Annotated in this window: 57 protein-coding genes, 1 tRNA gene and 1 riboswitch (2 of these 59 only partly in view); of the genes, 23 read left to right on the top strand and 35 right to left on the bottom strand. The window is 72.0% G+C overall.

Features of this window, described 5'->3' with window-relative positions; all coding sequences use genetic code 11:
- The 3 genes from D7I47_RS08545 to D7I47_RS08535 all read right to left on the bottom strand — a co-directional run.
- On the bottom strand, positions 1-456 hold the 5' end (the start) of the coding sequence (locus D7I47_RS08545; protein ID WP_157981674.1) for a BMP family lipoprotein. 627 nt of this gene lie to the left of the window's left edge; 456 of the gene's 1083 nt are visible here — the first part of the coding sequence; it begins with the start codon at positions 454-456; the stop codon falls past the left edge of the window.
- 150 nt (positions 457-606) lie between these two features.
- On the bottom strand, positions 607-1575 hold the full coding sequence (locus tag D7I47_RS08540) for a nucleoside hydrolase (RefSeq protein ID WP_120762645.1): 969 nt from the start codon (positions 1573-1575) through the stop codon (positions 607-609).
- Entirely contained in the window at positions 1576-2691 is a 1116-nt protein-coding gene (locus D7I47_RS08535; protein ID WP_120762644.1) for a mannose-1-phosphate guanylyltransferase, read from the bottom strand. It abuts the gene before it with no gap.
- 146 nt (positions 2692-2837) lie between these two features.
- Here D7I47_RS08535 and sdhC point away from each other — a divergent pair, with 146 nt between their 5' ends.
- From sdhC to D7I47_RS08455, 16 genes are all read left to right on the top strand, one after another.
- Entirely contained in the window at positions 2838-3272 is a 435-nt protein-coding gene (gene sdhC, locus D7I47_RS08530; protein ID WP_120762643.1) for a succinate dehydrogenase, cytochrome b556 subunit, read from the top strand.
- A 2-nt stretch (positions 3273-3274) separates the two neighbouring features.
- Complete coding sequence (locus tag D7I47_RS08525; protein WP_120763880.1) at positions 3275-3727, top strand: succinate dehydrogenase; 453 nt, start codon at positions 3275-3277, stop codon at positions 3725-3727.
- Positions 3728-3738: 11 nt separating this feature from the next.
- On the top strand, positions 3739-5547 hold the full coding sequence (gene sdhA / locus D7I47_RS08520) for a succinate dehydrogenase flavoprotein subunit (RefSeq protein WP_227000548.1): 1809 nt from the start codon (positions 3739-3741) through the stop codon (positions 5545-5547).
- On the top strand, positions 5547-6335 hold the full coding sequence (locus D7I47_RS08515) for a succinate dehydrogenase iron-sulfur subunit (RefSeq protein ID WP_120762642.1): 789 nt from the start codon (positions 5547-5549) through the stop codon (positions 6333-6335). The genes sdhA and D7I47_RS08515 overlap by 1 nt, the downstream gene beginning before the upstream one ends.
- A gap of 18 nt (positions 6336-6353) precedes the next feature.
- Complete coding sequence (locus D7I47_RS08510) at positions 6354-7397, top strand: YihY/virulence factor BrkB family protein (RefSeq protein WP_120762641.1); 1044 nt, start codon at positions 6354-6356, stop codon at positions 7395-7397.
- A gap of 9 nt (positions 7398-7406) precedes the next feature.
- Positions 7407-8369, top strand: a complete 963-nt coding sequence (locus tag D7I47_RS08505) for a YihY/virulence factor BrkB family protein (protein WP_120762640.1) — start codon at positions 7407-7409, stop codon at positions 8367-8369.
- Positions 8370-8445: 76 nt separating this feature from the next.
- Positions 8446-9213 carry an exodeoxyribonuclease III gene (locus D7I47_RS08500; protein ID WP_405083451.1) on the top strand — a complete coding sequence of 256 codons (768 nt, stop codon included), beginning with the start codon at positions 8446-8448 and terminating at the stop codon, positions 9211-9213.
- A 14-nt stretch (positions 9214-9227) separates the two neighbouring features.
- The gene (gene trpS / locus D7I47_RS08495; protein WP_120762638.1) at positions 9228-10232 is read left to right on the top strand and encodes a tryptophan--tRNA ligase; all 1005 of its coding nucleotides are present in this window, start codon (positions 9228-9230) and stop codon (positions 10230-10232) included.
- Positions 10232-10792: a GNAT family N-acetyltransferase gene (locus D7I47_RS08490; protein ID WP_120762637.1), complete on the top strand. Its 561-nt coding sequence runs from the start codon at positions 10232-10234 to the stop codon at positions 10790-10792. The genes trpS and D7I47_RS08490 overlap by 1 nt, the downstream gene beginning before the upstream one ends.
- Positions 10789-11511, top strand: a complete 723-nt coding sequence (locus tag D7I47_RS08485) for an HAD family hydrolase (RefSeq protein WP_120762636.1) — start codon at positions 10789-10791, stop codon at positions 11509-11511. Before D7I47_RS08490 ends, D7I47_RS08485 begins: the two co-directional genes overlap by 4 nt.
- 78 nt (positions 11512-11589) lie before the next feature.
- A complete protein-coding gene (locus tag D7I47_RS08480) occupies positions 11590-12201 on the top strand; it encodes a G5 domain-containing protein (RefSeq protein ID WP_170154372.1) in 612 nt (203 codons plus the stop codon).
- A gap of 146 nt (positions 12202-12347) precedes the next feature.
- Positions 12348-12475: riboswitch (FMN riboswitch) on the top strand.
- Between the two features lie 82 nt (positions 12476-12557).
- Entirely contained in the window at positions 12558-13577 is a 1020-nt protein-coding gene (ribD, locus tag D7I47_RS08475; protein WP_120762634.1) for a bifunctional diaminohydroxyphosphoribosylaminopyrimidine deaminase/5-amino-6-(5-phosphoribosylamino)uracil reductase RibD, read from the top strand.
- Position 13578: 1 nt separating this feature from the next.
- Positions 13579-14202 carry a riboflavin synthase gene (locus D7I47_RS08470; RefSeq protein WP_120762633.1) on the top strand — a complete coding sequence of 208 codons (624 nt, stop codon included), beginning with the start codon at positions 13579-13581 and terminating at the stop codon, positions 14200-14202.
- The gene (ribB, locus tag D7I47_RS08465) at positions 14199-15479 is read left to right on the top strand and encodes a 3,4-dihydroxy-2-butanone-4-phosphate synthase (RefSeq protein ID WP_120762632.1); all 1281 of its coding nucleotides are present in this window, start codon (positions 14199-14201) and stop codon (positions 15477-15479) included. Before D7I47_RS08470 ends, ribB begins: the two co-directional genes overlap by 4 nt.
- Complete coding sequence (gene ribH / locus D7I47_RS08460; protein ID WP_120762631.1) at positions 15476-15952, top strand: 6,7-dimethyl-8-ribityllumazine synthase; 477 nt, start codon at positions 15476-15478, stop codon at positions 15950-15952. The genes ribB and ribH overlap by 4 nt, the downstream gene beginning before the upstream one ends.
- A gap of 34 nt (positions 15953-15986) precedes the next feature.
- Positions 15987-17366 (top strand): MFS transporter, encoded by a 1380-nt coding sequence (locus tag D7I47_RS08455; protein WP_120762630.1) that lies wholly within the window; start codon positions 15987-15989, stop codon positions 17364-17366.
- A gap of 76 nt (positions 17367-17442) precedes the next feature.
- Here D7I47_RS08455 and D7I47_RS08450 read toward each other — a convergent pair whose 3' ends face one another.
- Genes D7I47_RS08450 through D7I47_RS08430 form a run of 5 tightly spaced genes read right to left on the bottom strand, consistent with a single transcriptional unit; the run spans position 17443 to position 22243 of the window.
- A complete protein-coding gene (locus D7I47_RS08450) occupies positions 17443-17901 on the bottom strand; it encodes a MaoC family dehydratase (RefSeq protein ID WP_120762629.1) in 459 nt (152 codons plus the stop codon).
- A complete protein-coding gene (fabG, locus tag D7I47_RS08445) occupies positions 17898-18650 on the bottom strand; it encodes a 3-oxoacyl-ACP reductase FabG (protein ID WP_120762628.1) in 753 nt (250 codons plus the stop codon). Before fabG ends, D7I47_RS08450 begins: the two co-directional genes overlap by 4 nt.
- Positions 18647-19780 (bottom strand): alcohol dehydrogenase catalytic domain-containing protein, encoded by a 1134-nt coding sequence (locus D7I47_RS08440; RefSeq protein WP_120762627.1) that lies wholly within the window; start codon positions 19778-19780, stop codon positions 18647-18649. The genes fabG and D7I47_RS08440 overlap by 4 nt, the downstream gene beginning before the upstream one ends.
- A gap of 4 nt (positions 19781-19784) precedes the next feature.
- On the bottom strand, positions 19785-21008 hold the full coding sequence (locus D7I47_RS08435) for an acetyl-CoA C-acetyltransferase (protein ID WP_120762626.1): 1224 nt from the start codon (positions 21006-21008) through the stop codon (positions 19785-19787).
- 41 nt (positions 21009-21049) lie between these two features.
- Positions 21050-22243: an acyl-CoA dehydrogenase family protein gene (locus D7I47_RS08430; protein ID WP_120762625.1), complete on the bottom strand. Its 1194-nt coding sequence runs from the start codon at positions 22241-22243 to the stop codon at positions 21050-21052.
- Between the two features lie 121 nt (positions 22244-22364).
- Between D7I47_RS08430 and D7I47_RS08425 the strand changes: the two genes are divergently transcribed.
- Genes D7I47_RS08425 through D7I47_RS08405 form a run of 5 tightly spaced genes read left to right on the top strand, consistent with a single transcriptional unit; the run spans position 22365 to position 27394 of the window.
- A complete protein-coding gene (locus tag D7I47_RS08425; RefSeq protein ID WP_227000546.1) occupies positions 22365-23009 on the top strand; it encodes a QsdR family transcriptional regulator in 645 nt (214 codons plus the stop codon).
- Positions 23010-23033: 24 nt separating this feature from the next.
- A complete protein-coding gene (locus D7I47_RS08420; RefSeq protein ID WP_120762624.1) occupies positions 23034-23456 on the top strand; it encodes an acyl-CoA thioesterase in 423 nt (140 codons plus the stop codon).
- A 32-nt stretch (positions 23457-23488) separates the two neighbouring features.
- Positions 23489-24550: a phosphotransferase family protein gene (locus D7I47_RS08415; protein ID WP_120762623.1), complete on the top strand. Its 1062-nt coding sequence runs from the start codon at positions 23489-23491 to the stop codon at positions 24548-24550.
- On the top strand, positions 24550-25797 hold the full coding sequence (locus D7I47_RS08410) for an acyl-CoA dehydrogenase family protein (RefSeq protein WP_120762622.1): 1248 nt from the start codon (positions 24550-24552) through the stop codon (positions 25795-25797). Before D7I47_RS08415 ends, D7I47_RS08410 begins: the two co-directional genes overlap by 1 nt.
- A 10-nt stretch (positions 25798-25807) precedes the next feature.
- On the top strand, positions 25808-27394 hold the full coding sequence (locus tag D7I47_RS08405; RefSeq protein WP_120762621.1) for a long-chain-fatty-acid--CoA ligase: 1587 nt from the start codon (positions 25808-25810) through the stop codon (positions 27392-27394).
- Positions 27395-27516: 122 nt separating this feature from the next.
- On the opposite strand, the gene D7I47_RS08400 is transcribed toward D7I47_RS08405, so the two are convergent.
- The 9 genes from D7I47_RS08400 to D7I47_RS08365 all read right to left on the bottom strand — a co-directional run bounded on the left by D7I47_RS08400 (position 27517) and on the right by D7I47_RS08365 (position 35572).
- Positions 27517-28791 (bottom strand): ABC transporter substrate-binding protein, encoded by a 1275-nt coding sequence (locus tag D7I47_RS08400; RefSeq protein ID WP_120762620.1) that lies wholly within the window; start codon positions 28789-28791, stop codon positions 27517-27519.
- A gap of 19 nt (positions 28792-28810) precedes the next feature.
- Positions 28811-29950 (bottom strand): branched-chain amino acid ABC transporter permease, encoded by a 1140-nt coding sequence (locus D7I47_RS08395; RefSeq protein ID WP_120762619.1) that lies wholly within the window; start codon positions 29948-29950, stop codon positions 28811-28813.
- Entirely contained in the window at positions 29947-30825 is an 879-nt protein-coding gene (locus D7I47_RS08390; RefSeq protein ID WP_120762618.1) for a branched-chain amino acid ABC transporter permease, read from the bottom strand. Before D7I47_RS08390 ends, D7I47_RS08395 begins: the two co-directional genes overlap by 4 nt.
- Positions 30826-31560 carry an ABC transporter ATP-binding protein gene (locus D7I47_RS08385; protein ID WP_120762617.1) on the bottom strand — a complete coding sequence of 245 codons (735 nt, stop codon included), beginning with the start codon at positions 31558-31560 and terminating at the stop codon, positions 30826-30828.
- On the bottom strand, positions 31557-32363 hold the full coding sequence (locus D7I47_RS08380) for an ABC transporter ATP-binding protein (RefSeq protein ID WP_120762616.1): 807 nt from the start codon (positions 32361-32363) through the stop codon (positions 31557-31559). The genes D7I47_RS08385 and D7I47_RS08380 overlap by 4 nt, the downstream gene beginning before the upstream one ends.
- 164 nt (positions 32364-32527) lie before the next feature.
- Entirely contained in the window at positions 32528-33256 is a 729-nt protein-coding gene (locus D7I47_RS15055; protein ID WP_227000544.1) for an SDR family NAD(P)-dependent oxidoreductase, read from the bottom strand.
- Positions 33253-34236, bottom strand: coding sequence for an NADPH:quinone oxidoreductase family protein (locus D7I47_RS15050; RefSeq protein WP_120762615.1), 984 nt, complete (start codon positions 34234-34236; stop codon positions 33253-33255). Before D7I47_RS15050 ends, D7I47_RS15055 begins: the two co-directional genes overlap by 4 nt.
- Positions 34233-34811, bottom strand: coding sequence for a TetR/AcrR family transcriptional regulator (locus tag D7I47_RS08370; protein ID WP_120762614.1), 579 nt, complete (start codon positions 34809-34811; stop codon positions 34233-34235). The genes D7I47_RS15050 and D7I47_RS08370 overlap by 4 nt, the downstream gene beginning before the upstream one ends.
- Positions 34808-35572 (bottom strand): SDR family oxidoreductase, encoded by a 765-nt coding sequence (locus D7I47_RS08365; protein ID WP_120762613.1) that lies wholly within the window; start codon positions 35570-35572, stop codon positions 34808-34810. The genes D7I47_RS08370 and D7I47_RS08365 overlap by 4 nt, the downstream gene beginning before the upstream one ends.
- Before the next feature lie 143 nt (positions 35573-35715).
- Between D7I47_RS08365 and D7I47_RS08360 the strand changes: the two genes are divergently transcribed.
- Positions 35716-36849: a serine hydrolase domain-containing protein gene (locus D7I47_RS08360; protein WP_120762612.1), complete on the top strand. Its 1134-nt coding sequence runs from the start codon at positions 35716-35718 to the stop codon at positions 36847-36849.
- A 2-nt stretch (positions 36850-36851) separates the two neighbouring features.
- On the opposite strand, the gene D7I47_RS08355 is transcribed toward D7I47_RS08360, so the two are convergent.
- Genes D7I47_RS08355 through D7I47_RS08345 form a run of 3 tightly spaced genes read right to left on the bottom strand, consistent with a single transcriptional unit; the run spans position 36852 to position 39432 of the window.
- Positions 36852-37673 (bottom strand): ABC transporter permease, encoded by an 822-nt coding sequence (locus D7I47_RS08355; protein WP_120762611.1) that lies wholly within the window; start codon positions 37671-37673, stop codon positions 36852-36854.
- A complete protein-coding gene (locus D7I47_RS08350; protein WP_227000542.1) occupies positions 37670-38503 on the bottom strand; it encodes an ABC transporter permease in 834 nt (277 codons plus the stop codon). Before D7I47_RS08350 ends, D7I47_RS08355 begins: the two co-directional genes overlap by 4 nt.
- Positions 38504-38511: 8 nt before the next feature.
- Positions 38512-39432 carry an ABC transporter ATP-binding protein gene (locus tag D7I47_RS08345; RefSeq protein ID WP_120762609.1) on the bottom strand — a complete coding sequence of 307 codons (921 nt, stop codon included), beginning with the start codon at positions 39430-39432 and terminating at the stop codon, positions 38512-38514.
- A 119-nt stretch (positions 39433-39551) separates the two neighbouring features.
- On the opposite strand from D7I47_RS08345, the gene D7I47_RS08340 reads away from it, so the two are divergent.
- A complete protein-coding gene (locus tag D7I47_RS08340; protein WP_120762608.1) occupies positions 39552-41396 on the top strand; it encodes an ABC transporter ATP-binding protein in 1845 nt (614 codons plus the stop codon).
- 593 nt (positions 41397-41989) lie between these two features.
- On the opposite strand, the gene D7I47_RS08335 is transcribed toward D7I47_RS08340, so the two are convergent.
- From D7I47_RS08335 to D7I47_RS08265, 15 genes are all read right to left on the bottom strand, one after another.
- On the bottom strand, positions 41990-43450 hold the full coding sequence (locus D7I47_RS08335) for an NAD-dependent succinate-semialdehyde dehydrogenase (RefSeq protein ID WP_120762607.1): 1461 nt from the start codon (positions 43448-43450) through the stop codon (positions 41990-41992).
- A gap of 7 nt (positions 43451-43457) precedes the next feature.
- Positions 43458-44042, bottom strand: a complete 585-nt coding sequence (locus D7I47_RS08330; protein WP_120762606.1) for an isochorismatase family protein — start codon at positions 44040-44042, stop codon at positions 43458-43460.
- A 15-nt stretch (positions 44043-44057) separates the two neighbouring features.
- Positions 44058-45593, bottom strand: a complete 1536-nt coding sequence (locus tag D7I47_RS08325) for a D-alanyl-D-alanine carboxypeptidase/D-alanyl-D-alanine-endopeptidase (RefSeq protein ID WP_227000540.1) — start codon at positions 45591-45593, stop codon at positions 44058-44060.
- 49 nt (positions 45594-45642) lie between these two features.
- Positions 45643-46626 carry a Gfo/Idh/MocA family protein gene (locus D7I47_RS08320; RefSeq protein WP_120762605.1) on the bottom strand — a complete coding sequence of 328 codons (984 nt, stop codon included), beginning with the start codon at positions 46624-46626 and terminating at the stop codon, positions 45643-45645.
- Positions 46627-46654: 28 nt separating this feature from the next.
- Positions 46655-47524, bottom strand: coding sequence for a hypothetical protein (locus D7I47_RS08315; protein WP_227000538.1), 870 nt, complete (start codon positions 47522-47524; stop codon positions 46655-46657).
- 160 nt (positions 47525-47684) lie between these two features.
- Positions 47685-47760 (bottom strand) — tRNA-Thr (locus tag D7I47_RS08310).
- A gap of 66 nt (positions 47761-47826) precedes the next feature.
- Complete coding sequence (locus D7I47_RS08305) at positions 47827-49362, bottom strand: alpha/beta hydrolase (RefSeq protein WP_120762603.1); 1536 nt, start codon at positions 49360-49362, stop codon at positions 47827-47829.
- On the bottom strand, positions 49359-50504 hold the full coding sequence (locus tag D7I47_RS08300; RefSeq protein WP_120762602.1) for a DNA polymerase III subunit delta': 1146 nt from the start codon (positions 50502-50504) through the stop codon (positions 49359-49361). The genes D7I47_RS08305 and D7I47_RS08300 overlap by 4 nt, the downstream gene beginning before the upstream one ends.
- A gap of 10 nt (positions 50505-50514) precedes the next feature.
- A complete protein-coding gene (gene tmk / locus D7I47_RS08295) occupies positions 50515-51144 on the bottom strand; it encodes a dTMP kinase (RefSeq protein WP_120762601.1) in 630 nt (209 codons plus the stop codon).
- A gap of 1 nt (position 51145) precedes the next feature.
- Positions 51146-53857, bottom strand: a complete 2712-nt coding sequence (topA, locus tag D7I47_RS08290; RefSeq protein WP_120762600.1) for a type I DNA topoisomerase — start codon at positions 53855-53857, stop codon at positions 51146-51148.
- Between the two features lie 97 nt (positions 53858-53954).
- Positions 53955-54293 (bottom strand): Rv3654c family TadE-like protein, encoded by a 339-nt coding sequence (locus D7I47_RS08285; RefSeq protein ID WP_157981673.1) that lies wholly within the window; start codon positions 54291-54293, stop codon positions 53955-53957.
- Entirely contained in the window at positions 54290-54631 is a 342-nt protein-coding gene (locus tag D7I47_RS08280; protein ID WP_120762598.1) for a TadE family type IV pilus minor pilin, read from the bottom strand. Before D7I47_RS08280 ends, D7I47_RS08285 begins: the two co-directional genes overlap by 4 nt.
- A complete protein-coding gene (locus D7I47_RS08275; protein ID WP_227000537.1) occupies positions 54609-54797 on the bottom strand; it encodes a DUF4244 domain-containing protein in 189 nt (62 codons plus the stop codon). Before D7I47_RS08275 ends, D7I47_RS08280 begins: the two co-directional genes overlap by 23 nt.
- Positions 54798-54921: 124 nt before the next feature.
- A complete protein-coding gene (locus D7I47_RS08270; RefSeq protein ID WP_120762596.1) occupies positions 54922-55821 on the bottom strand; it encodes a type II secretion system F family protein in 900 nt (299 codons plus the stop codon).
- Positions 55818-56141, bottom strand: the final stretch of a protein-coding gene (locus tag D7I47_RS08265; protein WP_227000535.1) for a TadA family conjugal transfer-associated ATPase. The gene runs 612 nt beyond the window's last position; the window shows 324 of its 936 coding nt (coding positions 613-936); its start codon lies beyond the right edge, outside the window; the stop codon is at positions 55818-55820. The genes D7I47_RS08270 and D7I47_RS08265 overlap by 4 nt, the downstream gene beginning before the upstream one ends.

Raw genomic sequence — 56141 nt, 5'->3', positions numbered from 1 at the left:
CGACTGGTTCATCGAGTACGCGATGGGCTTGAGGTTGGTCTGACCCTGGTTCCAGCCGTCGATCCAGACGAAGTTGGAACCGGTGTTGGCGTCGGCGAAGTTGAAGATGACGTCGTTGATCGAGAAGTTGAACCCGACGGCGAACGTGACGTCGCAGCCCGCGTCGACCATGGCGGTCAGGTTCGGCTCGAAGTCCTCTTCGCTGTTGGACTCGGCGTCCTCGATCTGCACGCCGAGCTCGGACTCGGCCTTGGTGAGGCCCTCGTGCGCCGCCTGGTTGAACGACTTGTCGTTCCAGCTGCCCTCATCGGAGACGGCGCAGGCCAGGAAGTCGGGGCTGTCGGGGCTGTCGGTGCCGTCGTCCTCGGGGGCGGCGGCACAGGCGGAGAGCAGCAGGCCGGCGATGCCGACGAGAGCGGCACCTCCGAGAACCCGCTTGCGGGTGATTGCGTTCACAGAGATGTCCTCCCATGACAAGGTGACCCGGGGTGCCGGGTGGTCATCACGTTACGTCGTGTGACGGGCGCGAGGGAAACCCGCCGGGCGATTGCATCCGAACAGTTACCAACTCGCGACAGTGCGGAAACGTTCAGGAAATGATCGCGCTCAGATGCCGTCGACCGCCCGACTGGGCTGCACTTCCGAGCGCAGCAGTCCCCCGATGTAGGCGAAGAACGCCTCGGGGTCGATGCGTTCGATCACGCGGGCGTTCGGCTCGAGCCCGTGCACGCCCCACGACATCGCCGAGTAGCCGCGCGTGAGCTCCGATCCGGTCTCGACGTCGACCGCGTACGGCGCGGAGGCCAGCACGAGCTCCGGATGCAGCAGCACCGCCGCCGTGAGGGAGTCGGGATGCGTGGAGCCGGGGATGCCGACCGACTCGTCGAAGGCGAGGGTCGTGCCGACGATGCGCGTGAAGAACCGCGCGAGCGGAGTGCCGATCGTCGCGAGCTCGGCGAGCCGTTCGCGGCTGAACACGGCGTCCCGCAGCGTGAGCGGATCCCACGGCACGACGGTGATGTCGAAGCCGGCGGCGAAGACCGCCTTGGCCGCCTCCGGGTCGACGTAGAAGTTGTACTCGGCGGCGGCGGTGATGTTGCCGCGGCCGTTGTTCGAGCCGCCCATGATCCACAGCGACCCCACGTTGCGTACGAAGTCCGGGTCCTTCACGAGCGCGGTGGCGATGTTGGTGAGCGGGCCGATGCACACGATCCGCAGCTCCCCCGGCGCCTCGGCCGCGAGGCGGATGAGGGCGTCGACGGCGTGCTCGTCCGAGACCTCGACGTCGTCGGCGTCGGCGAGCCGCAGGCCCCCCGAGCCGTCGCCGTGCACGTTCTCGGCCGAGACCCACTCGCGCACGAGCGGCCGTCGGCAGCCGAGGTGGATAGGCACCTCTCCGAGCCGGCCCGCCATCGCGAGGGTGAGGTGGGCGTTGCGCACCTGCTGGGCGAAGCCGACGTTGCCGGCGACCATCGTGATCGCGCGCAGCTCGGCATCCGGGTCGAGCAGCCCGACGAGCAGCGCGACGCAGTCGTCCTGCGCGGTGTCGGTGTCGATGACGAGGGGGATCGACATCTACAGCACCTCGTCCCGGCCCGAGAGCTTGAGCGCGTCGACGACGTTCTTGACGCGCTGGGCGTTCTCGGTCGTGGTGACCAGCAGCGCGTCGGGGGTGTCGACGACGACGATGTCGTGCACGCCGATGAGCGAGATGATGCGGTCGCTCTGGCTCACGACGATGCCGCTCGAGGCGTCGGCGAGCACGCGGGCGTTCTCGCCGAGGATCGACAGGTCGCTCGCCCGTCCGCCCGACTTGAGCTTGGCGACCGAGGCGAAGTCGCCCACGTCGTCCCAGCCGAAACGGCCCGGGATGACGGCGAGCCGCCCGGCCGCGGCCGCCGGCTCGGCGACGGCGTAGTCGATGGCGATCTTGCGCAGCTGCGGCCAGAGCCGGTCGACGGCCGGGCCGCGGGTGGCCTGGTCGTCCCAGGCGGCGGCGAGTTCCTCGAGCCGGGTGCGCAGCCCGGAGTCGAAGCGGCCGATCTCCTCGAGCAGCCGGTCGGCCCGCGCGATGAACATGCCCGCGTTCCACAGGTAGCCGCCGTCGGCGAGGTACGCCTGCGCGGTCGCGAGATCGGGCTTCTCGACGAAGCTCCCGACCGCGAGCGCGTCGGGGGCGCCCGCGATCTCGAGCGCACCGGCGCAGTGGATGTAGCCGAAGCCGATCGCGGGCTCGGTCGGGTGGATGCCGATGGTCGCGATGAGCCCGGCATCGGCGGCCTCGATCGCCTGCGCGACGGTGGCCCGGAAGACGTTCTCGTCGGTGATGACGTGGTCGGCCGCGAAGGAGCCGATGATGACGTCGGGCTCACGACGGGCGAGGATCGCCGCGGCGAGCCCGATGGCGACGGTCGAGTCGCGCGGCGCCGCCTCGAGCACGATGTTGCGGTCGGCGAGCTCGGGCAGCTGCTCCTCGACGGCGGCGCGGTGCGCGCGCCCCGTGACCACCATGATGCGGTCGGGCCCGGCGAGCGGGGCGAGCCGCTCCCAGGTGCTGCGCAGCAGCGTGCGGCCGGAACCCGTGAGGTCGTGCAGGAACTTGGGCGCGTCGGCGCGGGAGAGCGGCCACAGCCGCGAGCCGACGCCGCCGGCGGGGATGACGCCGTAGAAGCGCTCTGCTGCCGATGACATGCCCCCCAGCCTACGGATTCGGGCATCCGCTCCCGCCGGATATCTCGATGTCGAGATAGATAAGGGTGCCCTCACCTGCGGCGGCCGGAGGGCGGGCATACACTGGAGGCCGTTCCGACGACGAGCGAATCGCGAGGAGTAGCACCGTGACGAGCCAGGCTGCACCACCTGAGACCACGGCATCCGTTCCCGCACCACGGCGGCGCAAGCTTCCCGCCGGAACCCTCTACCGCGGCCGCGAGGGCATGTGGTCCTGGGTGCTGCACCGCATCACCGGTACGGCGATCTTCTTCTTCCTGCTCGTGCACATCCTCGACACCTCGCTCATCCGCATCAGCCCCGAGGCGTACGACGCGGTCATCGGCACCTACAAGACGCCGATCATGGGGCTCGGCGAGGTGGCGCTCGTCGCTGCGATCGGCCTGCACGCCCTCAACGGCCTGCGCATCATCTGCATCGACCTGTTCTCGTGGGGCCCCCGGGCCCAGAAGGTGATGTTCTGGGTGGCGATCGGCCTCTGGGTCGTGCTGCTGATCGGCTTCGTCCCCCGCCACCTCATGCACGTCTTCGGAGGGGAGTGATCGTGAGCACCGAGAACATCGCGGCACCCCGCAGCCCGTACCTCAGCCACCGCAAGCGCAACCGCTTCAACATCGAGAAGTGGGGCTGGATCTACATGCGCGCCTCGGGCGTGCTGCTCGTCGTGCTGATCTTCGGGCACCTGTTCTACAACCTGATCTTCCCGGGCAGCGTGAGCGTGCTCGACTGGGCCTTCGTGGCCGGCAAGTTCGCCGACCCGTTCTGGATCGTGTGGGACGTGCTGCTGCTCTGGCTCGCCCTCATCCACGGTGCCAACGGCATGCGCACGCTCATCAACGACTACGCGCACGGACGCTTCCGCTCGGTGCTGCTCGTGGCGCTCGCGGCCGCCACGATCGTGCTGCTCGTGCTGGGCACCCTCGTGCTGACCACCTTCGACCCGTGCCTCGGCGAGACCGACAACGCCGAGCTGATCGCGCGCTGCGCGGCCCAGTAGTGAGAGAGAACGTGAGCGAGAACCTGCAGTTCGAGGATGGCGACGTCATCGACGGCGTGCACTACCACCGCCACGACGTGATCATCGTCGGCGCCGGCGGCGCCGGGATGCGCGCCGCGATCGAGGCGGCCCCGCGCGCCAACACCGCCGTCATCACGAAGCTCTACCCCACCCGCTCGCACACGGGCGCCGCGCAGGGCGGCATGGCCGCGGCGCTCGCGAATGTCGAAGAGGACAGCTGGGAGTGGCACACCTTCGACACCGTCAAGGGCGGCGACTACCTCGTCGACCAGGATGCGGCCGAGATCCTCGCGAAGGAGGCCATCGACGCCGTCCTCGACCTCGAGAACATGGGCCTGCCCTTCAACCGCACGCCCGAGGGCAAGATCGACCAGCGCCGCTTCGGCGGGCACACCCGCGACCACGGCAAGGCGCCCGTGCGCCGGGCCTGCTACGCCGCCGACCGCACCGGCCACATGATCCTGCAGACGCTGTTCCAGAACTGCGTCAAGCTCGGCGTCAACTTCTTCAACGAGTTCTACGCGCTCGACCTCGTGATGACCGAGGTCGACGGCGTGCCGCAGCCCTCCGGCGTCGTCGCGCTCGAGCTCGCGACGGGCGAGCTGCATGTCTTCCAGGGCAAGTCGATCGTCTTCGCGACGGGCGGCTTCGGCAAGATCTACAAGACGACCTCGAACGCCCACACCCTCACGGGCGACGGTGTCGGCATCATCTGGCGCAAGGGCCTGCCGCTCGAGGACATGGAGTTCTTCCAGTTCCACCCGACCGGGCTCGCCGGCCTCGGCATCCTGCTCACCGAGGGCGCCCGCGGCGAGGGCGCGATCCTGCGCAACGCGAGCGGCGAGCGCTTCATGGAGCGCTACGCCCCCACCATCAAGGACCTCGCCCCCCGCGACATCGTCAGCCGCTGCATGGTGCAGGAGGTCGCGGAGGGCCGCGGCGCCGGCCCGCACAAGGACTACGTGCTGCTCGACTGCACGCACCTCGGCGCCGAGGTGCTCGAGACGAAGCTGCCCGACATCACCGAGTTCGCGCGCACCTACCTCGGCGTCGACCCGGTGTACGAGCCGGTGCCCGTCATGCCGACCGCGCACTACGCGATGGGCGGCATCCCCACCAACGTCAAGGCCGAGGTGCTGCGCGACAACGACACCGTCGTGCCGGGTCTCTACGCCGCGGGCGAGTGCGCGTGCGTCTCGGTGCACGGCTCGAACCGCCTCGGCACCAACTCGCTGCTCGACATCAACGTGTTCGGCAAGCGCGCCGGCAACAACGCGGTCGACTACGCCGAGACCGTCGAGTTCACGCCGCTGCCCGTCGACCCCGCGAAGGCCGTGCGCGAGCTCGTCGAGCAGCTGCGCGACTCGACCGGCACCGAGCGCATCGCCGCGCTCCGCAAGGAGCTGCAGGACGAGATGGATCGCAACGCCCAGGTGTTCCGCACCGACGAGTCGCTCGAGAAGGTCACCGAGACCATCCACGAGCTGCGCGAGCGCTACAAGAACGTGTCGATCCAGGACAAGGGCCGCCGCTTCAACACCGACCTGCTGGAGGCGATCGAGCTGGGCTTCCTGCTCGACCTCGCGGAGGTCGTGGTGTTCTCGGCGAAGAACCGCAAGGAGAGCCGCGGCGGCCACATGCGCGACGACTACCCGAAGCGCGACGACGAGACCTACATGAAGCACACCATGGCCTACCTGACCGGCGACCCGCACTCCGCGGACGCCGCCGACCACATCACGCTCGACTGGAAGCCCGTCGTGGTGACGAACTACCAGCCGATGGAGAGGAAGTACTGATGGCCGGCGCTGCCACCCTCGAGGCCGTGGACAACACGCCGAAGGCCGAGGTGCCCATCCAGTCCTTCACCGTCACGCTCATCATCCGGCGGTTCGACCCCGAGAAGGACGCCGAGCCGTACTGGCAGGACTTCGACGTCGAGCTCTACGCGACCGACCGCATCCTCGACGCGCTGCACAAGATCAAGTGGGAGACCGACGGCTCGCTCACCTTCCGCCGCTCCTGCGCGCACGGCATCTGCGGCTCGGATGCGATGCGCATCAACGGGCGCAACCGGCTCGCCTGCAAGACGCTCATCAAGGACCTCGACATCACGAAGCCCATCTACGTGGAGGCCATCAAGGGTCTGCCGCTCGAGAAGGACCTCATCGTCGACATGGAGCCGTTCTTCGCCTCCTACCGCGAGATCCAGCCGTTCCTCATCGCCGACTCGAAGCCGAAGGACGGCAAGGAGCGCATCCAGTCGGTCGCGCAGCGCGAGCGCTTCGACGACACCACCAAGTGCATCCTGTGCGCGGCGTGCACCTCCTCGTGCCCCGTCTTCTGGACCGACGGCCAGTACTTCGGGCCGGCCGCGATCGTCAACGCGCACCGCTTCATCTTCGACTCGCGCGACGAGGCCGCCAAGGTGCGCCTCGACATCCTCAACGACAAGGAGGGCGTGTGGCGCTGCCGCACGACCTTCAACTGCACCGAGGCGTGCCCCCGCGGCATCGAGGTCACGAAGGCGATCGCCGAGGTGAAGGCGGCCGTGCTGCGCGGCAAGCCCGACATCCCGAAGAAGTAGCCCATCTAGGCTGGCGTCATGGCGCCGGATGCGAAGCGGCCGCCCGCGCTCGTCGCGTGGGTGCAGGGCGTCGTCGCGTGGGTCATGCGGCTCAAGCCCGTGCGGGTGTTCCTGGCCTACGGCGCCCACCGCGGCCCGCTGCTCGCGGCGGGCCTGTCGAACCAGGCGATCTTCGCGGTGTTCGCCGCCATCTGGGTGGCGTTCTCGGTGTTCGGCATCGTGCTGGCGGGCAACGCCGAGCTGCAGGATGCACTGCTCACCCTGCTCGCGAACGCGGTGCCCGGCCTCATCGACACCGGCGAGGGCGGCGCCATCAAACCGGACGACCTCATCAACCCGGCCGTCCTCGGCTGGACGGGTGCCGTCGCGCTCGTCGGCCTGTTCTTCACAGCGCTCGGCTGGCTCGCCTCGGCGCGGGACGCCATCCGGGTCATCGGCGACCTGCCGGGGCCCCGCACCAACTTCCTGCTGCTCAAGCTCAAGGATCTGGGGCTCGCGATCGGCTTCGGCGCGCTGCTGCTCGTCTCCTCCGCCCTCTCGGTGCTGTCCTCGCAGGCGCTCGACGGCGTGCTCGACTGGCTCGGCATCCGCGACTCCGCCTCGACGACGATCGCCGCCCGCGTCCTGACGATCGGGCTCATGTTCGTGCTCGACACGCTCGTGCTCGCGGCGCTCTACCGGGTGCTCGCGGGGGTGCACATCCCGCTCCGCTTCCTCGTGCAGGGCGCGCTGCTCGGCGCCCTCGCCCTCGGGGTGCTCAAGATCCTCGGCACCGCACTGCTCGGCGGGGCCACCAACAACCCGCTGCTCGCGGGCTTCGCGGTGATCATCGGTCTGCTCATCTGGTTCACCCTCATCTGCCAGGTGATCCTCATCGCGGCCTGCTGGGTGTTCGTGTCGATGCAGGATGCCGGGGTGCCGCTCGACAGGCGGCTCGCGGCCGAGCAGGCGGAGGCCGAGGCGGCCGAGCGCGAGCGCCTCAGGGAGGAGCTGCGCGCGGAACTGGCGGCCGAGCGGAAACCCGGGTTCTGGAGACGACTGTTCGGGGGCCGCGCCCGCTAACGTGTCGCCATGGACGAGGAGGGCGCGCCGCGGACCCCCGCCGCCGCGCTGCGGCACCGGTTCCGCGACCGCATGGCGGTGCGCGTGTACCGCGACTACCTCCGTCACCGCGGACCGCTGCTCGCGGCGGGCCTCTCGCAGGAGGCCGTGTTCGCGGTGTTCGCCGGGATGTGGCTCGCCTTCACCTCGTTCGAACTGTTCGCGCCCGCCCACTCGCGGCTGCGCGACGCCCTGCTCGGCCTCCTCGACGCGCTCGTGCCCGGCCTCATCGACACCGGCACCGGTGGCGCGATCGACCCCGCCGCACTCATCGGCACGACCGTGCTCAGCTGGACGGGCGTCGTGGCGCTCGTGGCGCTCGTGTTCACGGCCGTCTCCTGGCTCTCGGGCGCCCGCGACGCGGTGCTGCTGATCGCCGACCTGCCGTCGCCGCGCACCCATTTCGTGCTGCTGTGGCTCAAGGACTTCGCGCTCGCGATCGGCTTCAGCCTGCTGCTGCTGGCGTCCGCCGCCGTCGCGGCGACCGCCGGTGCCGCGCTCGACGACGCGCTCGAGGCCCTCGGCATCCGCGACACGGTCGCCTCGGAGGTGGGGGCGCGCGCCCTGTCGCTCGTGCTCGTGCTCGCGATCGACACGGTGCTGCTGGCGATCCTCTACCGGGTGCTCGCGGGGGCGCGCATCCCGCTGCGGTTCCTGCTGCCGGGTGCCGCACGCGGCGCCGTCGTGCTCGCCGCGCTGCAGGTGTTCGGCGCACTCGTGCTGGGCGCCATCCCGGCCAATCCGCTGCTCGCCGGCTTCGCCGTCATCATCACCCTGCTGGCGTGGTTCACCCTCGCCTCGCAGGTGGTGCTGCTCTCGGCGTGCTGGGTGTTCCTGAGCATGCGGGATGCGGGGGTGCCGCTGAGCGAGGGGGCCAGGGAGCCCGTCGCACGGCCGCAGACGGCGGGCGACGAGGTCGTGGGCGCTGGCTAGAGTTGGAGGCGTGTCCCGCCCCCTCCGCATCGCCACCGTCAACGTCAACGGCGTGCGCGCCGCCTACCGCAAGGGCATGGGCGAGTGGCTCGCCCCGCGCGGCGTCGACATCCTGGCCCTGCAGGAGGTGCGCGCCGAGACCGACGACCTGACGGCGCTGCTCGGGCCCGAGTGGGACGTGCTGCACGACCCCGCGACGGCGAAGGGCCGCGCGGGCGTGGCCCTGGCGAGCCGACGCAAGGCCGAGATCCACCGGGTCACCTTCGGCCCCGACGACTTCGACTCCGCCGGACGCTGGCTCGAGGCCGACTACGACGTCGACGGCACGATCGTCACGGTCGTCTCCACCTATGTGAACTCGGGCGAGGCCGACACCCCCAAGCAGGTCGAGAAGTACAAGTTCCTGGATGCCATGGCCGAGCGACTGCCGAAGCTCGCCGAGCACAACCCGCTGTCGCTCGTCGTGGGCGACCTCAACGTCGGGCACCGCACCCTCGACATCAAGAACTGGAAGGGCAACGTGAAGCGCGCCGGCTTCCTGCCCGCAGAGCGCGCGTACTTCGACCGCTTCCTCGGCGCGGAGGGCGAGGAGGGCTACAACGCCGGAGCCGGCTTCGGCTGGGTGGATGTGGGCCGCCGCTTCGCGGGCGAGGTGCCCGGTCCGTACACCTGGTGGTCGCAGCGCGGCCAGGCCTTCGACACCGACACCGGGTGGCGCATCGACTACCACCTGGCGACGCCGGCCCTCGCCGACACCGCGGTCTCCTACACGGTCGATCGGGCAGCCGCCTACGACGAGCGATGGTCCGACCACGCCCCCGTCGTCGTCGACTATTCCCTCTGACCTCAAGGACCCTCATGACCAAGCCCCGCCTGTTCTCGGGCATGCAGCCCTCCGCCGACTCGCTCCACGCGGGCAACTACATCGGCGCCCTCCTGCAGTGGAAGCAGCTGCAGCGCGACTACGACGCCGTGTTCAGCGTCGTCGACCTGCACGCGATCACCGTGCCGCAGGATCCGGCGACCCTGCGCGAGAAGACCCGCCGCACCGCGGCGCAGTACATCGCCGCCGGCATCGACCCCTCGGCATCCACCCTCTACGTGCAGTCGCACGTGCCCGCCCACGCCCAACTCGCCTGGGTGCTCAACACCATCACGGGCATGGGCGAGGCGAGCCGCATGACCCAGTTCAAGGACAAGACCGCCAAGCAGGGTGCGGACTCCGCGTCCGTGGGCCTGTTCACCTACCCGATCCTGCAGGCGGCCGACGTGCTGCTGTACGACGCCGAGATCGTGCCCGTCGGCGAGGACCAGCGCCAGCACATCGAGCTCACGCGCGACCTCGGCCAGCGCTTCAACACGCGCTTCGGCGAGACGTTCGTGATCCCGGAGGTGTCGATCCTCAAGGAGACGGCGAAGGTCTACGACCTGCAGAACCCGGGGTCGAAGATGTCGAAGTCGGGCGAGACCGAGAACGGCATCCTGTGGCTGCTGGACGAACCCAGCCGCCTCGTGAAGAAGATCAAGTCGGCCGTCACCGACAACGACGGCTCGATCCACTACGACCCGGTCGGCAAGCCCGGGGTCTCGAACCTGCTGACCCTGCTGTCGGTGCTCGGCGGAACCTCGGTCGAGTCGCTCGAGCACGAGTTCGCGGGGCGCGGCTACGGCGACCTCAAGGGCGCCGTCGCGGATGCCGTGGTGGCCGAGTTCGGCCCGGTGCGCGAGCGGGCGCTCGAGCTGCTCGCCGACCCGGCCGAGCTCGACCGGGTGCTCGCGGTGAACGCCGACCGCGCGAACGAGATCGCCGAGGCGACGCTCGCCCGCGTCTACGACCGCGTGGGCTTCCTGCCGAGACGCTGATGGAGCCGGTCGCGCTGCGCACCGAGCGGCTCGTGCTGTCGCCGGCGCGGCTGGACGACGTCGACCACGCGACGGCCCTGCTGCAGGAGCCGGTCATGGGCACGATGCTCGCGTCGCTGCCCTGGCCGTACACCCGCGAGGATTCGGAGTTCTACATCGGCCGCATGGTGCCGGCCGGCTGGGCCTCGGGCGAGGCACTGTCGTGGGCGATCCGCGAGAGCGAGGACGGCCCGCAGCTCGGCGACATCGGCTGGCGTCCGCCACGCGGCGACGTCGGGTTCTGGCTCGGAGCACCCTCACGCGGCCGCGGGTACATGACGGAGGCGCTGCGGGCGGTCGTCGACTGGGTGTTCGAGACGACCCCCGAACTCGACCGGATCGGCTGGGAGGCGGTCGCCGGCAACGTCGCGTCGGCGCGCGTCGCCCGCGCGGCCGGGTTCCGCTACGACGGTGAGCGTCCCGTCGAGGTGCGCTTCCGCGACGGTTCGTTCCCGAACGGCTGGCACGCCCACCGGCTGCGCTCCGACGACGGCTCGGCGCACGAGGGCTGGCCGCTGTGAGCGGCATCCGGGCGGTGCTCTTCGACCTCGACGACACGCTGTTCGCGCACCGCGAGTCCGTCGAGGCCGGCATCCACGCCCACCGCAGCACGCTCGGCGGCGAGCTCGCCGCGGCCGATCGGGCGAGCGAGTACGCGCGCTGGAGCGCGCTCGAGGAGGAGCACTACCACCGCTACCTCGCGGGCGAGCTCGACTACCTGGGGCAGCGACGTGCGCGGGCGCGCGGCTTCGTCGCACCCTACGGCATCGAGCTCGACGACGAGGCGGCCGAGGCCTGGTTCGAGCAGTACCGCGCGCACTACGAGACGAGTTGGCGGCTGCACGACGACGCCGCCGCGTGCCTGGCCGCGATCGCGCCGCGCACGCTCGGGATCATCACCAACGGCGACCTCCGCTTCCAGACCTCGAAGGCGGTCGCCGTGGGCCTGGATGCGCTCATCCCGCTCGAGCACCTGGTCGCGAGCGGCGAGGTCGGGGTGGCGAAGCCCGACGCGCGCATCTTCGAGCTCGCCGTCGCGCAGCTCGGCACCACGGCATCCGCGGCCTGCTACGTGGGCGACCGTCTGCACACGGATGCGATCGGCGCGGCCCGCGCGGGCCTGCTCGGCGTCTGGATCGACCGTCCCGCTGCCGCGACCCCCGAGCAGCTCGCCGAGGCCGCCGCCGAGGGCGTGCCCGTCATCCGCACCCTCGCCGAGCTGCCCGCCCTGCTCGCCTGACCCGTGACGCGACCCCGTGACGGGGGAGTTGACGGGAGACGCCGGCCAGAGGACCCTCGTCGTCGAATGGAGGCGACCGTGACGAGCATGCTCTCCAACGACCGGGCGACCTGGCCGCGGGCTGTCGCCGCGGGCGTCGCCCTGCTTCTCGGCTGCACCGTGGTCGGCTGCGCCTCCGCCACGCCGCGACGGATCGCGGAACTACCTCAGACGAACTCTCCTTCTCGTGCCTCATCGCCCGAGCCGACCCGCACGCCCGCGGTGACCGAGAAGGTCATCGTCGTCACCGAGCCGGTTGCGTTCGAGCACACGACACAAGACGACCCGAACCGGGACGTCGGCTCGTCCGCGGTCGTGCAGCAAGGCGCAGACGGCACCCGGTCGATCACCTACGAGGTCACGTACGTCGACGGTGTCGAATCCTCGCGCATCGCGACGGGCGACGAGATCACCGTCGCACCCGTTCCCGAGATCACCGCGGTGGGCACGCGCCAACCGGCTCCCGCGCCTGTCGTAGATACCAGCGGGTGCGATCCGAATTATTCGGGGGCATGCGTGCCGATTGCGAGCGACGTCGATTGTGCGGGAGGAAGCGGCAACGGTCCCGCCTATGTGCGGGGGCCGGTTCGGGTGATCGGTACGGACATCTACGACCTCGACCGAGACGGTGATGGAATCGCCTGCGACTGACGCGAGGCGCCCGCAGTTCCTTCCGAGTGGTCGGTTCTTCGCCTCATGCGGCGCGAATGGGGCCGGAAACCGACCGGTCAGCGTCGTCGGGTGACGCGGGGGAATGTACGCGTCGCGGGTGCGTTGTAGACTCCAGAACAAGCAACACGTGCTCCGGGGGCGGTGGAAATCCGCACCGGCGGTGATAGTCCGCGAACCCCGTTCCGCAAGGAATGGGGCCGATCCGGTGGAATTCCGGGACCGACGGTCAAAGTCCGGATGAGAGGAAGCACGCGTCGGCGGCGGCCGGTTTCGGCATCCGTCGGCGGGCGTCGCCTCGCGTCGCGCATCCCCGGACCGGAACCGGAAGGGATGCCATGGCCGAGACCGTCTCGTACGACGCCGCCATGCGCCGCGCCCTCGACCTCGCCGCGCGCGGGCCCGTCACCGGCGGCAACCCGCAGGTGGGCTGCGTGCTGCTCGACGCGTCCGGCACCGTCGTCGCCGAGGGCTGGCACCACGGCGCGGGCACGGCCCACGCGGAGGTCGATGCCCTCTCGCGGGTGGCCGACGCGCGGGGGCTCACCGCCGTGGTGACACTCGAGCCCTGCAACCACACCGGCCGCACCGGCCCCTGCAGCGAGGCGCTCATCGCCGCGGGCGTCGAGCGGGTCGTCTACGCCGTCTCCGACCCGGGGCACGAGTCTGCGGGCGGCGCCGAGCGGCTGCGCTCGGCGGGCGTCGAGGTGATCCCCGGCGTGCTCGCGGACGAGGTGACGGCGTTCCTGCACATCTGGTTGACCGCGGTCGCGCGGCACCGCCCCTGGGTGACCGTCAAGTGGGCCTCGACCCTCGACGGCCGCGCCGCCGCCGCCGACGGCACGAGCCGCTGGATCACGGGCACCGCGGCCCGGCAGCGCGTGCACGAGCAGCGGGCGGCATCCGACGCGATCCTCGTCGGCAGCGGCACGGTGCTCGCCGACGACCCCGCCCTCACGGCGCGCGGCGACGGCGGCGAGCTGCTCCCCCACCAGCCGCTGCCCGTCGTCGTCGGCGAACGCGCCGTGCCCGCGGATGCGGCCCTGCGGCACCACCCGGCGGGTCTCCTCGAGACCGGCACCCGCGACCTCGAGCGCGTGCTCGCCGCACTCGACGTCCGCGGCATCCGTCGCGTGTACGTCGAGGGCGGGCCGACGCTCGCCTCGGCGATCGTCGCGGCGGGCCTCGCCGACGAGTACGCCGTGTACCTCGCACCCGCGCTGCTCGGCGGCGACCGGCTCGCGATCGGCGAGCTCGGCATCACGACCATGGCCGAGGCGCGGCGCCTCGTCATCACGGGCGTCGAGCAGCTCGGCGACGACCTGCTCGTGACGGCACGACCCACGGAAGGGAACTGACATGTTCACCGGAATCATCGAGGAGCTCGGCGAGGTGCTCGCCTGGGAGCCCACGGGCGACGCGGCCCGCATCACCGTGCGCGCCCCGCTCGCGGTCTCCGACGCCTCCCACGGCGACTCGATCTCCGTCTCGGGCGTGTGCCTGACGGTCGTCGACCAGGGCGAGGACTGGTTCACCGCGGATGTCATGGGCGTCTCGATCGACGTCACCACGATCGGCGACCGCCGGCCCGGCGACCGCGTCAACATCGAGCGCGCAGCCGCCGTCGGCGACCGCCTCGGCGGCCACATCGTGCAGGGTCACGTCGACGGCACCGCGACCGTGCTCGCGGTCGAGGACGAGGGCAGCTGGCGCGTCGTGCGCTTCTCGCTCTCCCCCGACCTCGCCCCGCTCGTCACCCGCAAGGGCTCGATCGCGGTCGACGGCACCTCGCTCACGGTGAGCACGGTGTCGGATCCGGATGAAGCCGAGCAGTGGTTCGAGGTGTCGCTCATCCCCGAGACCCTCACCGCGACCACCCACGGGGCGCTCGTGCCGGGTGCCCGCGTGAACGTCGAGACCGACATCCTGGCGCGGCATGTGGAGCGGATGCTCGCGCTGACGAACGAAGGAGCACGCCGATGAGCCTGAGCGACATCCCCACCGCCCTGCAGGCGCTGCGCGCCGGCCGACCGGTGATCGTGGCCGACGACGAGGGGCGCGAGAACGAGGGCGACGTGGTGCTCGCCGCCGAGACGGCCAGCCAGGAGTGGATCGCGTGGGCGGTCAGGCACTCGTCGGGCTTCATCTGCGCGCCCATGACGAACGCGATCGCCGATCGGCTCGCGCTGCCGCCGATGGTCGAGCACAACGAGGACCCGCGCGGCACCGCCTACACGGTCTCCGTCGACGCGGCCGACCGCCTCTCGACCGGCATCTCGGCATCCGACCGCGCCCACACCCTGCGGGTGCTCGCCGACCCCGAGTCGATCCCGGCGAGCCTCAGCCGCCCCGGCCACATCCTGCCGCTGCGCGCCGTCGACGGAGGGGTGCGCGAACGCGACGGCCACACCGAGGCGTCGGTCGACCTCATGAAGCTCGCGGGCCTCACCCCCGTCGCCGCGATCGCCGAGATCGTCGACGAGGACGGCGAGATGATGCGCCTGCCGAACCTCATCCGGCTCGGCGAGCGCGAAGGGGTGCCCGTCATCACGATCGAGGCCCTCATCCGCTTCATGGAGGAGCGTCGCTGCGAGCGCGACCCGAAGGCGGAGGTCGTGATCCCCGAGTGGCAGCGCGTCACCTTCGAGGTCGAGACCCACGTGCCCACCTCGCACGGCACCTTCCGGGTGCGCGCCTACCGCGACCGTTCGACGGGCGCCGACCACGTCGCGTGGATCTCGGGCGAGCCGCGCGACGGCGCGCTCGTGCGCGTGCACTCCGAGTGCCTCACGGGCGAGGCGTTCGGCTCGCTCAAGTGCGAGTGCGGGCCGCAGCTGGACGCGGCGCTCGCGACCATCCAGGCGGAGGGCGGCGTGGTCGTCTACCTGCGCGGCCAGGAGGGGCGCGGCATCGGCCTCATCAACAAGCTGCGCGCCTACCGCCTGCAGGAGGACGGCTTCGACACGCTCGACGCGAACCTGGCCCTCGGGCTGCCCGCCGACGCCCGTGACTACGGGGCGGCGGTCGGCATCCTGAAGGATCTCGGCATCGGCCGCGTGCGGCTGCTCTCCAACAACCCCGAGAAGGCCCGGCAGCTCGCCGAGCGGGGTGTCGAGGTCGAGGCCCTCGTGCCGCTCGTCGTCGGCGTGGGCGAGTTCAACGAGGGCTACCTCGACGCCAAGCGCGACCGCATGGGCCACGCGCTGCCCACCCATGAGGCGCTCACTGCGCGCCTCACGAGCGAGAGGAACCCGGCATGAGCGGCGAGGGCCGTCCCACCGAACTCGACCACGACGGCGCGGGGCTCCGCATCGCGGTGGTCGCCGGCACCTGGCACGAGAAGATCACCGAAGGGCTGCTGACGGGAGCGCTGCGCACCCTCGCCGCATCCGGTGCCGAGGTCGAGGTGATCCGGGTGCCCGGCAGCTTCGAGCTGCCCGTCGTCGCGAAGGCGGCGCTCGACGCGGGGGCGGATGGCGTGGTCGCGCTCGGCGTGATCATCCGCGGGGGCACGCCGCACTTCGACTTCGTCTCGAACGCCGCGACCGACGGCCTCACCCGGGTCGCCCTCGACACCGGCAAGCCGGTCGGCTTCGGGGTGCTCACCCTCGACGACGAGCAGCAGGGCATCGACCGGGCCGGCTTCCCCGGCTCCAAGGAGGACAAGGGCCAGGAGGCCGCGGAGGCCGTGCTCGCGACCGCCCGGGTGCTCGCGCGCATCCACGGCCGGTGACCGGAAAGCGCTCGGGCGTGCCAGGCTGGATGCCATGAGCAGTGCAGCCTCCCCCGCGCCCACGACGGCGCCGGCCAATCCCCGCGCCCGCGTCGTCGTCGCGAGCCTCATCGGCACCACGATCGAGTTCTACGACTTCTACGTCTACGCCACCGCGGCCGTGCTGGTGTTCCCCCACCTGTTCTTCCCGCCCGGCGACGAGACGACGGCGCTGCTGTCGTCGTTCGCGATCTTCGGTGCCGCCATGGTGGCGCGCCCGCTCGGCGCGATCTTCTTCGGCCACCTCGGCGACCGGCGCGGCCGCAAGGTGACGCTCGTCGGGGCGCTGCTCACGATGGGCATCGCGACCTTCCTGATCGGCGTGCTGCCCACCTATGCGCTCGTCGGCTGGCTCGCCCCGCTGCTGCTCGTCGTGCTGCGCCTCGCGCAGGGCTTCGCGCTCGGCGGGGAGTGGTCGGGAGCCGCGCTCGTCGCGACCGAGAACGCACCGGCCGGCAAGCGCGCCTGGTACGGCACCTTCCCGCAGCTCGGCGCCCCGATCGGCTTCATCATCGCCAACGGGCTGTTCCTCGTCATCGCGGCCGTGCTGCCCTCCGACGACCCCTCCCGCCCCTCCGACGCCTTCCTCGAGTGGGGCTGGCGCATCCCGTTCCTGTTCTCGGCCGTCATGGTGATCGTGGGCCTCTGGGTGCGGCTGCGGCTCGTCGAGTCGTCGACGTTCTCGAAGGCGGCGACCGCGGGCAAGCTCGCCAAGGTGCCGCTCGCGACGGTGTTCCGCACGCACTGGCGCCAGCTGATCCTCGGCACCTTCTACATGCTCGCCACCTACGTGCTCTTCTACCTGATGACCACGTTCTCGCTCAGCTACGGGCGCGCGGCGACGGATGCGCCGGTACCGGGACTCGGCTACGAGTACACGACGTTCGTGCTCATGATGATCTTCGGCGTCGTGTTCTTCGGCATCTTCACCCTCGTCTCGGGGCCGCTCGCCGACCGCTTCGGACGCCGCCCGACGCTCATCGTCATCACCGCGGCCATCATCCTGTTCGGTCTGCTGTGGGTGCCGCTGCTGTCGGCCGGAACGGTCGGCGTCGTGCTGTGGCTCGTGCTGGGCTTCACCCTCATGGGCTTCACCTTCGGCCCGATGGGGGCCCTGCTGCCGGAGCTGTTCCCGACCGCGCTGCGGTACACGGGATCCGGGATCTCGTACAACGTGTCGTCGATCCTGGGCGCCGCGGTGGCGCCGTTCATCGCGGTGTGGCTGTGGCAGACCGGTGGGGGCAGCCCCGTCTGGGTGGGCGTCTACCTCTCGGTGATGGCGACTCTCACGCTCATCGCGCTGCTCGTCGGCCGGGAGACGAAGGACATCTCGCTCGATGACGTGGATGCCGAGCTCCCCGAGGCGCTGCCGTAACCTCCTCTCCGCGAAAGTACGTACTTTGGGGGCGCGCAGGGGTGTTTCGGGCCCAAAAGTACGTACTTTCGGGGACTCAGGCGGGCACGAAGAGGGCGATCGCCTCGGCGACGAGGGCGGGCTTGTCGTGCCCCTCGATCTCGACGGTCACCCTCTGGGAGACGCGGATGCCGATCGCGGTCGCCTCGGCGGCGGAGATGACGGCCGAGGCGCGCACGCGTGAGCCGGCCGGCACCGGCTGCAGGAAGCGCACGGTGTCGAGCCCGTAGTTGACGGCCATCGCGAGGTTGCCGATCTCGAGCAGCCCGTGCGAGAGCGCGGGCAGCAGCGAGAGCGTCAGGTAGCCGTGCGCGATCGTCGAGCCGAAGGGGCCGGATGCCGCGCGCTCCTCGTCGAGGTGGATCCACTGGTGGTCGTCGGTCGCGTCGGCGAAGCGTGCGATGCGGTCCTGGTCGACCTCGAACCACTCCCCCGCGCCGAGCTCGGTGCCCACAGCATCCAGCAGCTCGCGCGGGTCGGCGAAGACGGCGCTCATGCGCGCGGCCCGCCGGCCACATAGATGACCTGGCCGTTGGTGAACGAGGCCTCCTCGCGCACGAAGAACGAGGCGACCGCGGCGATGTCGTCGGGCTCGCCCGCGCGGCCGACCGGAATCTCCTTCGCCATGAGCGCGAAGAAGTCGTCCGGCTCCATGCCGACGCGGCGCGCGGTCGAGGCCGTCATCTCGGTCACGATGAAGCCGGGCGCGATCGCGTTCGCGGTGACACCGAAACGACCCAGCTCGATCGCGAGGGTCTTCGTGAAACCCTGCATGCCGGCCTTCGCGGCCGCATAGTTCGCCTGCCCGCGGTTGCCGAGCGCCGAGGTGGACGAGAGGTTCACGATGCGGCCCCAGCCGGCATCCACCATGTGCGCCTGCACGGCCTTGGTCATGAGGAAGGCGCCGCGCAGGTGCACGCCGAGCACGGCATCCCAGTCGTCGGCGGTCATCTTGAACAGCAGGTTGTCGCGCAGGATGCCGGCGTTGTTGACGAGGATCGTGGGCGCACCCAGTTCGGCCACGACGCGTTCGATCGCGGAGGCGACGAGCGTCTCGTCGGCGACGTCGGCGCCGACGCCGACGGCGCGGCCGCCCGCCGCGCGGATCGCTTCGACGGTTTCGGAGGTGGCGGCCTCGTCGAGGTCGACGACGGCGACGGCGTGGCCGTCGGAGGCGAGGCGGCGGGCGATGGCGGCGCCGATGCCGCGGGCGGCTCCGGTGACGATGGCGACTCTCTCGGTCATGGGGTTCCTTCCGGGGACGGGGTCGGGGTGTCGAAGACGATGAGCTGCCGCAGCGCAGCACCCTCGGCGAGGGTGTCGAAGGCGGCGACGATGTCGTCGAGGCGGATGCGGTCGCTCACGAGCGCCTCGACGGGCAGGCGTCCGGCGCGCCACAGTTCGACGTAGCGCGGGATGTCGCGTTCGGGCACCGAGCTGCCGAGGTAGCTGCCGACGACGGTGCGGGCCTCGGCGGTGAGCACGAGCGGCGAGACGCTCGCGCGCGCGTCGGGGTGCGGCAGGCCGACCGTGACGGTCGTGCCGCCGGGGGCGGTGGCGGCAAGGGCCGCCTCGAACGCCGCCGGGTGCCCTGCCGCCTCGATCGCGACGGGCGCACGCACCCCGGATGCCGCGAGCTCCTCGGCGAGGACGGCGCGATCGGCACCGAGGGCGCGGGCCGCGGCGAGCTTGTCGTCGCGGGCGTCGACCGCGATCACGGGGTGGCCGAGGGCGCGGGCGACGAGCAGCGCCGCCATGCCGACACCGCCGAGCCCGACGACGAGGACCGGTTCGCCCGGTGCGGGCCGGGCGGCGTTGAGCACGGCGCCGCCGCCGGTGAGCACGGCGCAGCCGAGTAGCGCCGCCACCTCGGCGGGGAGGTCGCGGGGCACGGGTACGACCGAGCGCCGCGAGACGACGGCGTGGTCGGCGAAGGCGGAGACGCCCAGGTGGTGCGCGATCGAGGCGCCGTCGGCGTGGAGGCGGTGGCCGCCGCCGAGCAGCTCTCCCGCGGCGTTCGCGGCGCTGCCGGGCTCGCACGGCATCCGCCCCGCGCTCGCGCAGCCGGCGCACGCACCGCAGCGCGGCAGGAACGTCATGACGACGCGGTCGCCGACCGCGACATCCGTCACGCCCGCACCGAGCACCTCGACGATGCCGGCGGCCTCGTGCCCGAGCAGCATGGGCACGGGCCGCGGACGGCTGCCGTCGACGACCGAGAGGTCGGAGTGACAGACCCCGGCGACCTCGATGCGCACGAGCAGCTCGCCCGCACCCGGCGGGTCGAGCTCGAGCTCGCGCACGGCGAGCGGGCGTGACTCGACGTAGGGACGGGGATCCCCCGTCCGCTCGAGCACCGCCCCTCGGATGCGCATCGACTCAGCTCAGCCGCTCGAGCACCATCGCCATGCCCTGGCCTCCGCCGACGCACATCGTCTCGAGGCCGAGCGTGCCGCCGGTGGTGCGCAGGCCGTTGAGCAGCGTGCCGGTGATGCGGGCGCCGGTCATGCCGAAGGGGTGGCCGACGGCGATCGCGCCCCCGTGCACGTTGAGCTTCTCCCAGCCGATGCCGAGCTCGCGCGCCGAGGGGATCACCTGCGCGGCGAAGGCCTCGTTGATCTCGACGAGATCGACGTCGTCAATCGTGAGGCCGGCGCGGGAGAGCGCCTGGCGGCTCGCCTCGACGGGGCCGAGGCCCATGATCTCGGGGCTGAGTCCGGTGACACCGGTCGAGAGGATGCGGGCGAGAGGGGTGAGACCGAGCTCCCGCGCCTTGGTGTCGCTCATGATGACGAGCGCGGCGGCGCCGTCGTTGAGCGGGCAGGCGTTGCCTGCCGTGACGGTGCCGTGCGCGCGGAACACCGGCTGCAGCCCGGCGAGGGCCTCGATCGTGGTGCCGGCGCGCGGACCGTCGTCGCCCGCGACGACCGTGCCGTCGGCGAGGGTGTACGGGGTGATCTCACGCGCGTAGAAGCCGGACGCGATGGCCTGCTCGGCGCGGTTCTGGCTGAGGCAGGCGAACTCGTCCTGCTCGGCGCGGCTGATGCCCATCAGCTCGGCGACGTTCTCGGCGGTCTGCCCCATCGCGATGTACGGGTCGGGCAGGACGCCGTCGTTCCGCGGGTCGCGCCACGGCTCCTCGGATGCCGCCCGCGCGGCGGTACGGGCGGTGGCCTCCGCGAAGGCCGGGTTCTCGAAGTCCTGCCCCGTCACGTAGTCGGAGTTGCCGTAGACCGAGGCCGACACCGACTCGACGCCCGCCGAGATGAGCACCTCGGCCTCGCCCGCCTTGATGGCGTGCAACGCCATCCGGGTGGTCTGCAGGCTCGACGAGCAGTAGCGCGTAATGGTGGCGCCGGGAACCGCGTCGAGGCCGAGCTTCACGGCGACGATGCGGCCCATGTTCATGCCCTGCTGCCCGCCGGGCAGACCACAGCCGAGCAGCAGGTCCTCGACCGTGGTCGGGTCGAGTTCGGGTACCTGATCGAGTGCGGTCTGCACCGCGAAGGCGGCGAGGTCGTCGGGACGCTCCTCTCGGAACGAGCCCTTGAAGGCTCGGCCGATGGGGGTGCGGGCGACGGAGACGATGACGGCGTCGGGCACGATTCTCTCCTTCGAGACGGATGCGGGTATCGGAATACGACTCAGACGAAGGCGCTCTTGCCGGTGATCGAGCGACCCACGATGAGGTTGTTCATCTGGTAGGTGCCCTCGTAGGTGTAGAGCGCCTCGGCGTCCGCGAAGCGCCGGGCGACGCCCTGGTCGAGCTGGATGCCGTTGCCGCCGAGCGCCTCCCGGCACCAGCCGACGACCTCGCGCCCGCGGGCGGTGACGAAGGCCTTGGCGAGCGCCGCCTGCTGGTCGTAGGGGCGGCCCTCATCCATCAGCTGGCTGAGGCGGGTGCACATCGCGATCGAGGCGGTGATGTTGCCTAGCGAGCGCGCGAGCAGGTCCTGGACGAGCTGGAAGGAGGCGAGCGGGCGGCCGAACTGCTCGCGCTCGGTGACGTAACGCACGGCCGCCTCGTAGGCGCCGACGGCGTTGCCGACCGCCTGCCACGCCACCTCGGCGCGGGTGAGGGCGAGCACGCGGGCGGTGTCGCGGAAGCCGTTGCCGAGCTGCAGGCGACGCTCCTCGGGAACGCGCACGCCCTCGAGCGTGATGTCGGCGTTCTGCACAACGCGCAGACTCTGCTTGCGCTCAATCTTGGTGGCGGTGAATCCGGGTGAGGTGGCGGTCTCGACGATGAAGCCCTTGACCTGGTCGTCGGCGACGTCGCGCGCCCAGATCACCACGACATCCGCGAAGGTCGCGTTGCCGATCCAGCGCTTGGCGCCGTCGAGCACCCACTCGCCGCCGACCCGTCGGGCGGTGGTCTCGAGGCCGCGTGCGGTGTCGGAGCCGTGCAGCGGTTCGGTGAGCCCGAATGCGCCGATGAGCTCGCCGCGCGCCATCCTCGGCAGCCATTCGGCGCGCTGGCCGGCGTCGCCGCACATGCCGATCGCGTTCATGGCGAGACCGGAGTGGACGCCGACGAAGGTGGCGACGGAGGCGTCGTTGCGGCCGAACTCGAGGGCCACCCAGCCGCGGTAGAGGGCGGTGTTCTCCCACAGCCGCGACTCCTCCCAGAGCGGGCCGTAGACGCCGAGCTCGGGGAAGATCGGTTTGATCTGGTGCGGGAACTCGGCGCGCTCCCAGTGGTCTTCGATGATCGGCGTCACGTGCTGCTCGAGGGCTTCGCGGATGCGGACGGCCCGCTCCTGCTCCTCGTCGGCCAGCAGCTCCTGCACGTGATAGAAGTCCACGTCGAGGGTTCGCTCGAGGGTTGCTGTCGTCATGTCTCGCTCCGTCGCGGTCGTCTGATTCCGGCCCGCCCGGGGTCGTCGAGCGGTGGCGGGATGACTATGCAACATTTTTGCGGATGTTGCAAGCGTGCGTATTCGGGCTACCATTCGGGACATGCCCGACGCGCCCATGACGCCCGCCGAACCCGGCGTCGGATCGCGCGCCACGAGGCTCGTGCCGAGCGCCCTCTCGGCGCGGCTGCACGGCGAGGTGCCGCACCGCGACGCGGCCCGGGCCTTCCAGCTCGCCCGGCGCGCCTTCCTCGCGGGCGAGCGCATCGAGATGGGCCCGCTCGCGGCCGAGCTCGGCGTCGACCGCACCTCGCTGTTCCGCTGGGTCGGCAACCGGGACGCGCTGCTCGCCGAGGTGCTGTGGTCGCTCGCCCAGGCGAGCCTCGACCACGCCGAGGAGCAGGCGACGGGCGAGGGCGCGGAGCGCGTCGTCGACGTCCTCGGCCGCTTCGCCGACGGGCTCGTGACGGCGCCGTACTTCCGCGACTTCCTCGCGCGGGAGCCGCAGCGCGCTCTGCGGCTCATGACCACGGGCGAGTCCGAGATCCAGCGTCGCTACGTCGCCGCCGTCGAGGAGCTGCTCGCCACCCACGCCCCCGAGGCGGGGCGCCCGGCGCTGCCCCGCCACGACCTCGCGTACCTCATCGTGCGCATCTCCGAGACCTTCTCCTACGCCGACCTCATCGCCGGCGAGGAGCCGAGCGCCGAGCGGGCGCGGGCGGCGTTCGCCCTCGTGCTCGGCGCCTGACCCGCCCGAGACCCGAGGATGAGCATGAGCGGCTACGGCTGGCACCACCCCTTCCCCACCCGCTGGAACGACAACGACGTCTACGGCCATGTCAACAACGTCGTGTACTACGCGGCGATGGACACGGCGGTCAACACCTGGATGATCGGCACCGGCGCGCTCGACCCGGAGCGCGGCGAGGTGATCGGGGTGATCGTCGCGTCGTCGTGCGAGTACCGCGCCTCCGGCAGCTTCCCCGAGACGCTCCGGGTGGGGGTGCGCGCGGGGCGTGTCGGCACGACGAGCGTCACCTGGGAGACGGGCATCTTCCGCGACTCGGACGACGAGCTGCTCGCCACCGGCACCTTCGTGCACGTGTTCGTCGATCGCGAGCATCGCCGCCCGACGCCGATCCCGGATGCGCTGCGCGCGGCGATCGAGGGCGAACTCATGATCGATCCGGCTTAAAACCGACCAGCCGGTATGCTACGGTTGCCGGCATGGACGACGGCGTCTCCCCCACGGGTCTCGACATCCGCGCCTTCGAGGCGTGGCTCGGCGCCCGCGCCCCCGAACTGCGCGGCGACGGCCCGCTCAGCGCCCGGCTGCTCACCGGCGGCCTCAGCAACCTCACCTACCGCATCCGCGGTGCCGCGGATCCGCTCGTGCTGCGCCGCCCCCCACTCGGGCACGTGCTCTCGACCGCGCACGACATGGCGCGCGAGCACCGGGTGCAGAGCGCGCTGAACGGCACCGCGGTGCCCGTGCCGAAGCAGTACCTGTGGGATGCCGACGCCGACGGCAGCGCCGGCGTCGGCACCGAGTTCACCCTCATGGAGTACGTCGAGGGCGAGATCCTCGACGACCTCGCCGACAACACCGGCTGGACGTCCGAAGAGCTGCGCGGCGTGAGCTTCGCGCTCATCCGCACCCTCGCCGAGCTGCACAGCATCGAACCCGCCGCAGTCGGACTCGCCGACTTCGGCCGCCCCGACGGATTCCTCGAGAGGAATCTCCGCCGCTGGGCGACCCAGTACCAGGGCAACAGGTTCCGCGAGCTGCCCGAGCTCGACCGTCTGCTCAAGCGGCTCGGCGCCGGCGTCCCCGCGACCCTGCACAGCTCGCTCGTGCACGGCGACTACCGGCTCGACAACGTCATCGTGCAGCGCAGCGCCGACGGCCCGCGGATCGCCGCCGTGCTCGACTGGGAGATGGCGACCCTCGGCGACTCGCTCACCGACCTCGGCCTCCTCGGCCTCTATTGGGACATCGCCGAGGTGACCGGCGACTCCCCCGTCAGCCGCACCTCCGTCGATCCGGCCGCCGGCTACCCCGGCTTCGACGAGCTGCTCGACGCCTACGCCGAGGCGCGCGGCATCGAGGTGCCGCAACTCGGCTGGTACACGGGCTTCGCCGCCGCCAAGCTCGCCATCATCCTGGAGGGCATCCAGCTGCGTCACGACCAGGGCGAGACCCTCGGCGCCGGATTCGACCACGTCGGCGAACTCGTGCCCCTGCTCGCCGCCGCGGGACTGCGCCGACTCGAGGGGGTGCGAGCCTGATGGACTTCGCCCCCTCCGCACGAGCCGCCGAGTACACCGAGCGGATGCGGTCCTTCCTCGACGAGGCGGTGCTGCCTGCCGAAACCGCCTTCGAGGAGCAGCTCGCCGCCACCCCCGACGAGTGGGGCACCCGCCCGATCGTGCGGGAGCTGCAGGTCGAGGCGCGGCGCCGAGGCCTCTGGAACCTCTTCCTGCCCGGTCACGAGGCGGGCCTCAGCAACCTCGAATACGCGCCCGTCGCCGAGCTCTCCGGCTGGAGCCCGCGGCTCGCCCCCGCCGCCATGAACTGCAACGCACCCGACACCGGCAACATGGAGCTGCTGCACGGCTTCGGCACCCCCGAGCAGCGGCAGGCGTGGCTCGAACCGCTGCTCGAGGCCCGCATCCGCTCGGCGTTCTGCATGACCGAGCCGGAGGTGGCCTCCTCCGACGCCACCAACATCGCCACCCGCATCGAGCAGGACGGCGACGAGCTCGTCACCACCGGGCGCAAGTGGTGGTCGACGGGCGCCATGAACCCGGACGCCCGGCTGCTCATCGTGATGGGCGTCACCGACCCGGATGCCGAACCTCACCGCCGCCAGTCGATGGTGCTCGTGCCGCGCGACACCCCCGGCGTGCGCATCATCCGCCCGCTCACCGTGTTCGGCTACGACGACCGGGACCACGGCGGGCACGCCGAGATCGCCTTCGAAGGGGTGCGGGTGCCCATCGGGAACCTGCTCGGCGGGGCGGGCGACGGCTTCGCGATCGCCCAGGCGCGCCTCGGCCCCGGCCGCATCCACCACTGCATGCGCGCCCTCGGGCAGGCCGAGCGCGCCCTGCACCTCGCCCACGAACGCGCCCACGCGCGCGTCGCCTTCGGGCGGCCGCTCGCCGAGCACGGCGTCATCCGGCAGCGCATCGCCGCCGCGCGCACCGAGCTCGAGGCGCTGCGGCTGCTCGTGCTCAAGACCGCCTGGCTCATGGACACCGTCGGCAACAAGGCCGCCCGCACCGAGATCCAGGCCATCAAGATCGCCGTGCCCGCCGCCGTCGGGCGCATCGTCGACGACGTCATCCAGCTCTTCGGCGCGGCCGGCGTCTCCGCCGACACCCCGCTCGCCGAGTTCGCCGCCGGCATCCGCACCCTGCGGATCGCCGACGGGCCCGACGAGGTGCACCTCGAGTCCCTCGGCCGGGCCCTGCTCCGCACCCCCGCCACCGCACCCCGAACCGCGCCGTCGACGGAGACGGCCCGACCCTGAGAGGCACGCCATGACCGCCACCTCGAAGCTCTACGACGGGCCCGGCTACGCGACGATGTCGATCGCCGCGATCCTCGCCGAGACCGCCCACCGCCAGCCCGAGCGCCCCGCGCTGCACTTCATGGGGCACACCATCCCCTACGGCGCCCTGTGGGACCAGACCCGCGCCTACGCGGGCGCGTTGCGCGAGCGCGGCATCGGCCCCGGTGACCGGGTGGCGATCGTCATCCCCAACGTGCCCGACTTCGTGCGGGTGTACTACGCGGTGCTCTCGCTCGGCGCGGTCGTCGTGCCCGTGCACCTGCTGTTCAAGGCAGACGAGATCGAGTACGTGCTGCGCGACTCCGGCGCGAAGCTCGCCGTCGTCGCCGCCCCCGTGCTCGAGGAGGCCGCCGTCGCGTGCGCCCGCGCGCAGGTGCCGCTCACGACCGTGCTGCTGCCCGAGGCGATCGCCGCCGAGAAGGGCATCCTGCGGCTGGAGGCCGAAGCCGCCGCGGCCACCCCGATCGAGCGCTACGCCTCAACCTCGCCCCTCGACGCCGCCACCGTGCTCTACACGAGCGGCACCACGGGCGCCCCCAAGGGCGCCATCGGCACGCACCTGAACATGATCGAGCAGGTCAACGTCGCCCTCATCGACACCTTCCCGATGACATGTGACGAGGTCGTCTTCGGCGGACTGCCGCTGTTCCACATCTTCGGGCAGATGGCGGTGCTCAACGTGACCTTCCGGCGCGGCGGCTCCATCATCCTGCTGCCCAAGTTCGACGCCGTCGAGGCGATCGAGCTCATGGCGGCATACGGCGCCACCGTGTTCACCGCCGTGCCCACCATGTACATCGGGATGCTGCAGGCCGCCGAGCAGACGGATGCGCGGCCGCCGCTCAACTTCGCCGTGTCGGGCGGCGCGGCCCTACCCGTGGCGGTGCTCGAACGCTTCCAGGAGGTGTTCGGCGCGCCCATACACGAAGGCTACGGACTCACCGAGACCTCGCCGACGGTGAGCTTCAACTACGTCGGCCGCACCCCGCGCCCCGGCACCGTCGGGCAGCCCAACTGGGGCGTCGACGTCGAGATCGCCGACCCCGAGAACGAGGACGCCATCGTGCTGCTGCCGCACGGCGAACTCGGCGAGATCGTGGTGCGCGGCTACAACCTGTTCGCCGGCTACCTCGGCCGCCCCGACGCCACCGAGGCCACCTTCACCGACGGCTGGTTCCGCACCGGCGACCTCGGCATCAAGGACGACGACGACTACATCACCATCGTCGACCGCAAGAAGGACATGATCGTGCGCAACGGCTACAACGTGTACCCGAACGAGGTCGAGCAGGTGCTGCTGCGCCATCCGGGCGTCGTCAACGCCGCCGTCTTCGGCGTCGCCCACGACACCCACGGCCAGGAGATCCACGCGGCCGTCATCCCGCACGACGACGCCGTCGACGCCGAGGAGCTCATCGCCTTCGTGCGCGACCGCATCGCCGCCTACAAGTTCCCGCGCGTCGTGCACCTCGTGACCGAGCTGCCGGTGGGCGCCTCCGGCAAGGTGCTCAAGCGCGAGCTCGTGGTGCGGTTCCAGCCGGCGCCGACCGCGTAATCCTCCACCTCCTCCAACCCCGCCCTCCTTCGACCCGTCGCGCCACCACCGCCACATCCGCACCGGTGGTGGCGCGAAGAGGGCCCCGGATGCAGTGCATCCGGGGCCCTTCGTGTGCGGGATCAGCTGGGGATGCCGCCGGAGAGGAGCTCGACCGGCGGGTTGTCCCACGGGACCACCGTGTCGCCCTCGCGCACCCAGCGCTTGCCCTCGATCGCACCCTGGATGCCGTCATGCACGACCGTGATGCCCGCACCGACGTAGCCCGAGTGGTTGTCGACGCCGAAGGCGAGCGGCACGAGGCCGGAGCCCTTCAGGTCACCCGACTGCACCGCCGAGACGAGGCCCTCGCGCGTCGGGTGCTTGCCGGCGTGCAGCAGCGCCTCCGCGAACAGGTAGCCCATCGCCATGCCGTAGACGACCGAGCCGGTGAACTCGGCACCGTCGTTGTACTCGTCGTTGACCTCGCGGAACAGCTCGATCCAGTTGTTCTCCGACTCGGTCGCCGACGGAAGGTAGTTGTCCGAGATGAAGCCCTCGAGCAGCAGCGGGGCGGCGTCGCCGAGGTAGCCGGCGAGCGGACCGTAGTCGGCGCCAGACGACGACGATACCCACTGCGGGAAGTACTTCAGCTGGGCGGCCGTGCCGATCGCGAGCGCCGTGAAACCGGTGATCGTGGCGAGCACGTTGACCTCGCAGCCGGCCGACTGCAACGCCACGATCTGCGCCGCCACGTCCTGGTTCGACACCGAATAGCTCTGCACCTCGGCGAGTCCGTCGGCACCGAGGATCAGCTCGAGGCCGGCCCGCACATCCGTGCCGAACTCGTCGTCCTGGCCGAAGAGACACACCTTCTCGTCGGCGAACTCCTCCGAGATGTACTGGCCGAGCACCATGCCCTCGGTCACGTAGTCGGTCTGGAAGCCGAAGGTGAAGGGGTACTTCTCGACCTGGTTCCAGGCGGCCGAGCCGGACGAGACGAACAGGTCGGGCACCTCGTTCTCGTTCAGGAAGTCGAGCACCGAGCTGTGTGTGGGGGTGCCGAGGCCGCCCAGGATCGCGAACACCTCGTCCTCGAGCACGAGCTCGCGCACCACCGTCTGGGTGGTGGCCGGGTTGTAGCCGTCGTCCTTGACGATGTACTCGATCGTGCGGCCGTTGATGCCGCCGTTCGCGTTCACGTAGTCGAAGTAGGCTGCGGTGGCCGCCGAGATCGGCGCATAGGATGCGGCGGCCGGGCCGGTCAGCGGCTGGTGGGTGCCGACCTTCACCGAGTCGTCGGTGAGACCCGGCTGCGCCTCCGAGCCGGGCGTGCTGCAGGATGACAGCACCAGCGCGCCTGCTACTGCAAGCGCGATCGCGGACACCGTCGTCGCACGTGCGTGCGGTTGCGTCATCGTGGTTCCTTTCGTGATTTCAGGTGGTGGGGGTTGGTGCGCCGGGGCGCCCCCGATGCCGGCGCAGGCGGCTGACAAGGCCTGCGACGGCGCCGTGGATGCCCCGGGGGGCGGCGAGCATGACGACGACGAGGATCACGCCGAACACCACGATCGCCAGGTTCCCGTCGAGCCGTTGCGACAGCTCGGCGGGGAGCGGGAGCGCCTCCGTCAGGGCGGAGGTGAGTTCAGGGACGAGCACGATGACGACCGCCCCCCAGACCGCGCCGGCGAGGGTGCCGACGCCGCCGATCACGACCGCGACGAGGAGGAAGAGCGAGAGGGTGAGCCCGTAGGCACCCGGCGAGACCGCCTGGGTGACGTAGGCGAGCACGCCGCCGCCGAGGCCCGCGGCGGCGGCGCTGATGCCGAACATGCCGACGCGCGTCGTGACGGGGTCGATGCCCGAGAGCCGGGCGGCGGGCTCGTCGTCGCGCACCGCCTGCATGCGGAGGGCGGCGGGGCTGCGCACGAGCTGCGAGAGGGCGCCGAGCACGATCGCGGCCACGACAAGCCCCACCCAGGCCTGCCACTGCTCCTGGGCGATGATCGAGGCGAGCCACTCGGGTCGCCGCTCGACCGAGACGTAGAAGCCGGCATCCCCGCCGAACAGGCCCGAGAAGGTGGCGGTGATCGACGACAGGGCTACGACGAGTGCGAGCGTGAGCCCCGCCAGGTAGGGGCCGTGCAGGCGGGCGCCCGCGATGCCGACGACGAGCCCGAGCAGGCTCGAGGCGACGACCGCGACGAGGAACGGCAGCAGCAGGTGGGCGAGGCTCGGCGCCTCCGCGTCCGCGAGTGCGTTCGAGGTGAAGGCGAACGCGTACGCCCCCGCCGCCATGAACGCGGCGTGCCCGAGCGACAGCTGCCCGGTGCGCCCGACGAGCAGCGAGAGCCCCGCGGTACCGCACACGTAGGCGGTCGCGAGGGCGAGCAGATAGTTGCGATACGGGTCGAGCAGGAAGGTGCCCGCGAGTGCCAGCACGAGGATGATGACGGTCGCGCCCCAGCGCTGCAGGGGCGACCAGCCGGCGGGCACGAGCAGCCAGTGCCGGCGCTTCGCGTGGCGGGGGCGGATCGCGTCGGGCGCGGGCGTATCGGTGGCCTGGGTGCGGGTCATGCGAGTCGGGCCTTCCGGAGCGAGAAGATGCCCTGCGGTCGCACGAGCAGCACGACGACCAGCAGGATGAGGATCGCGATCGGACCGACCGTGGCACCCCACAGCGTGGTCACCACGGTGAGCAGCACGCCGGTCAGCAGACCGGCGACGACGGCGCCGACGGGTGAGTCGAGGCCGCCGATGATCGCGACCGTGAACGCGTTGACGAACAGCAGGTCGCCCGAATGCGGCCCGAGCCCCAGCTCGGTGGGCACCGCGAGCAGCACCGCGAGGCCGCCGACCGCGCTCGACAGCATCCAGCCGATCGTGCGCATCCGCGACACCCGCACCCCGTTGAGCCGGGCGACCTCGTCGTCGAAGGCGGAGGCGCGCATCGCGAGTCCGAGCGAGGTGCGGGTGAACAGCACCGCGATGCCCGCCACCACGACCGCCACGACGACGAACACGAACAACGTGTACGGCGAGACGACCGCGACGCCGCCGAACTCGAGCGGCTCACGGCTGAACGGCACCGCGATCGGCTTGTAGTCGGCACCGAACAGGATGCCGAGCAGGCCGGTGAGCACCATGACGGCGCCGATCGCGACGATGATCGAGTTGAGCGGCGAGCGGCTCGGCACGAAGCGCATGAGGCCCCGCTCCATCCCGAAACCGATCGCGGCGCCCGCGACGAGCACCGTGACGATCGCCAGCAGGAACGAGCCCGTGCCGACGAGCACGAGATAGGCGAGGTAGGCGGAGGCGACCGCCATGGCACCCTGGGCGAAGTTGGCGATGCGGGTGGCCCGCCAGATGAGCACGAGGGCGAGGGCGAAGAGCGCGAAGACCGCACCGCGGGCGAGGCCGGCGCCGAGGAGCAGCAGGATGGTCGACATTCAGAACCCCAGGTAGAGGTGGCGCAGCTGCTCGTCGGCTTCGAGCTCGGCTGCCGGGCGGGTGGCGACGACGCGGCCGAGGTTCAGCACGACGCCGGTGTCGGCGATGGAGAGGGCGGTGCGCACGTTCTGCTCGACGAGCAGCACGGTGATCGAGAACTCGGCGCGCAGCCAGGCGAGCATCGACATGATGTCGGCGACCACCTTCGGCGCGAGGCCGAGCGAGGGCTCGTCGAGCAGCATCACTTTCGGGTGCGCCATGAACGCCCGGCCGATGGCGAGCATCTGCCGTTCACCGCCCGAGAGCGTCGAGCCCGCGCGGTGGCGGCGTTCGGCGAGCGCGGGGAAGAACTCGTACACCTCGGCGGTGTCAGCCGCGCGTTCGGCGGGGTCGCGCCGCCACAGCGCGCCGAGGCGCAGGTTCTCCTCCACGGTGAGCTCGGGGATCACCTGGCGGCGCTCCGGCACGTGCACGATGCCCCGGCGGATGCGCTCTTCGACGGGCACGCCCGCGAGCGAGAGACCGTCCTGGCGGATGTCGCCCGCGCTCGTCGGCAGCAGCCCCGAGATGGTGCGCAGCAGGGTCGACTTGCCGGCGCCGTTCGCGCCGACGACGGCGACGATGGCCCCTTCCGGCACGACGAGGTCGACACCGTGCAGGGCCGGGTCCTGGCCGTAGCCGGCGACGACGCCGTCGAGGGCGAGCGCGGTGCGCACGGCGGTGGGGGCGCTCATCGCGCCACCTCCTCGACGTCGTGGCCGAGGTAGGCCTCGGCGACGGCCGGATCCACCCGGATCTCGTCGGGCGTGCCCTCCGCGATGACGCGGCCCGCATCCAGCACGACGATGCGGTCGGAGACCGCCATCACGAGGTCGACGTGGTGCTCGACGAACAGCACCGCGGTCTCGGGGTTCTCGTCGACCACGTCGCGGATGAGCTCGCCGAGCTCGGTGATCTCGTCTTCGCCGAGGCCGCCCGCGGGCTCGTCCAGCAGCAGCAGGCGCGGGCGGGCGACGAGGGCGCGGGCGAGCGCGACCCGCTTCTGGATCGGGTAGGGCAGATCGTCGGGGTGGCGTTCGGCGGTGTCGCCGATGCCGAGCCCGTCGAGCGCCTGCTGCGCGAGGCCGGCCGCCTCGACGAGGTGCCGGGGGCCGGCGGGCAGCCCGACGAGGCCGCCGAGGATGCCGGGGGCACGCTCCGAGAGCCCCGCCATGACGTTCTGCCGCACCGTGAGGCCGGGGAAGAGCGCCAGCCCCTGGAAGGTGCGGGCGACACCCGCGGCGGCGAGCCGGTGCGCGCGCGGACGCGGCTGCCCGTCGACGAGCACGGTGCCGGACTTGGCGCGCGAGAGCCCGCAGATGATGTTGAACACCGTGGTCTTGCCTGCGCCGTTGGGGCCGATGAGTCCCACGATCTCGCCGGGGTGCACCTCGAAGCCGACCCGGTCGAGCGCGGTCAGGCCCCCGAAGCGGGCCGTCACCTCACGCACCGAGAGTCGCGCCGCGGGTGCGGGTATGCCGGAATCGGCGACGGACATCGCTCACTCCATCGTGTCGTCGGGTCGTCGTTCGAGCCACTGTAGCAGACCTACCGACCGGGCGGTATGTTTCTGCCGCGGGTTGAGCAGCCCGCGCAGCGGGCGTATCCAAACCCGTGCAGGCGTGGACCAGTGGGGCCTCAACCAGCGGGAAGGGGTGACGCCTACCGGTGCGGGAGGCAGGCCGTGATGCCGCCGTCGACGACGAACTCGGAGGCCGTCGAGTAGCGGGAGGCGTCGGAGGCGAGGAACGCCACGAGCTCCGCCACCTCATCCGGGCTGCCCGCGACCCCGAGCGGGATGGAGAACGATTCGGGGTCGAGGTGCGAGGTCATCTCGGTGGCGATGAGCCCCGGGTGCACGGAGTTGACGCGGATGCCGTGCCGCCCGAGTTCGATGCCGGTGGACTTGGTGATGCCCGTGACGCCGAACTTGCTGGCCGTGTAGGCGTGCAGGGCGGCGTTGCCGCGCAGACCGTCGACGGACGACAGGTTCACGATCGAGCCGCTGCCGCGCGGGCGCATGACGCGGGCGGCCGCCTGGATGCCGAGGAAAGTGCCGGTGAGGTTCACCTCGAGCACCCGGTTCCACTCCTCGAGCTCCTGCTTGGCGACGGATGCCGTGGTGGCGATGCCGGCGTTGTTGACGAGCACGTCGAGGCGCCCGTGCCGTTCGACGACGTCGGCGACGACGGCCGTCCACGCGGCGGAGTCGGTGACGTCGAGGTGCAGGAAGTGCTGTCCGAGCTCCGCGGCGAGCGCCTCGCCGTCGGCGTCGAGCACGTCGCTCAGCACGACGGCGGCGCCGTCGCGCACGAGGGCTCGGGCGATGGCGGCGCCGATGCCCCGGCCGGCGCCGGTCACGAGGGCGACCTTGCCGTGGAGCGCGCTCACGGCTCGACCACCGCGACGAGGCGGCCGACGGTGACGCCCGCGGCGAGCCGGTCGAGCGCTTCGGGCACCTCGGCGAACGGCACCTCGGTCACCTCCGGCCTCACGACCCCGGATGCCGCCAGCTCGGTGAGCGCGGCGTGCGCTTCGCGGGTGACGGCGGGGTTCTTGCTCATGTACAGCCCCCAGTGCACGCCGACGACGCTGAAGTTCTTCACGAGCACGATGTTGGCGGGGATCTGCTGGATGTCGCCGCCGGCGAAGCCGACGACGAGCAGCCGCCCCTCGAAGGCGATCGCCTTCTGCGCGGCCGCGTAGGTGTCGCCGCCGACCGGGTCGAACACCACCTCGACGCCGCGGCCGCCGGTTTCGGCTTTGACGCGCTCGACGATGTCGTCGCTCGAGCGGTCGATGACGACGTCCGCCCCGAGACGTCGGGCGAGCTCGCCCTTCGCGGCCGAGCCGACCACCGCGATCACCCGCGCGCCCGCGGCGGCGGCGAGCTGCACGGCGGCCGAGCCGACGCCCCCGGATGCTGCGGTCACGAGCACGGTCTCGCCCGCCTGCAGGGCGGCACGTCGATTCAGGCCCACCCACGCCGTCTGGTAGCCGACGGTGAGCGCGGCGGCCTCGGCGTCCGTGAGCGCGGGCGGGGCGGGGAACACGGAGCCGGCGGGCAGCACGGCCTCCTCGGCGAGCACGCCGATGAGCGAGCCGACGACGCGGTCGCCGACGGCCACGGCATCCACCCCCGCACCCACGGCGGTGACGACGCCACAGCATTCGACGCCGGGCACGAAGGGCGGCTCGGGCCGTACCTGGTACTGCCCGCGGCACAGCAGCACATCGGGGAAGTTGAGGGCGATGGCAGTGGTGCGGATGCGCACCTCGCCGGGTCCGGGTTCCGGGAGTTCCCGCTCGACGAGCTCGAGCACCTCCCCCGGCTCGCCGTATGCGGTGGCCTGCCATGCCCTCGATGTCATGTCGCTCGTATGCCTTTCAGGAAGAGGTCGGTGATCTGCTCCGCCACCTGCGTCTTGGTCTCGGCACCGGTGGGCTTGTACCAGTTGGACAGGTAGTGGATGTCGGAGAAGAAGTTGGCGACGAGCAGCGCCGTCGGGATGTCGTCGCGGTAGAGCCCGTCGGCCTGCCCACGGGTCACGAGCGCGGCGAAGGCGTCGTTGTACTCGCGGCGGCGGCGGGTCACCTCGGCCTGCCGTTCGGGCGAGAGCATGTGCACGGAGCGGAAGAACACGGTGCCTTCGGGCAGTGCGTCGATGGAGGTCTCGACGACGTCGACGCACGCCGCGCGCAGGGTCTCGGCGGTGGGCAGGCCCCGCGCGATGATCTCGTCGAGGTGTTCGCGCTGCAGGGTCAGCATCCGCTCGTAGATGCCGAACAGAAGGTCGTCCTTGGAGCGGTAGTAGTGGTACATGGCGCCCTTGGTGACGCCCGCGCGTTCGACGACCTCCTGCACGGAGGTGTTCGCGTAGCCTTTCTCGGCGAACAGTTCCACGGCGGCCCGGGCCACCTGGTCGCGCACGTTGAAGTCCTTCATCGGGTTGCTCCTGCCGACTGTCCGATCGGGCGGAGCGATCCCCCGCCGTCGATCACGATAGTCCGGCCGGTGATCCAGGCGGCGTCGTCGGAGAGCAGGAAGGCGACGGGTCCGGCGACTTCGGCGGGGGTGCCGAGTCGGCCGAGCGGGAACTGGGCGGCGACCTCCGCCTCGCGTCCGTCGTAGAGAGCCTTCGCGAAGTCGGTCTTGACGATCGAGGGCGCGACGGCGTTGACGCGGATGTCGGGGGCCAGTTCGTAGGCGAGCTGGGTGGTGAGCGAGATGAGCGCCGCCTTGGAGATGCCGTAGAAGGCGATGCCGGGGCTCGTGCCGATGCCGGCGATGGAGGCGATGTTGACGATCGCACCACGGCGTTCGCGCAGCCCCGCGGCGACGGCGTCGCGGGTCCATTCGAGCGCGCCGATGACGTTGACGTCGAGGATCTTGCGGGCGGCTGTGGCGTCGATGTCGAGGGCGGGACCGTAGACGGGGTTGATGCCGACGTTGTTGACGAGCAGGTCGAGGCCGCCGAGTTCGCGGATGCGGGCGTACACGGCGGCGCGGTGTTCGGGGTCGTCGGCGCGGCCGGCCACCCAGTGGGCGTCGTCGCCGAGGCGTTCGGCCGACTCGCGGAGCGGCTCCTCGTGCCGCGCGGTGATGACGACGCGGGCCCCTTCGGCGACGAGGCGTTCGGCGATGGCGTAGCCGATGCCGCGGCTCGCCGCGGTGATGAGGGCGAGCTCGCCGTCGAACCGTCGCATGCGTCCTCCCGGGGCTCCGTCGCCGTCGGCCACAAAACCGACTGCTCGGTATGTTACCCATCAGCGGGCGGGATGCAACTCTTGACAGCCAAAACCGACCACGCGGTATGCTGCGTCCACCCGACGTCGAAGGAGACGCTCCCATGCTCGAAGGCACCGCCGCCGACCGCTACACCGGCCTCCGCGAGGAGTTCGCCCGCCGGCTCGAGCACGAGGAGCTCGGCGCCTCACTCGCCGTCTACGAGCACGGCGAGCTCGTGGTCGACCTCTGGGGAGGCTGGGCCGACGAGGCTCGCACCCGCCCCTGGGAGCGCGACACCATCACCAACACCTGGTCGTGCACCAAGACCGTCACCGCCCTCGCCGTGCTGCTGCTCGTCGACCGCGGCGACATTGACCTCGACGCACCGGTCGCCCGCTACTGGCCCGAGTTCGCGGCCGCCAGCAAGGAGGGTGTGCTCGTGAAGCACCTGCTCTCGCACACCTCCGGCGTGCCCGGCTGGGCCGACCCGGTGACCGCCGAGTTCCTCTACGACACCGAGGGGGCCGCCGCCGCCCTCGCCGCCCAGGCCCCCTGGTGGCCGGCCGGCACCGCATCCGGCTACCACCTGCTCGATTACGGGCACCTGCTCGGCGAGCTCGTGCGCCGCATCGACGGCCGCACTCTCGGCACCTTCGTGCGCGAGGAGCTCGCGGAGCCGCTCGGCGCCGACTACGCGATCGGCCTCGACCCCGCCGACTTCGCCCGCATCGCGAACGTGGTCCCACCGCCGCCCACCCAGCTCGACTTCTCGCAGCTGCCGCCCGACGCCCCCGCCCTGCGCACCCTCGGCAACCCGTACCTCGACGCCACCGTCACCTGGACCGACGCCTGGCGCACCGCCGAGCTCGGCGGTGCGAACGGCCACGGCAACGCCCGCTCGCTCGGCCGCATCCAGTCGCTGCTCACCCACGGCGGCGAGCAGGACGGCCGCCGCTACCTCTCCCCCGCGACCATCGAGCGGGTCTTCGAGCAGCAGTCCGACGGCATCGACCTCGTGCTGTTCCAGCCGCTGCGTTTCGGCATCGGCTACGCGCTGCCGCATCCCGCCGTCACCCCGTACCTGCCGGGCGGCTCGCGCGTCGCGTTCTGGGGCGGATGGGGCGGCTCGCTCATCCTGAACGACGTGGAGCGCGGTGTCACCTTCAGCTACGTCATGAACCGGATGTCGGAGGGCATCATCGGCTCGGAGCGCTCGAACGCCTACGCCGCCGCCCTCTACGCCGCCCTCGCCTGAACTCAGTCGAGGAACAGCGCCCGCAGCCGACGGGTGGTGAAGAACAGCCCCACCACGATCATGACGGCGTAGTACGCGACGTGCACCAGCAGCTCCGGCCCCACGACGCCCGTCGTGAGCCCGCGGATCAGCTCCACCCCGTGCCAGAGCGGCAGCGCCATCACGAACCACTGCACCGGCTCCGGGTAGATCGTGATCGGGAAGAACGTCGCCGACAGCATGAACATCGGGGTGAGCACGAACATGATCCACTCCATCTGCTGGAAGGTCGTGAAGTAGCTCGTCACCCCCATCCCGACCGCCGCGAAACCGAAGGCGATGAGACAGACGGCCGGCACCGCGAGCAGCGCCCACCACGAGAGGTTCAGCCCCATGAGCTGCATGACGATCTGGAACCCCACGCCGTAGACCGCCCCGCGGAACAGCGCCAGCAGGATCTCGCCGAGGGCGATGTCGAGCGGGCCGAGGCTCGTCGCGAGCATGCCCTCGTAGAGCTTGCCGAAGTTCATCTTGAAGAAGACGTTCCAGGTGGAGTCGTAGATCGCGCCGTTCATGGCCGCCACCGCGAGCAGCGCCGGCGCGATGAACGCGGCGTACGGGATCTCGCGACCCGTGGCATCCGTGACGGTGCCGATGAGCGCGCCCAGCCCCACGCCGAGCGAGAGCAGATAGAAGACCGGCTCGAAGAATCCGGATGCCATGACCACCCAGTTGCTCGACCGCGTCGCCACGAGACCGCGGCCGACCACCGCGCGCGCGTTGCCGGCGTAGAGGGCACGCACCCCGCCACGCCGCAGCAGCCGCTGCTCCGTGACGGCGCTCACGTGTCGAGCCTCCCCCGCATCACCCGCACCGCGAGCCGCCAGCCAGCGACCGCGAGCACGACGAGGAACACGAGGTGCACGGCGATGAGCCAGCCCGGACGGTCGGCACCGTAGCCGACCACGCGGCCGAGCTCCGCACCGTGCCAGAGCGGCGAGAGCCAGCCGATCGGCTGCAGGAACGCGGGCAGCTGGTCGAGCGGGAACAGGGTGCCGCTGAACAGGGTGAGCGGCAGCACGAGCACCCGCTGCATGACCGCGAACTGGCCGCGGTCCTCCCGCAGCGAGGCCGAGTAGGCGAACAGCGGGGCGCCGAGCGCGATGCCGCTGAGCACGGCGACCGGCACCGTGAGCACACCCGTCGCGGCGGGCACCCCGCCGAACGCCGCCATCACGAGGAAGTAGACGAGCGTCGTCGCGGCGATCCGGATCGAGGCGAAGATCATGAGCCCGTCGACCACCTGCCGCGCGGAGAGGGGCGCCGCGTGCATGCCGAAGTAGACCCTGTTCCACTTGAGACCCTGCATGACGGGGTAGCTGAACTCGTCGGAGGCGATCATGACGGCGGAGGTGGCGATGAGGGCGGGGGCGATGAACACGAGGTAGGACACCCCGTCGACGCCCGCCGGGCCGGTGTTGGCGTTCACCAGCACGCCCAGGCCGATGCCGAACGCGAGCAGATACATGAACGGCGTGCCCACCGCGGTCGCGACGCTGACCCCGAGGTAGCGGCGCCAGACGCGGAGGTGGTGCTCGGCCACGAACCAGGCGCCGAAGCGCCGCGAGGCGACCGCCGCGGCGCGGGCCTCGGCGGTGAGCGATGCGGTGCCCACGGCATCCGTCATTCGATGAGCGACCTTCCCGTGAGACGCAGGAAGACGTCTTCGAGGCTCGAACGCCGCACGAGGCTCGTGAGCGGCTGCAGGCCGCGCGCGGTCAACTCGACGAGCGCCGCCTCGCCGTCGTCCGCGTAGACGAGCAGCCGGTCGGGCAGCACCTCGAGCCGGTCGCCGAGCCCCGCGAGCCTCTCGGCGGCGCCCGCGTTCTGCTCCGAACCGAACCGCACCTCGAGCACCTCGCGCGTCGAGTACCGGCGGATGAGCTCGGCGGGGCTGCCCTCGGCCATGATGCGGCCGTGGTCGACCACGACGAGGCGGTCGCAGAGCTGCTCAGCCTCGTCCATGTAGTGGGTCGTGAGCAGCAGCGTCGTGCCCTGCTCCTTGAGGCGGAACAGGCGATCCCACAGGATGTGCCGCGCCTGCGGGTCGAGGCCCGTCGTCGGCTCGTCGAGCAGCAGGATGCGGGGCTCGTTGATGAGGGCGCGCGCGATCGTGAGGCGGCGCTTCATGCCGCCCGAGAGCTCGTCGACCTTCGCCTTCGCGCGGTCGGTCAGCTGAGCGAACTCCAGCAGCTCGTCGGCGCGCTCGGCGATCGCGCGGCGCGGGAGGCCGAAGTAGCGGCCGTAGACGAGGAGGTTCTCGCGCACCCGCAGCTCGTTGTCGAGGTTGTCCTGCTGCGGGACGACGCCCAGGCGCGAGCGGATCTCGGGGCCGTACTCGTCCGGGTCGAGCCCCAGCACCGTCAACTCGCCGGAGGTGCGGGTCGAGACGGCGCCCACCATCCGCATGGTGGTCGACTTGCCCGCCCCGTTCGGGCCGAGCAGGCCGAACGACTCGCCGGCCGCGACCTCGAAGCTCACCCCGTCGACCGCCGCGACCTCGCCGTAGCGCTTGACGAGCTCGGAGGCGGCGATCACGGTCACAAGAGACGAGCCTAGGACGGTCCGCCGACACGGCCTAGGTTCCGAGGCGTCGCCTTCCGTCGCCCGAGTGCGCGCCCAGGCGACCGGAAGCGACGCCTCGACGCGGGTAGCGTGAGGGGGTGAGTTCCCCCGACGCCCCCGCGCGCCGCAATCCCTTCCGCCGCACCCCCGACACCGGCCCGCGCGCCTCGTTCCGCGAACTGCTGCCGTACCTCACCGAGCACAGGGGGCTCCTCGCCCTCGCGATCGTGCTGAGCCTCGTGTCGGCCGGGCTCTCGCTGGCCCAGCCGGCGCTCGTGAGCCAGGTGATCTCGCTCGTCGAGTCGGGCGGGGCGCTCGGCGCCCTCGCCTGGCTGCTCGTCGCCCTCGTCATCGGCAACGGCATCGTCACCGCCGTGCAGCACTACCTGCTGCAGCGCGCCGGCACGAGCGTCGTCTACTCCTCGCGCCGCGCCCTCATCCGGCGCCTGCTGCGGCTGCCGATCCGCGAGTTCGACACCCGCCGCACGGGCGACCTCGTCTCGCGCGTCGGCAGCGACACCACGCTGCTCTACGCCGTGCTCACGCAGGGGCTCGTGGATGCGCTGGGCGGCGCCGTCGTGTTCGTCGGCGCGATCGTCGGCATGGCGATCATCGACCCGCTGCTGCTCGGGGCGACCGTGCTCGTGATCGCCGTCGCGATCGCCGTCGTCGGCGGGCTCTCGGGCCGCATCCGGGTGGCGAGCCGGGAGCAGCAGGAGAAGGTGGGCGATGTCGCCGCGGGCGTGCAGCGGGCGATCGCCGCCATCCGCACGGTGCGCGCGGCGAACGCGACCGAGCGCGAGTCGGTCGCGATCGAGCGCGAGGCGAAGGCGGCGTGGGGGGCCGGCATCCGCGTCGCGAAGGTGTCGGCGCTCGTCGTGCCGGTCGCGTCGATCGCGATGAACGTGTCGTTCCTCGTGGTGCTCGGCCTCGGCGGCTACCGGGTCGCGTCGGGCGCGATCACGATCGCGAACCTCGTGGCGTTCATCCTGTTCCTGTTCCTCATGATCATGCCGCTCGGGCAGGCGTTCGGCGCGGTCACCTCGGTCAACCAGGCGCTCGGGGCGCTCGGGCGCATCCAGGAGATCATGCGCATCCCCTCGGAGGACGAGGGCGACGCCTCCGTCGCCGCGGCGCCCGCGATCGAGACGGATGACGCGATCCGGTTCGAGGAGGTGCGCTTCGCCTACCCCGAGGCGGCACACAAGACGGAGCGCGAGAAGGTCATCGCCGAGACCGTCGGCGACGAGCCGCCGGACGACCGCGAGGTGCTGCACGGGGTGTCGTTCGCCGTGCCGCGCGGCTCGCGGGTGGCGCTCGTCGGACCGTCCGGGGCGGGCAAGTCGACCATCCTGGCCCTCATCGAGCGCTTCTACGACCCGACCGCGGGCGTCGTGCGCGTCGACGGGATGGATGTGCGCGCCCTGCCGCGCGAGGAGCTGCGCGCCCGCATCGGCTACGTCGAACAGGACGCGCCCGTGCTCGCCGGCACGATCCGCGACAACCTGACCCTCGGCACCCCGGACGCCACCGACGCGCAGTGCGCCCAGGTGCTGCGCTCGGTGAACCTGGGCGAGGTGCTCGACCGCGACCCGGCGGGGCTGGATGCCGCGGTCGGGGAGGACGGCGTCATGCTCTCCGGCGGCGAGCGTCAGCGGCTCGCGATCGCCCGCGCACTGCTCGCGGCGGCGCCCATCCTGCTGCTCGACGAGGCGACGGCATCCCTCGACGGGGTCAACGAGCAGCTGCTGCGCGAGGCGATCGACGCGGTCGCGGCCGACCGCACGCTGCTCATCATCGCCCACCGGCTGTCGACCGTCGTCGACTCGGATGCCATCGTCGTGCTCGACCACGGTCGCGTCGTGGGCGTCGGCACCCACTCCGAGCTCGTCGCCACCGTGCCCCTCTACCGCGACCTCGCGAAGCACCAACTCCTCGTGTAGCGGGGTCGCTGCGGCCCTGCCGCTGCCCCTGCCCCTGCCCCTGCCGCCGCCAACCGCTCCCGCGCCCTCCAGTGGTGGGAGCAACCGCACCAGCGGCGGGAGCCCCCTCCGGCCCGGGCGGCAAACCGTGCATGCGGCGGGAGAAGTTGCTCCCGCCGCGTAGCAACTACCCCGCCCAGAAGAGCAGGATGCGGGCACTGGGCACTGGGCACTGGGCACTGGGCACTGGGCACTGGGCACTGGGCACTGGGCACTGGGCACTGGGCACTGGGCACTGGGCACTGGGCACTGGGCGGAGTCAAGCGGGTGCGGCGGGAGATGTTGCTCCCGCCGCACCGCGGCAACGCCGCCCGCTGCGCAGCGCGAGGGCGTCGTGGGCGCGGGCGTTGCGCAGGCCGATCCGTCCATCCGGCCGGCTCCGTCCCGGGCCAGCATCGCTCCGCACCGATCTGGGTTGCGCCCGGGCGGAGGAACCTGCACTCGGCGGGGGCAACTTCTCCCGCCGCATGCACGGTTTACCGCCCGGGCCGGGTGCTTCTCCCGCCGACGGTGCGGGGCTCCCGCGGATGGTGCGGGGGCTCCCGCCGCCAGAGTCAGCTGAGGGGGGTGAGGGTGTACTTCGTGTCGAGGTACTCGTGGATGCCCTCGGCACCGCCCTCGCGACCGAGGCCCGACTGCTTGACGCCGCCGAAGGGGGCCGCGGCGTTCGAGACGACGCCGACGTTGAGGCCCATCATGCCGGTCTCGAGCTGGTCGATCATGCGCTGGCCGCGTGCGAGGTCGCGCGTGAACACGTAGGAGACGAGCCCGTACTCGGTGTCGTTGGCGCGGCGCACGGCGTCCGCCTCGTCGGTGAAGGTCGAGATCGCGAGCACCGGTCCGAAGATCTCCTCGCGCAGGATGTCGGACCCCGCGGCGATGCCCGAGACGACGGTCGGCCGGTAGAAGGTGCCGGGCCCGTCGACCGCCTCGCCGCCGGTCTCGACCCGCGCACCGCGGGAGACCGCATCCGCGACGAGCTCGGATGCCTTCGCGACCGCCTTGCCGTCGATGAGGGGGCCGATGGTCACGCCCTCCTCGGTGCCGCGCCCCACCTTCATGGCGGCGACGCGCTCGGTGACCCGGCGCGTGAACTCGTCCGCGACATCCGCGTGCACGAGGAAGCGGTTGGCCGCCGTGCACGCCTCGCCGATGTTGCGGAACTTGGCGAGCATCGCCGCGTCCACCGCGCGGTCGAGGTCGGCGTCCTCGAAGACGATGAACGGCGCGTTGCCGCCGAGCTCCATGGAGGTGCGCAACACCCCCTGCGCCGCCTGCTCGAGCAGCTTCACCCCGACCGGCGTCGAGCCGGTGAACGAGAGCTTCCGCAGCCGCGGGTCGCGGATGATGGGCTCCGACACGGCGTTCGAGGTGGAGGTGGTGATGACGTTGACGACGCCCGCCGGCACCCCCACCTCCTCGAGCAGCTGCGCGAAGGCGAGGGTCGTGAGCGGCGTGAGGGTGGCGGGCTTGATGACGACGGTGCAACCGGCGGCGAGCGCGGGCGCGATCTTGCGGGTCGCCATCGCGAGCGGGAAGTTCCACGGCGTGATGAAGAAGCACGGCCCGACGGGACGCTGGGTGACGATCATCCGCCCGGTGCCCTCCGGGTTCGGGCCGTAGCGGCCCTGGATGCGGGGCGCCTCCTCCGCGAACCAGCGCAGGAACTCGCCGCCGTAGGCGACCTCGCCTTTCGCCTCGGCGAAGGGCTTGCCCATCTCGAGCGTCATGAGCAGCGCGAACTCGTCGGCGCGCTCGGTGAGCAGCTCCCACGCGGCGCGCAGCAGCTCGCCGCGCACCCGGGCGGGGGTCGCCGCCCACGCGGCCGCGGCCTCGACCGCCGCGTCCAGGGCGCGGATGCCGTCCTCCGGCGTCGCGTCGGCGATCGTCGCGATCGTGTCGCCCGTCGCGGGGTCGTGCACGGGGATGGTGCCCCCCGCGGCCCCGTCGACCCACTGTCCGCCGATGTACAGCTGCGTCGGCACCTTCGCCAGCAGCGCGCTCTCCGAGATCATGCGTCCATCATCCCGCGGCCGGGTGCACGGCGCCGCCGGCATCCTCCACCTCGACGAGCGCCTCGGCGCCGGTGACGGGGTTGACCGCCGCGACGAGGTCGTCGAGCACCGTCACGGCGCGCCCCGCGTCGAGCGCGTCGAGCGCGGAGGCGCGCACGCAGTAGTCGGTCGCGATGCCGACGACGTCGACCTGGGTGACGCCGAGTCGGTCGAGCTCCTCGGGGAACGCGACCCCGTCATCCGTCGTGCCCTCGAAGATCGAGTAGGCGGGAACGCCCTGCCCCTTCCTGACGTGCACGTCGATGAGCGAGGTGTCGAGCGCCGGGTGGTACTCGGCGCCCGGCGTGCCGCCCACGCAGTGCCGCGGCCAGCTCGTCACGTAGTCGGGTGCGCCGTCGGTGGCGAAGTGCCCGCCGTTGTCGTCGTCGCCGTGGTGCCAGTCACGGGAGGCGATGACGACGTCGTAGCGGTCCGGATGCGCGCGCAGGTACTCGGTGATCCCCTCGGCGACGGCGGCCCCACCATCGACCCCGAGCGCGCCGCCCTCGGTGAAGTCGTTCTGCACATCGATCACGAGCAGTGCGCGCGCCATCAGTCCTCCGGAGCGTCAGTTGTTGGAGAGGTTGTCGCCGCAGCGGAACGCGGCCGTCGTGAGCGTGTCGAGCGCCGCCCGCGCGCCGCTCTCGACCCCGTCGCGGGCCGCGAAGAACGAGAACACGAGCGGGGTGCCGTCGGCGGAGTTGATGATGCCGGCGAGGGTATACGAGCCCCGGATCATGCCGGACTTCGCGAACACGTTGCCGCGCGCGACCGCGTTGTCGCCCGTGAAGCGGCTCGAGATGGTGCCCGACTTGCCGGCGACCGGCAGGCCGTCGCGCACGGCGTCGAGACCGTCGACACCGTCGCGTACCGAACGCAACAGGATCGTGAGCGCGTTCGTCGGCACCGCGTTCTGCGGGGACAGGCCCGAGCCGTCCTTGATGACGATGCCCGTCGCGGGCACCCCCCAGCGGGTGAGCTGGCTCGTGATGGTGCCCTGCAGCGAGGCGGCGGATCCGTTGCCGCCGCTCTGCTTCGAGGTGATGCGGGCGAGCATCTCGCCGAGCATGTTGTCGCTCGGCAGCAGCATCTGCGGCAGCAGGGTGCGCAGCGGCTGCGACTGCACCTCGGCGAGCACATCGGTGCCGACCGCCGTGCCGAGCGAGGTGGCGACGGCCGGATCGACGACCGTGCCGCTCGTGTCGGCGGCGCGCAGCGCGTCGAGGAAGGCGTTGCCCGCCCGACCGACCGGGTCGGTGGAGCGCGGGCTCACCGCCGCCCGCGGGTTGTCGCGGTCGCCGTCGACCTGCAGGGCGGTCGCGGGGGCCTGGTACCCCTCGGTGCGCTGATCCTCGCGCCAGGTGGGCTCCCACGCGTCGCCCGAGCTCCAGTAGCTCGAGTCGAGCACGACGTTGGTGATCGGCACATCCGGATGCCGCGCGCTGTACTGCGCGATGACGCCCTCGGCGAGGGTCTGCAGCTTGGGTGCGCCCGCGTAGACGCTCTCCTGGCCGACCGGCAGCCGGGAGAGGGTCGTGTCACCGCGTCCGACGAGCACGATCGTGCCGGGGCTCGAGCCCTCGTAGACGCTCGTCGTGATGCGGAAGTCGGGGCCGAGCACCGAGATCGCGGCGGCCGCGGTGAGCACCTTGAGCACGGATGCCGGCGGGGCGGGCGTGCTGCCGTTGCGGTCGAAGAGCACCTCACCCGTGTCGGCGCGGATGACGGTGCCGTAGAGGGTGGCGAGGCGGCCGTCGGCGGCGGCCCCGGCGATCGAGCAGGTGCGCAGGCGGCTCGCGGTGGCGGGCAGCGTCGAGACGGGACGCGGGTCGGGGGTGGTGATGCTGGGACTCGGGGTGCTGACGGGCTCGTCGGTGTCGCGGGACGCCCACGCGACGCCCGCGAAGACGGATCCGGTGCCGAGCAGCAGGAAGACGACCGCCCCGGCCGACACGATCCATGCGGTGGGGTGCTTGCGCAGCAGGGCGCCGATGCCGCCGCTCTTCTTCGCGGCGGGCGCTGCGGCCTCCGCCCCGGCGGGCGCGGCGGCGGCCTCGGCCGACGCCCGGGCAGCGCGGCGCGAGGTCGGTTGCTCGTCGGTCACCGGATCATCCTAGCCAGCGTGCCCCGCGGCCCGGAGCCCCCGTGATCGCCTACTCGCCGGGGTAGCGCAGGCCGATCTGGCGGCGGATCTCGTCGAGGGTGCCCATGATCGCGACCGTCTCCTCGGGCGGCAGGATCTCGCCCGCGAGCGCCCCCGCCGCGACGAGCCGCTCGAGCTCGGCGGCCTGGAACTGCATGCCGCGCCCGGGCACGTCCTCCTCGAAGCGCTCGAGCACGGCATCCGAGGGGTCGATGAGCGAGAAGCTCGTCGGGGTGTACCAGACCGGGTCGATCTCGATGCGGGCCTCGGTGCCGACGACGACCGCCGTCGAGGGGCCGCGCGCGTCGAGCTGGGTGTGCAGCACCGCCTGCTCCCCGCCCGGGTAGCCGAGGATGATCGCCGTCTGCCGGTCGACGCCCGTCGCGGTCGGCGAGGAGATGGCGTGCACGCTCGCGGGGGCGCCGAAGACGTCCCACGCGAACGAGACGGGGTAGATGCCGAGGTCGAGCAGTGCGCCGCCGCCGAGCGCCGGGTCCTGCAGGCGGTGGCTCGGGTCGGTGGGCAGCTTCTGGTCGTGGTCCGCGAGGAGCGCGCGCACCTCGCCGAGCGCGCCGGAGGCGATGAGCTCGCGCACCCGCACCATGTGCGGCAGCCAGCGCGTCCACATCGCCTCGAGCACCACGAGCCCCTTCTCGCGGGCGAGCTCGACCACCCGACGGGCGTCGGCCTCGGTGACGGTGAACGGCTTCTCGACGAGCACGTGCTTGCCGTGCTCGAGCGCCAGCAGTGCGTTCTCGGCATGGAAGGGGTGCGGCGTCGACACGTAGATCACGTCGACCTCGGGGTCGGCGACGAGCGCCTCGTAGCTGCCGTGCGCCCGCGGGATGCCGTGCGCGGCCGCGAAGGCGTCCGCCGACTCCTGCGTGCGCGATCCGACCGCGGCGACGGTGAAGCCCGTCAGGTTCAGGTCGTTCGTGAAGGCCCGGGCGATGCCCCCGGTGCCGAGGATGCCCCAGCGCAGTCGGTCGGTCATACCTCGAGCGTAGGGCGCGCGGCGGACGTCAGCAGCCGCCCCAGCGGGCGGCGGCGCGCGCGAAGCCGGCGCCGTCGTTCGGCAGGCCGCCGTGCACCATCGCGAAGCAGATGACGACGCCGCTCATCGAGCCGCTGTAGGTGGGTCGGTACAGCGACTTCTGGTGCGAGGCCGAGTTCCACCACTTCTGCGCGACCGTGGCGCCCGTGTTGCCGGAGCCGCCCGCGAGGTTGCCGTCGCATCCGACCGCCGGGGCGCCGTCGGAGCGCGGGGTGCCGTTGTGGCCCCACGCGCTGTTGACGTCGGGGCTCGGGTCCTCGGCGATCCAGAACAGGCGCTGCTCCATGCAGGAGTCGTAGCGGAAGTTCGCCATCGGCACGGGCTCGAGGCAGTTGGCGACGCGGATGCTGTTGTAGGTCGCCGCGAACGACTGCAGGTCGGAGGTGGTCGTGCCGCCGACGCCACCCGCGGAGGTGATGCCGGGCGCACCGGAGACGGATCCGCCGACGCTGCCGGGGCAGCTCTGGCCCGCGGCCGCACGGGCGGCCTGCCGTGCGGCGGTGCCGCTGCGCTTCGCGGCGGGTGTCTCCACGACGACCGGCACGGGCTTCGGCACGGGCTTCTGCGCGAGGTGCTCGGTGTCGACCTTCAGGTTGCGGGCCATCTCGGGCGCCGCGAGCGGGTTCTCGGTCGCGAAGGTGACGGCGGCGACGGCGGCGGCCGTGTCGCCCACGCGTCCCGTGGTCGCGAGCGGCGTGGTCGCCGCGACCGGCAGCACCTCCGACTCGTCCGCGTACGCGGGGGCGCCGATCGACGGCCCCCCTCCGCCGACGAACGGAAGACCGAGCGCGAGCACGGCTCCGAAGACCGTCCCCACGAGAAGTGTGCGCTTGAGCACTCTTGAACCCCCCAGTTCAAGATGACGCCGCCTCCCCCCACAGGAGCCGGATAGCGTCTCCCCCCACAGGCGGCGCTACGCGTGACAGGCTACGCCCGGCTCGCGGAGGAGTCGACCCCCCGGCCGGGGGCCGCGGTGCGAGGAAACGCGGATGAGGCAGTGGAGCCGCCTGTGGGAATCGAACCCACGACCTTCTCATTACGAGTGAGACGCTCTGCCGACTGAGCTAAGGCGGCGTGCGTTGCGAGCAACGGCACAGCCTCCGAGCATAGCCGATGTCGGGGGCGGGTCGGATCGCGCGATCAGCACATGGGGTCGGCGGCCGGCACCGTGCCGTCGACGAGGAACGCGTCGACGACCTCGGTGACGCAACTGCTCGTGCCGTAGGCGGTGTGGCCCTCGCCCCGGTGGGTGACGAGGTGGCCGTTCTCGAGCTGCGCCGCGAGCGCCTGCGCCCACACGTAGGGCGTCGCGGGGTCGTTGGTCGTGCCGACCACGAGGATGTCGGGCGAGCCGGGCGCGGTGATGGGCGCGCGCACGACCGACGACAGGAACGGCCACTGCGGGCACAGCGTTCCGCCGAACGCCATCCACGGGCCGAAGACGGGCGCCTCGTCGGCGAGCGTCTGCGCCTGGGCGCGCATCGTGGCCGGGTCGGGGTCGCTCGGGTAGTCGAGGCAGTTGACGGCGATGAACGCGGGCGTGCCGTTCGAGGCGAAGGTGCCGTCGGCGTTGCGGTCGTTGTAGGCGTCGGCGAGGAAGAACGCGGTGTCGGGATCCCCGTCGAAGGTGTCGTCGAAGAGCTGGTCGAGGTAGCTCCAGTTCGACTGGTTGTACAGCGGCAGGATGACGGCGCTGAACATCGTGCCGGAGCCCAGCATCCGCCCGTCGTCGGCGGCGATCGGATGCGCGTCGAGGCTCGACAGGAGCGCCGCGACCCGCGAGCGCGCGTCGTCGACGGAGCCGTCGAAGGGGCAGCCGCGACGGCCGATGCAGTCCTCCAGGTAGGCGGTGAACGCGCCCTCGAAGCCGCGCGCCTGGGCGAGGGTGACGTCGAACTCGCCCGCGGAGGGGTCGATCGCGCCGTCGAGCACGAGGCGGCCGGCGCGCTCGGGGAAGAGCTCCGCGTAGCGGGCGCCGAGGTAGGTGCCGTAGGAGTAGCCGAGGTAGTTCAGCTGCTCGTCGCCGAGCACCGCGCGCAGCAGGTCGAGATCGCGCGCCGCGCTCACCGTGTCGACGTGGCCGAGCAGCTCGCCCGTGCCCTCGAGGCAGCGGGCGCCGAAGGCCGCGTTCTTGGCCTCCGTCGCGGCGATCCACGCGTCGGAGCCGCGCACGCCCGGCCCGATGCCGTAGATGAAGTCGTCGAGCACCGCCGCGTCGCCGCAGCCGACCGGTGTCGAGGAGCCGACGCCGCGCGGGTCGAAGCCGACCACCGTGAACTCGCGCTGCAGCTTCGCGCTCGTCGCGAAGTCGATGCTGTCGCGCACGAAGTCGACCCCCGAGCCGCCGGGGCCGCCCGGGTTGACGAGCAGCGAGCCGCGCGGGTTCCCGCCCGTCGCGTACTGGCGGATGAGGGCCAGCTGGATCGTCTCGCCGCCCGGGTCGTCCCAGTCGAGCGGCGCCGTCGCATCCGCGCACTGCATGCCGCCGCCGCAGCCGCTCCAGCGCAGCACCTGGTGGTAGAACGGCGCGAGCTCCTCGGCCACCTCCTCGCCCGTCGGCGTGGAGGTCGCCGGGGCGCCGCCCGGCTGGAACCACGACACGCAGCCGCTCAGCACGAGCGCGAGGGCGGCCGCGAGCGCCGCCGTCCGGCCGAGCCGGGCCCGGCGTCCGGTCACCGGGTGCTCGCCGCGTCGCGACGGATGCCGGTCACGAGCATCGCCTCGAGGGCGAGCGCCGGCGCGACGTTGCCCTCGATGCGGGTGCGGGCCTCCGCGATCGCGTCGAGGGTCGCGAGGGTCTGGGCGGGGGTGGCGCGGGCGGCGGCCTCGGCGAGCTCGCCGTAGATCGCGAGGTTCACGGGCTCGAGCCCGACCCCCAGCTGGAGCAGCAGGATGTCGCGGTAGAGCGACAGCAGGTCGACGAGGATGCGGTCGAGCCCGTCGCGGAGGCTGCGGGTGGCGCGACGCTTCTGGTCCTCCTCGAGGGCCTTCACCTGCGCACGCAGCGCCGGCGGCACGGTGCCGCCGGGCTCGACCCCGAGCGAGCGCAGCGCCTGCTCGCGCTCCTCGGCGTCGCGCTCCTCGGTGATCTGCTTCGCATCCTGGCCGGCGATCTCGAGCAGCTCGGCGGCGGCCTGCACGGCGCCCGCGACCCCGCGGATGCCGAGCGCGAGCTCCATGGTGCGGCGGCGGCGCTGCCGGGCCTGCTCGTCGGTGGCGAGGCGGTGCGCCATGCCGATGTGGGCCTGCGCCTCGCGGGCGGCGCGGGTCGCCTCGGGAAGGCTCACGTCGTCGCGCCGCGAGATGAGCTCGGCCACCGCCTCGACGCTCGGCACGCGCAGCCGCACGGTGCGCACGCGCGAGCGGATCGTGGGCAGCAGGTCGGCCTCACTCGGGGCGCACAGGATCCAGATGGTGCGCTCGGGCGGCTCCTCGAGCGCCTTCAGCAGCACGTTCGAGGTGCGCTCGGTCATCCGGTCGGCGTCCTCGATGATCATGACGCGGTGGCGGCCGACCGCGGGCGAGAACTGGCTCGCCGCGACGAGCTTGCGCACGTCCTCGATCTTGATGATGACCGCCTCCGTGCTGAGCACGGCGAGGTCGGGATGCGTGCGCGCCGCGACCTGCGCGGCCGTCGCCTCGAGGTCGCCCGGCCGGGCGATGAGCTCGGTCGCGAAGGCGAAGGCGAGGGTGGAGCGTCCGGAGCCCGGAGGGCCCGTGATGAGCCAGGAGTGCGCGAGCCCGTCGCCCGCGGCGGCCGCGCGCACGACGCCGATCGCCTCGGCCTGGCCGGTCAGCTCATCCCACAGCGCATCCATCAGTCGAAGGCTACGCGAGCAGGTCCGACACCCGCTCCCGGATGCGGGCGGCGAGCTCGTCGATCGGCAGCGCGGCGTCGAGCACGAGGAACCGCGCGGGCTCGGCGGCGGCGAGGGCGAGGTAGGCCTCGCGCACGCGGTGGTGGAACTCGGCGGCCTCCGCCTCGAGGCGGTCGTAGCGGGTGCGCGCGTCGTCGAGCCGTGCGCGGCCGGCCTCGATGTCGAGGTCGAGCAGGATCGTGAGGTCGGGCAGCAGGCGCTCGGTCGCCCACAGCGACACCTCGCGCACCTCGTCGGCATCCAGCACGCGCCCGGCGCCCTGGTAGGCGACCGAGGAGTCGAGGTAGCGGTCCTGGATGACGATGTCGCCCCGTTCGAGCGCGGGGCGCACGACGGTCGCGATGTTGTGGGCGCGATCGGCGGCGTAGAGCAGCGCCTCCGCACGCGGGGCGATGTAGCCGCGCCGGTGCAGGATGATCTCCCGCAGTTCGAGCCCCAGCTCGGTGCCGCCGGGCTCCCGCGAGTGCACCACGGTGCGGCCCCCGGCGGCGAGCCACTCCGTCAGCAGCGCCGACTGGGTGGACTTGCCGGAGCCGTCGCCGCCCTCGAAGGTGAGGAACAGGCCGCGGTCGGCCGGCACCTCAGGCCTTCTTCTTCGCGGCCGGGCGCTTGGCCGCCGGGCGCTTCGCGGCGGGCTTCTTGGCCGGCCCCTTGGCGCGCTTGTCGACGAGCAGCTGCACGGCGCGGTCGAAGTCGACGGATTCCACGCTCTCGCCGCGCGGGATGGTCGCGTTGGTGACCCCGTCGGTCACGTACGGCCCGAAGCGGCCGTCTCGGATGCGGATGGGCTTGCCGCTCGTCGGGTCGGCGTCGAACTCCTTGAGCGCGCTCGAGGGGCGACGGGCGCCGTACTTCGGCTGCGCGAAGATCTCGAGCGCGGCGGGCAGCTCGATCGTGAAGATCTGGTCCTCGCTCTCGAGCGAGCGCGAATCCGTGCCCTTCTTGAGGTAGGGGCCGTAGCGCCCGTTCTGCGCCGTGATCGGCTCGCCCGACTCCGGGTCCTCGCCGACGGTGCGCGGCAGGTCGAGCAGCTGCAGCGCCGTCTCGAGGTCGACGGTCGCCGGGTCCATGGTCTTGAAGAGGGACGCCGTGCGCGGCTTCACGGCCGCCGCCTTCTTGGCGGGCCTCTTCTTCGGCTTCGCGTCCGAGACCTCACCGGTCGTCGGGTCGACGACGAGCTCCTCGGCGGGCGCCTCGGGCTCCGGCTCGAGCTCGGTCACGTAGGGGCCGTAGCGGCCGTCCTTCGCGACGATCGTCTTGCCGGTGGCGGGGTTCACGCCGAGCACGCGGTCGGTCGCGACGGGCGCCTCGATGAGCTCGCGCGCCTTCGCGGGGGTGAGCTCGTCGGGGGCGAGGTCGTCGGGCACGTTCACCCGGCGCGGGGTGTCGGTGCCGTCCTCGACCTCGAGGTAGGGGCCGTACTTGCCGACCCGCAGCGTGATCCCGTCGTCGATGACGATCGAGTTCACGGCGCGGGCGTCGATGTCGCCGAGGTTCTCGACCACCTCGCGCAGCCCCGGGTGCTCGCCGCCGCCGAAGTAGAACTGGCTGAGCCAGTCGACGCGGTCGGCCTCGCCGCCGGCGATCTTGTCGAGGTCGTCCTCCATCTCGGCCGTGAAGTCGTACTCGACGAGGTCGCCGAAGTGGTCCTCGAGCAGCCGGATGACGCTGAACGCGATCCAGCTCGGCACGAGCGCCTGGCCGCGCGGGGTCACGTAGCCGCGGTCGATGATGGTCGAGATGATCGAGGCGTACGTCGAGGGACGGCCGATGCCGAGCTCCTCGAGCGCCTTCACGAGGCTCGCCTCGGTGTAGCGCGGCGGCGGAGTGGTCTCGTGGCCCTTCGCCTCGAGCTCGGCGAGGCCGAGCGCGTGCCCCTCCTCGAGCGGCGGCAGCTTGGCGCTCGCCTCGTCGGAGGCGTTGCGCACCTCGTCGCGCCCCTCCTCGTAGGCGGCCTGGTAGCCGCGGAAGGTGATGACGGTTCCGGATGCCGTGAAGTCGGCGTGGGCGCCCTCTCCCCCGTCGGCGGCGATCGTGACGGTCGCGGTGGAGCCCTTGGCATCCGCCATCTGGCTCGCGACGGTGCGCTTCCAGATGAGGTCGTAGAGCTTGAACTCGTCGCCGCGCAGCTGGGAGGCGACCTCGGCGGGGGTGCGGAAGACGTCGCCGGAGGGGCGGATCGCCTCGTGCGCCTCCTGCGCGTTCTTCGACTTGGAGGCGTAGACGCGGGGCTTCTCGGGGATCGAGTCGGCGCCGTAGAGGCTCACCGCCTGCTTCCGCGCCGCCTCGATCGCCTGCTGCGAGAGCGTCGTCGAGTCGGTGCGCATATAGGTGATGTAGCCGTTCTCGTAGAGCGACTGGGCGAGGCTCATCGTGATGCGGGCCGAGAGGCGGAGCTTGCGCGAGGCCTCCTGCTGGAGGGTCGAGGTCGTGAAGGGGGCTGCGGGGCGGCGCGAGTAGGGCTTGGTCTCGAGCGACTTCACGGCGAAGCTCGCGGTGTCGGCGCGCAGCGCGTCGACGAGCAGGTCGGCGGCGCGCTCGTCGAGGGTGACCGCATCCGCCTTGAGGCGGCCGGTGTCGTCGAAGTCGCCGCCCTGGGCGACGCGCTTGCCCTCGAGGCGCACGAGGCGGGCGCTGAAGGCCTGCTCGGCATCCGTCGGGGTGAACTCGGCCACGAGGTCCCAGTACGAGGCCGAGACGAAGGCGAGCCGTTCGCGCTCGCGGTCGACGACGAGCCGGAGCGCCGCCGACTGCACACGGCCGGCCGAGAGCTTCGGGGCCACCTTCCGCCAGAGCACCGGCGAGATCTCGAAGCCGAAGAGCCGGTCGAGGATGCGGCGGGTCTCCTGGGCGTCGACGAGGGCCGTGTCGATCTCACGGGTGTTGCGCTCGGCGGCCTGGATGGCGTCCTTGGTGATCTCGTGGAACACCATGCGCTTGACGGGCACCTTGGGCTTCAGCACCTCGAGCAGGTGCCACGCGATGGCCTCGCCCTCGCGGTCCTCATCCGTCGCGAGGTAGAGCTCGTCGGCGTCCTTGAGGGCCCGCTTCAGCTCGGTGACGGTCTTCTTCTTGGAGTCGGAGACCACGTAGTACGGCTCGAAACCGTTCTCGACGTCGATCGAGAACTTGCCGACGCTGCCCTTCTTGAGCTCGGGCGGCAGGTCCTTGACGTCGATGAGATCCCGGATGTGTCCCACCGACGCCTGCACCTCGTAGCCGTCGCCGAGGTACTGCGCGATCGTGCGCGCCTTCGCCGGCGACTCGACGATCACGAGCTTCTTCGTGGGCACTGCGGGGTCCTCTTCTCTATCCGGAGCACACCATACACACACGAACCGGGGGCGGGCTCGCCGCGATCCCCGCCGTGTCGGGCCCCGGCAGGGCCGCTCAGGGCGGGGGACCGGCCCGCGAGACGAGCTCCATCGTCACGCCGAGCGCCTCGGTGCGCACGGCGACGAGCGCCTCCGCGCCGTCGATCGTGCACACCGAGAGGGCCACGCGATGCGCGGTGGCCACCTCCTCGGCGAGCGCGCACGGCTCGCCCGGCGCCACCCCGAGCAGAGCGTCGGCGGCGGCGAGGGCCGCGGCGTCGGCGGCAGCGACCGCGCGCTGTCGCGCGGCGAGGGCGGCGCCCAGCCCGAGCACCGTCAGCGCGACGACGAGCGTGGCGCCGACGAGGGCGAGGGCGAGCACGCCGCCCGAGCCTCGGTCGTCGCGGGCTCTCACCGGCCGCCGTCCAGGGCGCAGCTCTCGGCCGCGAGCTCGAGGCCCGCGACGGCGGCGGGACCCCGGGCCGCCGCCGTGAGCCTCGCGCAGACGAACGACCCGGTGGTCCAGCTGTGCAGCCGGGCGCCCTCGGGGATGCGCGCCGCCACGTCGGAGGCCGACTGCCCGCGGCCGAGCTCGCGCGCGGCATCCGCGGCGGCGTCCTGCAGCCGCAGCTGCTGGGAGCAGACGCCGATCGCCCCGATGCAGACCGCGAGGACGAGCACGACGGCGGGCAGCGCCACCGCGAACTCGGTCGCCGCCGCCCCCGTGTCGTCAGCCGCCGATCGAGAGCGCATTGCGCACCAGCTCGGTGAGGATCTGCTGCACCTCCCCCGACTTCATGATCACGACGAGCAGCCCCGCGAATCCGACGGCCGCCATGATCGTGATGGCGTACTCGGCGGTGGCGGCGCCCTCGTCGGGGCGGGTGCGGGCGGCGATCCGGTGCAGCATGCGGCGCATGGGGTACTCCTTATACGGGTGTCGTCGGCACGATCCCTCCATGCTCGGCGCCCGGCTCGCCCCGCGGGGGCCGGACGGGGCGATCCGGGGATGGATGCCGCATCCGCCTCCCGGGGAGGAGCGGTCAGAACGCGCTCAGCGTGCCGCGGAGGATGCCGAGCACGAGCGGCACGACGCCCAGCAGCACGAACGACGGCAGGAAGCACAGCCCGAGCGGCGCGAGCAACCGGGTGCCGAGCAGGGCGGCACGGCGCAGCACCTCGGCGAGTGCCACGCGCCGGGCGCGCGTCGCCTCGGCGCGCAGCAGCACGGCCGCCGGCACGCCCGCGCCGATCGCGAACGCGAGGGTCTCCCTCGCCTCGTCGACCGCGGCCGGCAGGCCGCTGCGCTCGGCGGCGGATGCCACGAGCGCGAGCGCCCGGTCGGGGGCGCCGCCGCCGCTCAGGGCCAGGGCGAGCAGTTCGGCACCGAGCCCCGCGAGCGGCTCGGAGCCCCTCGCCCGGTCGACGAGCCGCCGATTCCATCGCAGGCCCGCGATCAGCAGGGCGACCCCGAGCAGTGCGGCGACGGCACCGGGCACCGTGCCGAACACGACGCCGAGCGGGTCGGCGCCGACCAGCATCCCGAGCCCGGCCCCGGCGAGCGGCAGCAGCGCCACGATCCGCGCCGTGGCGAGCGGTCCCGCGAGCGCGAGGTCGAGCTGCCGCTCGGCGTCGGCGAGGGCGCGCAGGCTCTCCACCGTCCGCTCGAGGGTCGCCGCGAGCGGGGCGCCCGCCTCCACCGCGACATGCCACTGCGCGGCGACGAGCGCCCAGACCGCGCCCCGGTCGGCGCCGCGGATCGCGTCCGGCACGTCGTGCGGGGAGTCGGATGCGGCGGCCGCCGCGAGCGCCGCGGGGCGACTCGCGGGGAGTGCGCGCAGCGCCCCGAGCGGGTCGAGCCCCGCCGTGAGCAGCACCGCGAGCCGCTGCACGGCATCCGCGACCGCGTCGGCCTCCTCACCCGGTTGCGGGCGCGCCCTCACGCCGCCTCCGCGACGAGCCTTCCGCGGCCGGTGAGCCGCAGCGCCCCCAGCTCGGCGATCGCACGGCGACCGTCGTCCGTGCGCTCGAGGTGCAGCACCGCATCGAAGGCGCTCACGGCCTGGCGGGCCAGCGCATCCGCCGACCAGCCGGCGAGTGCACCGAGGGCTTCGAGCCGCACGGGGACGTCGGCGAGCGAGTTGGCGTGCAGGGTGCCCGCACCGCCGTCGTGCCCCGTGTTGAGGGCGATGAGCAGTTCGCGCAGCTCGGCACCCCGGCACTCCCCCACGACGAGCCGATCGGGTCGCATCCGCAGCGCCTC

The organism is Protaetiibacter intestinalis, from assembly GCF_003627075.1.
Taxonomy (GTDB): Bacteria; Actinomycetota; Actinomycetes; order Actinomycetales; family Microbacteriaceae; genus Homoserinibacter; species Homoserinibacter intestinalis.
This window is presented reverse-complemented; position numbering and strand designations above follow the sequence as displayed.

Bases quoted from the DNA above. Each gene is read 5' to 3' on its own strand.
- D7I47_RS08490 (WP_120762637.1), top strand. From the start codon at position 10,232: ATGGAGCCGGTCGCGCTGCGCACCGAGCGGCTCGTGCTGTCGCCGGCG.
- D7I47_RS08405 (WP_120762621.1), top strand. From the start codon at position 25,808: ATGACCGCCACCTCGAAGCTCTACGACGGGCCCGGCTACGCGACGATG.
- D7I47_RS08415 (WP_120762623.1), top strand. From the start codon at position 23,489: ATGGACGACGGCGTCTCCCCCACGGGTCTCGACATCCGCGCCTTCGAG.
- D7I47_RS08380 (WP_120762616.1), bottom strand. From the start codon at position 32,363: ATGTCCGTCGCCGATTCCGGCATACCCGCACCCGCGGCGCGACTCTCG.
- D7I47_RS08540 (WP_120762645.1), bottom strand. From the start codon at position 1,575: ATGTCGATCCCCCTCGTCATCGACACCGACACCGCGCAGGACGACTGC.
- D7I47_RS08400 (WP_120762620.1), bottom strand. From the start codon at position 28,791: ATGACGCAACCGCACGCACGTGCGACGACGGTGTCCGCGATCGCGCTT.
- D7I47_RS08330 (WP_120762606.1), bottom strand. From the start codon at position 44,042: ATGGCGCGCGCACTGCTCGTGATCGATGTGCAGAACGACTTCACCGAG.
- D7I47_RS08410 (WP_120762622.1), top strand. From the start codon at position 24,550: ATGGACTTCGCCCCCTCCGCACGAGCCGCCGAGTACACCGAGCGGATG.
- D7I47_RS08390 (WP_120762618.1), bottom strand. From the start codon at position 30,825: ATGTCGACCATCCTGCTGCTCCTCGGCGCCGGCCTCGCCCGCGGTGCG.
- ribD (WP_120762634.1), top strand. From the start codon at position 12,558: ATGGCCGAGACCGTCTCGTACGACGCCGCCATGCGCCGCGCCCTCGAC.
- D7I47_RS08505 (WP_120762640.1), top strand. From the start codon at position 7,407: ATGGACGAGGAGGGCGCGCCGCGGACCCCCGCCGCCGCGCTGCGGCAC.
- D7I47_RS08455 (WP_120762630.1), top strand. From the start codon at position 15,987: ATGAGCAGTGCAGCCTCCCCCGCGCCCACGACGGCGCCGGCCAATCCC.
- ribH (WP_120762631.1), top strand. From the start codon at position 15,476: ATGAGCGGCGAGGGCCGTCCCACCGAACTCGACCACGACGGCGCGGGG.
- D7I47_RS08515 (WP_120762642.1), top strand. From the start codon at position 5,547: ATGGCCGGCGCTGCCACCCTCGAGGCCGTGGACAACACGCCGAAGGCC.
- D7I47_RS08280 (WP_120762598.1), bottom strand. From the start codon at position 54,631: ATGCGCTCTCGATCGGCGGCTGACGACACGGGGGCGGCGGCGACCGAG.
- D7I47_RS08370 (WP_120762614.1), bottom strand. From the start codon at position 34,811: ATGAAGGACTTCAACGTGCGCGACCAGGTGGCCCGGGCCGCCGTGGAA.
- D7I47_RS08510 (WP_120762641.1), top strand. From the start codon at position 6,354: ATGGCGCCGGATGCGAAGCGGCCGCCCGCGCTCGTCGCGTGGGTGCAG.
- D7I47_RS08300 (WP_120762602.1), bottom strand. From the start codon at position 50,504: ATGGATGCGCTGTGGGATGAGCTGACCGGCCAGGCCGAGGCGATCGGC.
- D7I47_RS08420 (WP_120762624.1), top strand. From the start codon at position 23,034: ATGAGCGGCTACGGCTGGCACCACCCCTTCCCCACCCGCTGGAACGAC.
- D7I47_RS08275 (WP_227000537.1), bottom strand. From the start codon at position 54,797: ATGCGCCGCATGCTGCACCGGATCGCCGCCCGCACCCGCCCCGACGAG.
- D7I47_RS08360 (WP_120762612.1), top strand. From the start codon at position 35,716: ATGCTCGAAGGCACCGCCGCCGACCGCTACACCGGCCTCCGCGAGGAG.
- D7I47_RS08335 (WP_120762607.1), bottom strand. From the start codon at position 43,450: ATGATCTCGGAGAGCGCGCTGCTGGCGAAGGTGCCGACGCAGCTGTAC.
- D7I47_RS08365 (WP_120762613.1), bottom strand. From the start codon at position 35,572: ATGCGACGGTTCGACGGCGAGCTCGCCCTCATCACCGCGGCGAGCCGC.
- D7I47_RS08500 (WP_405083451.1), top strand. From the start codon at position 8,446: ATGGGCGAGTGGCTCGCCCCGCGCGGCGTCGACATCCTGGCCCTGCAG.
- D7I47_RS08395 (WP_120762619.1), bottom strand. From the start codon at position 29,950: ATGACCCGCACCCAGGCCACCGATACGCCCGCGCCCGACGCGATCCGC.
- D7I47_RS08470 (WP_120762633.1), top strand. From the start codon at position 13,579: ATGTTCACCGGAATCATCGAGGAGCTCGGCGAGGTGCTCGCCTGGGAG.
- D7I47_RS08535 (WP_120762644.1), bottom strand. From the start codon at position 2,691: ATGTCATCGGCAGCAGAGCGCTTCTACGGCGTCATCCCCGCCGGCGGC.
- ribB (WP_120762632.1), top strand. From the start codon at position 14,199: ATGAGCCTGAGCGACATCCCCACCGCCCTGCAGGCGCTGCGCGCCGGC.
- D7I47_RS08430 (WP_120762625.1), bottom strand. From the start codon at position 22,243: ATGACGACAGCAACCCTCGAGCGAACCCTCGACGTGGACTTCTATCAC.
- D7I47_RS08440 (WP_120762627.1), bottom strand. From the start codon at position 19,780: ATGCGCATCCGAGGGGCGGTGCTCGAGCGGACGGGGGATCCCCGTCCC.
- D7I47_RS08320 (WP_120762605.1), bottom strand. From the start codon at position 46,626: ATGACCGACCGACTGCGCTGGGGCATCCTCGGCACCGGGGGCATCGCC.
- fabG (WP_120762628.1), bottom strand. From the start codon at position 18,650: ATGACCGAGAGAGTCGCCATCGTCACCGGAGCCGCCCGCGGCATCGGC.
- D7I47_RS15050 (WP_120762615.1), bottom strand. From the start codon at position 34,236: ATGACATCGAGGGCATGGCAGGCCACCGCATACGGCGAGCCGGGGGAG.
- D7I47_RS08450 (WP_120762629.1), bottom strand. From the start codon at position 17,901: ATGAGCGCCGTCTTCGCCGACCCGCGCGAGCTGCTGGATGCTGTGGGC.
- D7I47_RS08425 (WP_227000546.1), top strand. From the start codon at position 22,365: ATGCCCGACGCGCCCATGACGCCCGCCGAACCCGGCGTCGGATCGCGC.
- trpS (WP_120762638.1), top strand. From the start codon at position 9,228: ATGACCAAGCCCCGCCTGTTCTCGGGCATGCAGCCCTCCGCCGACTCG.
- D7I47_RS08385 (WP_120762617.1), bottom strand. From the start codon at position 31,560: ATGAGCGCCCCCACCGCCGTGCGCACCGCGCTCGCCCTCGACGGCGTC.